The organism is Nocardioides marmoribigeumensis (genome assembly GCF_031458325.1).
GTDB lineage: Bacteria > Actinomycetota > Actinomycetes > Propionibacteriales > Nocardioidaceae > Marmoricola_A > Marmoricola_A marmoribigeumensis.
Map to the genome: position 1 here is coordinate 1,350,686 of NZ_JAVDYG010000001.1, position 57,671 is coordinate 1,408,356.

Here is a 57,671-nt window from a genome sequence, read left to right on the forward strand (position 1 = left end):
CTCGAGCGCGGCGTCCTTCTCGAGGTACTTGCGGTACTCGTCGAGGGTGGTCGCGCCGATCGTCTGCAGCTCGCCGCGGGCCAGCATCGGCTTGAGGATGCTGGCGGCGTCGATCGCGCCCTCGGCGGCACCGGCCCCGACCAGCGTGTGCAGCTCGTCGATGAACAAGATGATGTCGCCGCGGGTCTTGATCTCCTTGAGCACCTTCTTGAGGCGCTCCTCGAAGTCACCGCGGTAGCGCGACCCGGCGACCAGCGCGCCGAGGTCGAGGCTGTAGATCTGCTTGTCCTTGAGCGTCTCGGGCACGTCGCCGCGCACGATCGCCTGGGCAAGACCCTCGACGCAGGCGGTCTTGCCCACGCCCGGCTCCCCGATGAGCACCGGATTGTTCTTGGTGCGTCTGGAGAGGACCTGCATGACCCGCTCGATCTCCTTCTCGCGCCCGATGACCGGGTCGAGCTTGGCCTCGCGAGCGGCCTGCGTGTAGTTGCGGCCGAACTGGTCGAGCACCAGCGAGCTCGACGGCGTGCCCTCCGGCGCGGTGCCCGCGGTCTGGGTCTCCTTGCCCTGGAAGCCCGACAGCAGCTGGATCACCTGCTGGCGCACGCGGTTGAGGTCCGCGCCGAGCTTGACCAGGACCTGGGCGGCGACGCCCTCGCCCTCGCGGATGAGCCCGAGCAGGATGTGCTCGGTGCCGATGTAGTTGTGGCCCAGCTGGAGCGCCTCCCGCAGCGACAGCTCGAGCACCTTCTTGGCGCGCGGCGTGAACGGGATGTGGCCGCTGGGTGCCTGCTGCCCCTGGCCGATGATCTCCTCGACCTGCGCACGCACGGCCTCGAGCGAGATGCCGAGGCTCTCCAGGGCCTTGGCGGCCACGCCCTCACCCTCGTGGATCAGGCCCAGAAGGATGTGCTCGGTGCCGATGTAGTTGTGGCTGAGCATCCGCGCTTCTTCCTGCGCGAGCACGACCACGCGGCGGGCCCTGTCGGTGAACCGCTCGAACATGTCTCACTCCCCTGCCTCGGAGGCTCGCGCCGTACAGGCGCGATGCCGTCCTTGCACTCTAGTAGCCCCCCGGTGGCACCGAGGGCCTTCGATGGTCCCAACGTGCAGGGTGACCAGCGGTGTTCCAGAACATGTGTTCGCGGCGAGCGAACGGGCCGCCCCGTGCAGGGACGGCCCGTCGGCGTACGGCGGCCGGAGGCGTCGGTGGGGACGCCCCGGGAGGCCTCAGTGGGCGGCGGCGTAGGCCGACCGCACCTCGGCGGAGACCCGGCCCCGCTCGGAGACCTCGAAGCCGTTCTCGCGCGCCCAGGCCCGGATGTCGGCGGCGTTCCCCGAGGCCGCGGACGATCGGGACGAGGAGGCGGACGAGCCACGGGAGGAGCCACCCCGGCGGCCACCGGTGCGGCGGGCGTGCCCGAGGTAGGGCGCGAGGGCGTTGCGCAGGCCCTCGGCGTTGGCCTCGGAGAGGTCGATCTCGTAGCTGACGCCGTCGAGGGCGAAGGACACCGTCTCGGCGGCGGGACTCTCGTCCAGGTCGTCGATCAGCTCGACATTGACGCGTTGCGCCATGGGGATTTCACCTGACCATTTCTTGAAGGGGGAACACCCGTTGGGTGGACGGGCATCGGCGATCCTAACCGCCCCCCGGATGATATTCCCACGCCGGTCGAAATCATTTCCCGCGGCCATTCCGGACGTTCGCCGGAAACAGCGTCGGAAATGATCGGGAAATAGGTCTCCCGACCCGAGAACCCCGCGTCGTCAGGCGATCAGGGCTGCTCGGGACGCAGCAGCGGGAAAAGAATCGTCTCCCGGATCCCGGCCCCGGTGAGCAGCATCACCAGCCGGTCGACACCGAGACCGAGACCGCCGGCGGGCGGCATTCCGTATTCCATCGCTTTGAGGAAGACCTCGTCGAGGTCCATCGCCTCGGGATCGCCCTTGGCGGCGAGAAGGGACTGCTCGGTGAGCCGCTCGCGCTGGATCACCGGGTCGTTGAGCTCGGTGTAGGCCGGCGCCAGCTCAACCCCGTTGATGATCAGGTCGAAGGCCTCGACCAGGCCGGGCTTGGACCGGTGCCTCTTGGCCAGGGGACGCACCGACTCGGGGTAGTCCTCGACGAAGGTCGGCTGCACCAGGGTGTGCTCGACGAGCTGCTCGTAGAGCTCGAGGAGGATCTCGCCGGCGTTCCAGTGGGGCTGCAGGTCGATCTCGCGCTCGTCGGCGATCTCGCGCAGCCGCTCCGCCGGCGTCTCGACGTCGACCTCGAGGCCGAGGGCGTCGGAGACCAGGTCGATCAGCCCGGCCGAGCGCCACGGCTTCTCCAGGTCGATGTCCTCGCCGTTGCGCCCGCTCACGACCGTGCGGCCGACGGCGCGGGCGGCGTCCAGCACGATCGCGCGGGTGAGGTCCTTCATCGACTCGATGTCGCCGTAGGCCTGGTAGGCCTCCAGCATCGCGAACTCGGCGGCGTGGGTGGAGTCCAGACCCTCGTTGCGGAACGTGCGGCCGATCTCGTAGACGCGGTCGACCCCGCCGATCATCGCCTTCTTGAGGTCGAGCTCGATCGCGATGCGCAGCAGCATCGGCTGGTCGAAGGCGTTGAGGTGGGTGCGGAAGGGACGCGCGGCGGCCCCGCCGTTGGTGAGCTGGAGGATCGGGGTCTCCACCTCGATGAACCCGCGGTCGTCGAGGGTGCGGCGGATGGAGCGCAGGACGGTGGCCTTGGTGCGCACCATCTGGCGGCTCTCGGGGTTGACGATCATGTCGACGTAGCGCAGCCGGACCCGTGCCTCGTCGGAGAGCGGGCGGTGCTCGTTGGGCAGCGGCCGCAGGGCCTTGCTCACCATCGACCAGCCGGTCGCCTGCACCGAGAGCTCGCCGCGGCGGCTGGTCACGACCTCGCCGGTCACCCCGACGAAGTCGCCGATGTCGACCAGGTGCTTCCACTCCTCGAGCGCCTGCTCCCCGACCTCGGCGAGCGACAGCATCGCCTGGATCTCGGCGCCCGCGCCCTCGCGCAGCCGCGCGAAGCAGAGCTTGCCGGTGTTGCGGACGTGGATCACGCGGGCCACGACCGAGACCACGTCACCGGTGCGGGTGTCGGGCTCGAGGTCCTGGCCGTCGTAGGTCTCGCGCAGCTCGGCGATCGTGTGCGTGCGCTCCACGGTGTTGGGGTAGGCCGACCCACCGGCCTCCAGGATCCGCGCGCGCTTGGCCTTGCGCACCGCGACCTGCTCGGGGTCGTCGTGGTGCGCGGGCGCGCCGGAGCCGTTGGAGCCAGGGGAGGTCATGGGCGCAATCCTAGGAGTTGCGGGCGAAGGCGATCTCCAGGCCCAGCAGCGTGAGCCACGGCTCGTGGACGGTCACGCTCGCGCACTCGTCGACCACCCCCGGAGCCAGGCCGCCGGTGGCGATCACCGTGACGTCGTCGGCCTGCAGGCCGAGCTCGGCGGTCATGCGGGCGACCATCCCGTCGACCTGGGAGGCGAAGCCGTAGAGCGCCCCGCTCTGCAGGGCCTCGACGGTGTTCTTGGCGATCACCGACCGCGGCCGCTGCAGCTCGACCTTGCGCAGCTGGGCCCCGCGCCGGCCGAGGGCCTCGAGGCTGATCGCGATGCCGGGCGAGATCGCGCCGCCGACGTACTCCCCCTTGGCCGAGACCACGTCGAAGGTCGTGGCGGTGCCGAAGTCGACCACGATCGCCGGCCCGGGGTGGAGCTCGGCGGCCGCGATCGCGTTGACGATCCGGTCCGAGCCGACCTCGCGGGGGTTGTCCATGCGGACCGGCAGGCCCGTGCGGACGCCGGTCTCGACGACCACGTGCGGGACGGCGGGGAAGTGCCCGACCAGCATCTGGCGCCACTCCTGCAGCACGGCCGGCACCGAGGAGCACACCGCGACCCCCCGCAGCACGACGTCGCTGGGCAGGAGCGCGTGCAGCAGCACACCCCACTCGTCGGAGGTGCGGCGCTCCTCGGTCGCCACGCGCCAGTGCGCCGTCACCTCCCCGTCGGCCACGAGACCCACGGTCGTGTGGCTGTTGCCGATGTCGGCGCAGAGCAGCGGCTCGGCCGCAGCCGCTCCAGGACCCGGGGCGCTCACGGCCGGAGGTCCATCGCGACGTCGAGGACCGGCGCGGAGTGGGTGAGCGCGCCGATCGCGAGGTAGTCGACGCCGGTCGCCGCCACCTCGCGCGCGCGGTCGAGGGTGAGCCCGCCGGACGCCTCCAGCCGCGCCCGACCGGCCGTGACGCGGACCGCCTCGGCCATCGTCGCGGTGTCCATGTTGTCGAGCAGGATCTCGTCGGCACCGACGGCGAGCAGCTCGCGCAGCTGGTCGAGGGTGGTCACCTCGACCTGCACGGGCAGGCCCGGGTAGGTCGCGGAGACCGCGTGGAAGGCGGCCACCACCCCGCCGGCGGCGAGGACGTGGTTGTCCTTGACCAGCGCCTGGTCCGACAGCGAGGTGCGGTGGTTGGTGCCGCCGCCGCAGCGGACGGCGTACTTCTCCAGCAGGCGGAAGCCGGGCGTGGTCTTGCGGGTGTCGCGGATCCTGGCACGCGTGCCGCCGACCGCGCCGACCCACCGGGCCGTCGCCGTGGCCACCCCGGACAGGTGGCACAGGTAGTTGAGCGCGGTGCGCTCGGCGGTGAGGAGCAGTCGGGTCGGGCCCGTCGCCGTGAGCAGCACGTCGCCCCTGGCGACCCGGTCGCCGTCGGCGCGGTGGCGCTCGACGCGGACCGCGTCGCCCACGACGAGCCGGAACACGACCTCGGCGACCGCGAGGCCGGCGACGACCCCGTCGGCGCGGGCGACCAGGTCGGCCGTGGCGACCGCGTCGGCGGGGATCGTCGCCACGCTGGTGACGTCCTCCGACGGGCAGTCCTCGGCCAGCGCGCGGGACACGTGCGCCAGCACCTCGCGCGCGTCGAGGCCCTCCTCGGTCAGCTCGGCGACCAGGGCGCGGGGCAGCTGGGTCATGCAGGCACCTCCTGCGGCGTCGGGTGCGGCGTGGGGTGGAAGACGAGGGCCGGCCGCCCGGCCTCCAGGCGTACGTCGACGTGCCCCGACCAGCGCGCGTCGTCGCGCTCGGGATGGTCCTCGCGCCAGTGGGAGCCCCGGGTCTCGCACCGCAGCTGGGCGGCTCCGGCGAGCGCGAGGCCGAGGCTCGCGAGGTTGGTCGTCTCCCACGCCCCGACACCGGCACCTCCGGCGGGGGCGGCGAGCACCGCGCCGAGGGCGTCCTCGGCGAGGTCGAGACCCTCGTCGTTGCGCAGGACGCCGGCGCGCTCGGTCATCACGTGCTGGACGGTCGGCCTGGCCGCGGCGTCGACCAGGCCCTGCGCCCGTGGGTCGACCGCGGGGTCGCGGCGCGGCGGCAGCCCCTCGGCGGCGAGGTGGGCGGCGATGCGGCGGGAGAGCACCAGCCCCTCGAGCAGCGAGTTGGAGGCGAGGCGGTTGGCGCCGTGGACGCCGGAGCAGGCGACCTCGCCGGTGGCGAAGAGCCCGGGGACGTCGGTCCGGCCGAGCAGGTCGGTGGCCACGCCGCCGCTGGCGTAGTGGCAGGCGGGGGCGACCGGCACCAGCTCGGTCATCGGGTCGATCCCGTGGGAGCGGCAGGACGCCAGGACCGTCGGGAAGTGGTGGGCCCAGGCCTCCGGGGAGAAGTGCCGGGCGTCGAGCCACACGTGCTCCGCGCCGGTCTCGCGCACGCGCCGCATGATCGCCTTGGCCACGACGTCGCGAGGGGCGAGGTCGGCCAGGTCGTGGACACCCTGCATGAACCGCGCACCGGTGTCGTCGACGAGGAAGGCGCCCTCCCCGCGCAGGGCCTCCGAGACCAGCGGCTGCTGCCCTCGTGCCTGGTCCCCGAGCCACAGCACGGTCGGGTGGAACTGCACGAACTCCAGGTCGCGCAGGGTCGCTCCGGCGCGCAGCGCCAGCGCCATCCCGTCACCGGTGGAGACGGCCGGGTTGGTGGTCGCGGAGTAGAGCTGGCCGAGGCCGCCGCTGGCCAGGACGACGGCGCGGCACAGCACGGCCCCGACCCCGTCGCGCTGCCCCTCCCCCATCACGTGCAGCGTCAGGCCGGCCAGCCCGCCGCCCTCGCCGGGGACCAGGTCGAGCGCGAGCGCGTGGGGCTGCACGACGATGTCCGGCGCCGCCTCGACCGCGGCCACGAGGGCGCGCTGGATCTCCGCACCCGTGGCGTCGGCGGCGTGGGCGATGCGGTTGCGGTGGTGGCCGCCCTCGCGGGTCAGGGACAGCTCGCCGGCGGGCGTGTGGTCGAACTGGGTGCCGAGGGCGATCAGCTCGCGCACCGCGTCCGGCCCCTCGGTCACCAGGGCGCGGACCGCCTCCACGTCGCACAGCCCGGCACCCGCGACGAGGGTGTCGGCGAGGTGCTGCTCGGGGGTGTCGCCCGGTCCGAGCGCCGCGGCGATCCCGCCCTGCGCCCAGCGGGTCGAGCCGGCCGAGAGGTCGTCCTTGGTCACCACCATGACGCTGCCGAGCCCGGCCTCGCGGATGCGCAGCGCGGCGGTCAGCCCGGCGATGCCGGACCCGACGACCACGACGTCGGCGTACGTCGTCCAGCCCGGCGCGGGCGCCGCCAGTCGTGCGGGGATCACGCTGGGACGGTATCGCCGCGCAGCAGGCCCGAGCCGGCGGGGACGTCCGCGGGGTCGGTGCCCAGCGTGACGACCTTGTTGTCCTCGTCGACGAAGACGACGTGCGGCTGGAGCTCGCGCGCCTCGTCGGTGGTCACCTGCGCGTAGGCGATGAGGATGACGACGTCGCCGGGGTGCACCAGGTGGGCGGCGGCGCCGTTGATGCCGATGACGCCCGAGCCGCGCGGCCCGGCGATCGTGTAGGTCTCCAGCCGGGCCCCGTTGGTCACGTCGACGATGTGCACGAGCTCGCCGGGCAGGAGGTCGGCGGCGTCGAGCAGGTCCTCGTCGACGGTGACCGAGCCGACGTAGTGCAGGTCGGCCTGCGTGACCGTGGCGCGGTGGATCTTGCTCTTCATCATCGTGCGCAGCATCAGCGTGCTCCTAGGACGATCGGGGTGTTGTCGATCAGGCGGGTCGTGCCCACGCGCGCGGCGACGAGCAGGCGGGCGGGTCCCGAGGGAGGTGGTGCGTGGAGGTCGGGCGCGGTGAGGGCGAGGTAGTCGACGGCCACCTCCGGTCGGGCCTCGAGCACCGCCCGCGCGGCGGCGAGCACGGCCTCGGCGCCGTGCGCCTCCTGCTGCGCGCCGGCGCGCAGCGCGGCGGAGAGGGCGAGCGCGGTCTGCCGGTCGTCGCCGGAGAGGTAGCGGTTGCGGCTCGACAGCGCGAGGCCGTCGGCCTCACGGACGGTCGTGGCGCCGTGCACCTGCACGCCGAGGCACAGGTCGGCAGCCATGCGGCGGATCAGGACGAGCTGCTGGTAGTCCTTCTCGCCGAAGACCCCGACGTCGGGCCGGACCAGGCCGAACAGCTTGGCGACCACGGTCAGCACGCCCCGGAAGTGGGTCGGCCGGACCGCACCCTCGAGCACCGAGCCGAGCGGTCCCGGGTCGAGCGTCACCTCGGGCTCGCCGCCGGGGTAGACCTCCTCGGCCGTCGGGGCGAACACCACGTCGGCCCCCTCGGCCCGGCACACCTCGAGGTCGGCCTCGAAGGTGCGGGGGTAGCGGTCGAGGTCCTCCCCCGCCCCGAACTGCAGCGGGTTGACGAAGATCGAGACCACCACGGCCCCGCCCGGCCGGAGGGCGGCCCGGGCGTCGCGCACCAGGCTCGCGTGGCCGTCGTGCAGGGCGCCCATCGTCGGCACGAGCACGACGTGTCCGCCGGCGGCGCGCACGGGTGCGAGCGCGTCGTCGAGCTCCTCGCGGGTCCGGACGACCCGGGGGGTGGTCTCGACAGGCTCGACCACCGGAGGGGTCACGCAGTCACCTTCTCGAGGGCGTCGTTGAGGACGCCCACGAGCTTGGCCGCGCGGATCGGCAGCAGGCGGCCGTCCAGGACGGCGGAGTTGGCGGTCGCGCGCGCCAACGCGACGTAGGACGGGATGGTGTCGGGCGCGGTGCGGGCCATCACCTCGAGGTGGGCGCGCACGGTCTCGACGTCGCCGCGGACGATCGGGCCGGTCAGGGCCGCGTCGCCCATCGTCAGCGCGTTGTCCAGCGCCGCGGTGAGCAGCGGGCGGAGGGTGGCGGCCGGGTCCTCGGCCCCCGACTCCCGCAGCAGGCCCATCGCCTGGGTCACCAGCGTGACCAGGTGGTTGGCGCCGTGGGCCAGGCCCGCGTGGTAGAGCGACCGCTTCTCCTCGGGCACGGCGACCAGCCGTCCGGCGAGCGCGTCGACCAGGGACTGCGCCAGACGGGCCGTGTCGTCGGCGTCGGTGGTGACGCCGAACGCGCACCCGGGCAGCCGGTCGAGGTCGAGGGGCGTGCCGGTGAAGGTCATCGCGGGGTGCAGCGCGAGCGGGCGGGCCCCGACCCGGCGTACGGCGGCGAGGACCGCGAGCCCGTGGCGGCCGGAGGTGTGGGCGACGTACTGGCCGGCCCGCAGGGCGCCGGAGGCGGCGAGCTGGACCGCGACGTTCTCGAGCATGTCGTCGGGGACGGTCAGCAGGAGCAGGTCGCAGGAGCGCGCGACCGAGGTGGGCTTGGCCGTGGCCACCCCGGGGAGCAGCACCTCGGCGCGGGCGCGCGAGGCGTCGGACTCGGCGGCCACGGCGGTGACGTGGGCACCGGCGGCCCGCAGCGCGGCGCCCAGCACCGCGCCCACTCGGCCGGCGCCGACGACGCCCACGCGCAGCGAGGGGACAGCAGGGGTGACCAGGTCGGTCATGTGTCATCACCTTTCGTTCCAGTCCCGCGAGGGGTACCGGACTACTTGCCTGACCCGAAAAGCGTAGGTGCGGACCACCGGCCGCGTCAGCGGTATACCCGCGTGGGCTGCCTCACACCCACCCTCACACCCACCCTCACACCCACCCTCACACCCACCGGGAGGCGATCGCCGGACGGGCGGCGCGTTCGCGGGACACCGGCCGCGGATTCGTCTAGACCAGAGCCGGGTGACCGCCCCCCGAAGGAAAAAGTCCGGCTCCCCCGCCGGAGATGGTCATCTGGGACTACTCCCTCACCCAGGATGAGTAGTACGTTCGGGTCACTCGGGACGTTGGTCCCGCGTCGCTGTGACTCAAGACCCAGGAACTTGGGCCCTTTCGCTGACGAACGTCCCGAACCCCGCCTATCGTGACGGAACCGCCTCCTCCGGCTCGCCGGGGAACGGAGCCGTGGGAGTGGGTCCCGGAGGCACAGCGCACGTGTCCCCTCGACGTGCGTCACCCGATGCTTGGGAGGGCATCAGCCATGAAGAAGCTTCTGTGCACCGTCGCCGCGAGCCTCGTCGCCGGCCTCGTCGTCGTCGCCCCCTCGACCCCCGCCGAGGCCCGGGGCTCGATGAACATCCGGGTCGGGACCTTCAACGTGCTGACCGTCAGCATGGACACCACCGACGGCAACCGTCGTCCGTGGCGTGACCGCCGCGGCACCATCATCCGGCAGGTCCTCGACGAGCGCCTCGACGTCCTCGGCGCGCAGGAGATCAACCAGGGCAAGTACTTCCGCGCCCGCCTGGTCGACGGGATCACGCAGATGACCGACCTGCGCAACGGCCTCAACAAGGCCGGCGGCACCTACGCCCTGACCAACACCGCCGGATTCAACTGCGTGGACCCCAGCACGAACTACAAGTGCACCTACCGGTACCGCGCCGCCTCCGGCGACAACCGGATCCTCTACAACACCAGCAAGCTCAGGCTGGTCAGGCAGGGCACGTACAAGTACCGCAACCAGGGCTCCACGTTCACGTCCTACCTGCCCTGGGCGACCTTCCGCACCCGCGCCACGGGCTACGAGTTCACCTTCGCCAGCACCCACCTGACCACCACCAGCGACAGCCTCCGCCGCGCCCAGTGGAGCGAGCTGATCAAGAAGATGACCTACCTGCGCGACCACTACGCCCGGCCGGTCATGGTGGTGGGGGACTTCAACGCCCAGAAGTTCAGCAAGATCGCCGAGATCTACCTGCCGGCGATGCGTCGGGCGGGCTTCGGCGACGTCACCGGGCAGCAGGCCTACGAGAGCCGGATCACCCGTCCCCGGGCCCAGCGCCGGATCAACGGGTTCATCAACTCGTGGAACCGCATGGACCGCAACGTGAAGAACTACAGCTACTACGACGACCGCACCCGCATGGGGAACACGATCGACTACATCTTCGCCTCCAACGCGCTGGCGGTCCCGGAGTACAAGCTCTGCCTCAACTACGGCAGCGACCTGCAGGTCAACGGCGTCATGCCCTCCGACCACAACATGCTCAGGGCCACCATCACCCTGGGCTGACGCGCCGCCCTCACCCGTCCGTCCCACCGGTCGCCTCGCGGGTAGGATGATCGCCGCCCCGCCCCCGAGCCCGGAGTGTCGATGTCCGATCAAGCAGTGCCCGACCGCGAGCCCGGCCGGCAGGCTCTCGTGCTCGTCTCGGGCTCGGGACGCAGCGGCACCAGCACGGTGGCCGGGACGCTGAAGAAGCTCGGCCTGGCCGTCCCGCAGCCGGAGATCGCCCCCGACGAGACCAACCCGCGCGGCTACTTCGAGCCGGCCTGGGTGGTCGACTTCCAGAAGCGCACTCTCGCCGACGCCGAGGTCAAGACCAACGACGCGCGACCCGACGCCGCGTCGCTGGTGCACCCGGCGCTGGTCGAGCGCCGCGACGAGCTCGAGCGCTGGCTCCGGGGCCAGCTGGACTCCGACCTGGCGGGTCGCGACGTCGTGGTCAAGGACCCCCGGTCGTTCTGGCTCATGCCGCTGTGGCGCGAGGTCGTCGACTCGGTGGGGCTCCGGCTGAGCTCGCTGACCATGCTCCGCCACCCTGCGGAGGTGGCCGGCTCCCGCGAGCTGCACTACCTCAAGGGCGCCGACGAGGAGCTCCGCCGGGCGCGCGAGGTCGGCAACGTCGCCGGGTGGCTCAACGCGGTGCTGATCCAGGAGGACCTGACCCGCGACATGTCCCGCACCTTCGTGCCCTACGCCGACCTGATCAGCGACTGGCGCGCGGCGGCCTCGCGCATCGCGACCCAGCTCCAGCTGCCCTACGACGTGCCGGCCCCCTCCCAGCACCACGAGGTCGACGACTTCATCGACGCCAACCTGCGCCGCTCGCAGCGCCAGTGGTCCGACCTCGACGTGCCCGTCGCGCTCGTCGACCTGGCCGAGACGACGTGGCAGGCCATGAACGCCCTCGTCTCCGACCCCGCCGACGCAGCAGCGCTGCGCGACATCGACGCCGCGCGCGAGGGCTACGCCGAGCTGCACCGCCAGGCCGCCGCGATCGTGCAGGACGACACCGCCGCCCGGGTGCGGCAGGCGCGCCGCGAGACCAGGCGCAAGCTCAACCAGAAGCACCGCGCCCAGCTCGCCGAGCTCGGGCGGGGGCCCGGCGACACCGCCCACACCGCGCGCCGGGCGGTCCGCAAGGCGCTGGGCCGGTTGCGCGGGCCGGGCGGCTGACCGTGCCCCGTGACCTCATCGGTGCGGTGCGCCGCCGCGCCGCGCTGCGCACCCGCCTCCGCGAGCAGCAGGAGCGGTGGCACACCACCCGCAAGTCCTCCCGCTACGCCAGGCGCCGCCAGCGGCCGGTCGAGACCGGCACGGTCTTCTACGAGTCGTTCTTCGGCAACGGCATGCTGGACAACCCGGAGGCGATCTTCCGCCACCTCCTGACCCGCACCGACCTGCCTCGCCTCCGGCACGTGTGGGCCCTGGACGACCTCTCCCGCCACCAGGAGGTCCAGGCCGAGTTCGCCGGGCGCGACGACGTCAGCTTCGTGCGCGTCGACTCGCTGGCCTACTGGGAGACGCTCGCCAAGGCGCAGTACGTCATCACCAACCAGACGCTGCCGCAGCTCTACGCCAAGCGCGACGGGCAGGTCTACCTCAACACCTGGCACGGCGTCCCGATCAAGCACATGGGTCGCGACATGGCCGGGGTCGGCCGCTCGCACTCCCGCAACGTGGTGCGCAACTTCCTCAACGCCGACTACCTCGTGTCCACCTCGCCCTACATGACCGACACGATGTACCGCCACGCCTATCGCCTGCAGGGCATCTACCGCGGCACGGTGCTCGAGATGGGCCAGCCGCGGATGGACCTGCTCACCGCAGCCGTCTCCGACCCGGCGGGGACGCGAGCGACCCTGGAGGCCGCGGGCCTGCGGATCGGTGACCGCAAGGTCGTGCTCTTCGCGCCCACGTGGCGCGGCAAGGACTTCGGGCACCCCGAGGACGACTCCGCGGACCTCCTGGCCACGGTGGCCAGGCTGCAGGAGGCGGCCGACGACCTCGGCCACGTCGTGCTGCTCAAGGTCCACCAGGCGGCCTACGAGCTCGTGCGCGGGTCGCTGCCGCCGGGGTCGGAGCACGTCCTGGTGCCCAACGACCTGGCCACCAACACCGTGCTGGGCGCGACCGACCTCCTGGTCAGCGACTACTCCAGCATCGTCATCGACTTCCTGGTGACCGGTCGTCCGGTCGTGCACTACGTCCCCGACCTCGAGGACTACTCCGACCAGCGGGGCCTCTACCTCACCCAGGACGAGCTCCCGGGCCCGGTGGTCGCCGACCACGACGGGCTCGTCGCCGCGGTGACCGAGGCCATCGCGGCCGGCCCGACCTCACCGCGGTCCCAGCAGGCCGCGGCCCGCTTCAGCGGTCCGGCGGACGGCAGGGTGAGCGCACGCATCGTGGACGTGGTCTTCGGCGGGGCGTCCGCCGACGCCGGCGCCGACTACGTCCTCAAGCGGGACTTCGTCGACCCTGCCAAGGAGAGGCTGCTGATCCACTGCGGCAGCATGAAGTCGATGGGCATCACGACCTCGGCCCTCAACCTGCTGCGCAACCTCGACTACGACAAGTACGACGTCACCGTCTTCTGGCCGCACATCCCCGGACGCGACCGCGCCAAGAACATCGCCGTGGTCGACGACCGGGCCCGCCCGCTGCCGAGGGCCCTGACCTACATCGGCACCCGGCGACAGGTGCGGCAGGAGACCGACGTCGCCATGCAGCGCGGCGCCGCCAACCGGCTCAACCCCGGGCACGACCAGTTCTGGCGGACCGAGTGGCAGCGGGTCTTCGGCGACGCCCGCTTCGACCACCTCATCGACTTCAGCGGCTACGGCTGCTACTCCCCCTTCGTCTTCTCGGCGACCGAGGCCACGCACCGCTCGATCTGGCTGCACAGCGAGATGGTGGCCGACCTCGACCGCGTGATCGAGAAGCACGAGGTCGACCGGCTGAGCCCGGTCTTCACGACCTACCGCTTCTTCGACCACCTGGTCTCGGTCTCGCCCCAGCTGCGCGACATCAACCGGCTCGCGCTGGCGGCGTACGCCCCTCCGGAGAAGTTCCACTACGCGCTCAACACCATCGACGGCGACCACATCCTGGAGCTCTCCACCCATGCGTTCTGGGGCGACGCGGTCTTCGGCCCGCCCGGGAGCTCCACCAGCGGCTCGGCGGTCGACGACGACGAGGCAGCAGCCGCTGCCGAGGAGGCGGAGCAGCGCGAGGAGGAGCAGGACGACCCCGAGATGGGCGAGACGCCCACCACGGTGCAGGAGCTGGAGTCCGCGGAGAACCGCGAGGGCGGCGTGCCCTCACCCGAGGACCAGCCCGGCCTGCCGGGGGCGGGCGACCGGCCGCACCGCCTGCGTCCGGTCCGTGAGCCCGGCACCACCCTGTTCATCACCGTGGGCCGGCTGTCGCTGGAGAAGAACCACGTCCGGCTCGTCGACGCCTTCGCGCGTGTGCACGCCGACCACCCCGACACCCGGCTGTGGATCGTCGGAGGCGGCAAGCTGGAGGGCACGGTGCGCGAGCGCATCACCCACCACGGCCTCGACCGCGTCGTCCACATGACCGGCCAGGTGGCCAACCCCTACAAGTTCATGGCCAAGGCCGACTGCTTCGTGCTGTCCAGCGACTACGAGGGCCAGCCCGTCGTGATCCTCGAGGCGCGGGTGCTGGGGCTGCCGGTCATCAGCACGGCGTTCGCCTCCGTCGGCGACTCCATCCCCGACGGAGCCGGGCTGGTGGTCCCGCAGTCCGTCGACGGCGTCGCCGACGGCATGGAGCGCTTCCTCGCCGGCGAGGTGCACGCCAAGGTGCTCGACCACCACGACTACAACCGCCGCGCGATCGAGCAGTTCGAGCGTGCCATCCACGGCCGGCACGGCCACGACGACGACGAGGACTGACGAGGACTGACGCGAGCCGTCCGACGGCCGCTCAGGCCAGCTGCGCGAGCACCCAGTCCGCCGCGCGACCGGCGGCACGGCCGTCGTCCCACGGGCAGAACTCCTCACGGAACGCCGCCCGGGCCGCCGCCCCGGTGTCCTCGGCCCGGAGCAGGTCGACCACGTCGGAGGTCGTGCGCACCAGCTCGCCGGGGGCGTGCGACTCCAGGTCGACGTAGAACCCGCGCTCGACGTCGCGGTAGTGCTCCAGGTCGGGGGTCAGCAGGACGATCGGGCGGTCGAGCAGCGCGAAGTCGAACATCACCGAGGAGTAGTCGGTGACCAGGACGTCGGCCGCGCAGAACAGCGGCGCGACGTCGGGGAAGCGGGTCACGTCGACCACGCGCTGCGCGCCGGCGAACGCGTCCGCCGACCCGCCGGCGTTGTAGTGCCCGCGCACCAGCACGACCGCGTCGGGCAGCGCGGCGGTCACGCCCGGCGCGTCGAGGAAGAGCGGCTTGGCGTCCCGCACCCCGGCGTGCTCCCGCCACGTGGGGGCGTAGAGCACGACGCGCTGGTCCACGGAGAGGCCGAGCGCCCGGCGCACGCGCGCGCCGGTGGCGGCCCGTCGCTCCGGGTCCACCAGCAGGTCGTTGCGGGGGTAGCCCGACTCGAGCATCGGGCCGTCGTAACGGAACGCCGTGCGGAAGGCGCGGGAGGACAGCGGGTTGGCCGAGACCAGCGCGTCCCAGCCCGCTGCCTGCGCGGCGACGTCGCGGCGGTGCCGCCACACGGCCAGGTCCCCCGGGCCCCGGTCCTCGCCGATCCGCTTCAACGGCGTGCCGTGCCAGGTCTGCAGGTGGACCATCCCCGGCGGCTTGGTCCACCACGACGGCGCCGCCGCGTTGCCGACGTACGCCGCGGCGCCGCGGAGCAGCTCGTGCCACTCCGCCGACCGGCGTACGACGGCCCGCACGCCGGGCGGGGGCGTCACCCGCGGGTCGTCGACCACCAGGGCGAGGTCGAGGTCGGGGGCGCGGTCGTGCAGCGCCCGCGCCACCGGACCGACGTTGTCGTCGGCGGAGCGGCCGTGGAAGGCCTCGAGCAGGACCGTGCGCGGACGGCGGACGGGCGGTCGCTCGCGCAGGACCCGCTGCCCCCGGGCGCTGCGCTCGGTCGTGGTGAGGGCGGTGCCGACGTGGACCTGGAGCCGGCCGGCCGGGCCGACGCCGAGCGCGACGCCCGTGGCGCCCTCGTGCAGGTCGGACGGCTCCGCGAGCAGTCGCGGGTGGGCCCCGACGTCCGGGCCGTCGAGGCGGTAGCGACCTGAGGGGAGCGGGCCGTCGGCACCGAGGCTGGTGGCGGTCAGCGGCAGCGTGAGGACGCGGCCCTCGAGCGAGCCGGCGTGGGCGCGGCCGCGTGGACCGACCAGGGTGCCCGGCCGGTCGACGGGCGCGTCGAGGGTCACCCGCAGCGTCGCGTCACCGACCTCCGCCGCCACGACGCGCGGCGCGCCTCGGGGTGGGTCGGGGATCCAGTCGGGCTCGATCACGTGGTGGCGCCCCGAGGTGCCGACCCGGACGTAGGACAGCTCGGTGCCGGTCGCCGCGACCACCCGGAACCCGGCCGCGACGTGGTGCTCGTGCGCCCGGCCGACCGCGACGGCGACCTGGCCGTCCTCCCAGGGGCGGACGTAGGTGTCCAGCCACACCCCGCCCATGCCGAGCTGGACGTCGGGCTCGAGGCCGGGGCGGTAGTCGGTCCACGCGACGCCGAGCAGGTGGGTCTCGTCGCCCTCCCGCCAGGCGTGGAGCAGCGCGGCGTGGCTGACCCGGTCGACGTCCTCGATGCGGCGCCACTCCTCGGGCATGGTGGAGACCGCCGCGCTCAGCCCGTCGGGGAGATCGACCAGCCCGGAGGGGGCGTCGTAGGGCAGGCCGGTCGGGTGGTCGCCGTCGTGGTCGAGCAGCAGCGCGAGGTCCTCCCAGGTGCCGTGCGCCGCGGCGTACGCCGCCCGGCGGGCCGAGACCGGGACGTGCGCGACCCGGTGGCCCTCCACGAGGTCGCGAACGAGGGGCCGCAGCGCCTCGAGGTGGGCCGGGCCGCCGCCGATCGCGTCGACGTAGGCCCGCGGCAGGTGGCGGGCGAGCAGGTCCTCCTCCAGGTCGAGCGCCGCGAGCGACGGGGGCAGGTCGCGCAGGAGCTCGAGGAGGCCGCGGGTCCGCTCCTCGGCGAGGTCCACCCGGAAGCGCCGCTGCTCCGCGAGGGGCAGGTGCGAGTCCCCGGCGCCCGGGGTCCACCAGGCACCGGCCACCCCCGGCGTGGCGTCGCCCAGGGTCGCCGCCACGTCCACCGCTCGGGCGGTCAGCGGCGAGGCGTCCGTGGAGGTCCAGCGCGCCGCGGGCGCGACCACGTTGCGCGGGTCTGCCGGCCCGCCCCGGCCGGCCGGGCACACCACGGGCAGCCCCCGCTCGCGCGCGAGGTCGACCGCTCCGCGGAGCACCGCCGGGTCGAGGACCGCGTCGGGCTCGAGCCGCAGCAGCAGGTCGGTCCCGTCGCAGCCGGCCACCGGGTCGTCGTCGCCTCGGGCCACGAGGAGCACGGCCGTCGGCGAGACCTCGCGCAGGGCCTCGGCCAGCGCGTCGAGGTGGGCCTGCGTGGTCCAGGGCTCGGGCCGCACCAGGCCGACGAGCCGGGTCCGGCAGCCCAGGCGCTCACGCGCTCCCCTGAGCCGGTGGCGAGCGGCGCGCGCGAGTCGTCCCCAGCTGCTCATCCCACGAGCCTAGGGGAGGGCCCGCGCCGGCCTCACGCCCGGCGGCGCTGCTCCACGACCCGCCCCGCGGTGGCGCGCTCCTCCCACGTCAGGAGCTCGACGACGGTGTCCTGGTCGAGGCCGGGGACGACCTCCCAGGCGGCCAGCTCGTCGATCAGGTCGGGGCGGCGGTCGGCCAGCTCGGCCTCGAGCTCGGCCTCGAGCTCGACGACGCGGACCTGCGCCGTCCGTGCGCGGACCGCGGCCTGACGCGCACGGGCCTCGGCCTCGTCGGCGCGGACCTCGGCCAGCCGCAGGATCCCGCGCAGCTCGGCTGCCAGGCGCTCGGCGTGCAGCACGCGGTCACGCATGCGGGAGGCGAACAGCGTGTGCTCGGCCTTGCGCTCGAGGACCAGCGAGCGGTAGGCGCGGGCCTGGTCGACCCGGTCCTCGGCGTGGCCGCGCCGCTCGTCGAGCACCTGGTCGTGGGCCAGCCGGGCAGCCACCCAGGACAGCACGACCGCGGCGACGACGGCGGCCACGAGGGCCCCCACCGTGCCGACCAGCAGGGCGACCACGGCGGCCGCGGTGGACAGGGAGAGGAGGGCGAGCGCGGCCACCAGGCGGCGCGGACGCTCACGACGGCGAGGGGAGGTGACACGCGTCATGCGCCGAGGCTAGACCAACAGGACCGCGGAATCGTGGAGGCGAGCGTCGACCGGGGCGGCTCCCGGCTAGGACGCGTCGTCGTCCTTGCGGACCCGGCAGGCGCGCTCGAGCAGCAGGGACGCGACCACGATGAGGGCTCCGGCCACGCCCGCGACGGCGCTGTGGACGATGCGTTCGCCGCCGAGCTCGGCAGACGTGCCCACCCAGGTCAGGGCGTAGCCGACGTAGCCGCCACCCACCAGCGCCCCGACCAGGGCGCACGACTTGGCCAGCACCAGGCGGTTGACCGCCTGGTGGGGCAGCAGCCGTGGGACCGGACGGCCCATCTGGGAGGGTCGCTGGAAGACCCGGTGGGTCACCCACGCGGCATAGCCCAGGATCCCCGCGACCAGCAGGAGCGCCAGGGGCGGGAGCCAGCTGACCCGGGGGGCCGGGTCGCCGAGCGCGACGGAGACCGGCCGCACGGCCCAGCCCCCGACCAGCCCGACGAGCCCGAGGACCACCAGGGGGCCGGCGGAGGTCGGACCCAGGCGACCGGGGTCGGGAGAGGCGGGGTCGGGGGGCTCTGGCGCCTCGGGGCGGGGCGCCGGCTCGCGGCTCACGGGTCGGTCAGCGCCCGCGGTCAGACGTGCAGCTCGAGGTCCTCGCGGCGCTCGACGCCGCCGTGTCCGGTCTTCTCCAGGAGATCGGCGATCGGGCCCTGGCCCGGGATCTCGGCGTCGGGCTCGACCTCGTGCCACGGCACCAGGACGAAGGCGCGCTCGTGGGCGCGCGGGTGCGGGAGCGTCAGGTCCTCCTCGTGGGCCTTGCGCTTGCCGACCACGATGAGGTCGACGTCCAGCGGACGGGGGGCGTTGCGCTCGCCGTTGCGCTCGCGGCCGAAGGCGGACTCGATCGCCAGCGCCCGGTCGAGCAGGAGGTGGGCCGGGAGGGTCGAGTCCAGGAGGACCACGGCATTGAAGAACGACTCGGACCCCGCCGGGGCGTCGACCGGCTCGGTCTCGTAGACCGAGGACACCGCGGTCACGAAGACCCCGGGGGTGTCGGCCAGCGCGGCGACGGCACCCTGGAGCTTCTGCAGGCGCTCGCCCATGTTGCTGCCCAGGGCGACCACGCACCGGCGGATCGGCCGCATCTCGCCGGTGATCGTGTCGGCATCGACGATGTGCGGGTTGGGAGTCTCAGTCATCCACGTCTCCGAGTGATGGTCAGGGCGACGTCGGAGAACGTCGCCTCGATGGGGGCGTCGGGCTTGTGCACGGTCACGTGCGCCCACGCGACCCGCTCGTCCTCCAGGCAGAGGTCGGCGATGCGCTGGGCCAGGGTCTCGATGAGGTCGACGGGATCGTGCTCGATCGCCTCCTTCACTCGCGTGCTGAGCGTCCCGTAGTCGACGGTGTCGCGCAACAGGTCGCTGCGGGCGGCAGGCCGGGTGTCGACCCCGAGGGTCAGGTCCACCTTGAACACCTGACCGTCGCGACGCTCGTGCTCGAGGACCCCGTGATGACCCCACGCCTCGAGCCCGAGCACGCTCAGCCGGTCGCTGATCGGGTCGGGCGCGGTGGGGGTCGCGGTGGGGTGGTCCATGAGGTCACGACACTACCTGCGGCCCCGGGCCGTCACCCATCCGGACCAGGACCCGGCGGACGTGACCCACCCCACGGGGTGATCCCTGTCTCGGCGGGGCAGGATCAGCCCTCGGCCCAGCGGGCCGCGACCCGGACCGCGTCGGCGGTGGCCCGCACGGCGTGGACGCGGACGCACCAGGCGCCAGCAACCGCGGCGAGCGTGGCCGTCGCGGTGGTCGCGTCGTCGCGGTCCACGGGCGCGCGCAGCGTCTCCCCGTCGCGCAGCAGCTCGCCCAGGAACCGCTTGCGGCTCGTGGCCACCAGGACCGGGAGCCCGAGCTGGTGGATCGCGGCGAGGCCGTGCAGCACGGCCCAGTTGTGCGCCGCGGTCTTGGCGAACCCGATGCCGGGGTCCAGGCACACCCGGTCGGGGTCGACCCCGGCCTCGGCCGCCGCGTCGACGCGCGACTCCAGCTCCCGGCGTACGTCGGCGACCACGTCGTCGTAGTCGGCGTGCTCCTGCATCGTCGTGGAGTGGCCGCGCCAGTGCATGAGGACGTAGGGGACCTCGAGCCGGGCGACGGTGGCGAACATCTCGGGGTCGGCCAGGCCCCCGGACACGTCGTTGACCAGCACCGCCCCCGCGTCGACCGCCTCCGCGGCGAGGCCCGCGCGCATGGTGTCGACCGAGACGCGCACGCCGGCCGCGCTCAGCGCCGCGACGACGGGCAGCACCCGGGCCCGCTCCTCGTCGGGGTCGACCCGGGCCGCACCCGGCCGGGTCGACTCGCCGCCGACGTCGACGAGGTCGGCGCCCTCGGCGGCCAGGCGCAGGCCGTGGGCGACGGCGGCCTCGGGGTCGAGGTAGCGCCCGCCGTCGGAGAACGAGTCGGGGGTGGTGTTGAGCACCCCCATGACCAGGCAGCGGTCGAGACCGGCGAGGTCGGGGGGCAGGCCGGACGGCGTGCGCCGTGCGACGCCCTCGGGCATGGTCAACGGGTCCCGTGCATGATCAGGCTCATCGCCTCGGCGCGGGTGGCCGGGTTGTGCATCGTGCCGCGGATGGCGGAGGTGATCGTCTTGGCGCCGGGCTTGCGCACCCCGCGCATGGTCATGCACAGGTGCTCGGCCTCGATCACCACGATGACGCCCTGCGCGCCGAGGATCCGCAGCAGCGCGTCGGCGATCTGGGTGGTCAGGCGCTCCTGCACCTGCGGGCGCCGTGAGAACACGTCGACCAGGCGGGCCAGCTTGGACAGCCCGGTGATCCGGCCGTCGTCGCCGGGGATGTAGCCGATGTGGGCCACGCCGGTGAACGGCACGAGGTGGTGCTCGCACATCGACCACAGCTCGATGTCGCGCACGAGGACGAGCTCCTCGTGGCCGGCGTCGAAGGTGGTGGTGAGCACCTCCTCCGGCGAGGCACGCATTCCGGCCAGCAGCTCGGCGTAGGCGCGCGCCACGCGGGCCGGGGTGTCCTGCAGGCCCTCGCGGTCGGGGTCCTCCCCCACCGCGAGCAGCAGCTCGCGCACGGCGGCCTCGGCCCGGTCGTGGTCGTAGGCCGGCAGGTCGTCGTAGGACGGCGGGGTGATCGGCGAGACGCGCGACTCGGCGGTCGCGCCACGGTCATCGGTCATGCTCTGTCCTGCACTGTCCGGCACTGTCCTGCTCAGGCCTCGGTGGACGGGTTGGTGCCCGGGACCGGGGGCGTGCCGTGCAGGTCGCCACCGGCGCCGGGGGGCGTGATGACCGCGGCTCCCTCGGGCTCCTCCGGGGCGACGTCCTCCAGCGCGCTGCGCGGGACCTCGACCGGCGGCTTGTCCGACGGCTCGCGGGTCGGGGACCCGGTCCACGCGGGGCGCACCGGACGCCGCCGCAGCGGCACGAAGACCTCGGCGACCTGCTCCTTGTCGAGGGTCTCCTTCTCCAGGAGCGCCAGGACGAGCGAGTCGAGCACGTCGCGGTTCTCCTCGAGGATGTCGAAGGCCTCCTGGTGCGCGGTGGCGAGGAGCTTCTTGGTCTCCTCGTCGACGATCGCGGCGACGTCCTCGGAGTAGTTGCGCGTGTGCCCGAAGTCGCGGCCCAGGAACGGCTCGCCGTTGGACTCGCCCAGCTTGATCGCGCCCAGCCGCTCGGTCATGCCGAACTGGGTGACCATCGCGCGGGCCAGGGACGTGGCCTTCTCGATGTCGTTGCCGGCGCCCGTGGTCGGGTCGTGGAAGACCATCTCCTCGGCCGCCCGACCACCGAGCATGTAGGCGAGCTTGTCGAGCATCTCGGAGCGGGTCTGGGAGTACTTGTCCTCGTCGGGCAGCACCATCGTGTAGCCCAGCGCCCGGCCCCTCGGCAGGATCGTGACCTTGTGCACCGGGTCGGTGCCCGGCAGCGCCGCGGCCACCAGGGCGTGGCCGCCCTCGTGGTAGGCCGTGATGAGCTTCTCCTTCTCGCTCATCAGGCGGGTGCGCTTCTGCGGGCCGGCGATGACACGGTCGATCGCCTCGTCGAGCGCCTCGGCGTCGATCAGCTTGGCGTTCTGGCGCGCGGTGAGCAGCGCGGCCTCGTTGAGCACGTTGGCCAGGTCGGCACCGGTGAAGCCCGGCGTGCGCCGCGCCACCGACAGCAGGTCGATGCCCGGGGCCATCGGCTTGCCGCGGGCGTGGACCTGCAGGATCTGGTGGCGCCCGGCCAGGTCGGGGGCCTCGACGGCGATCTGACGGTCGAAGCGGCCGGGCCGCAGCAGCGCCGGGTCGAGGATGTCGGGGCGGTTGGTGGCCGCGATGAGGATGACCCCGCCACGCACGTCGAAGCCGTCCATCTCGACCAGCAGCTGGTTGAGGGTCTGCTCGCGCTCGTCGTGGCCGCCGCCCATGCCGGCGCCGCGGTGGCGGCCGACGGCGTCGATCTCGTCGATGAAGACGATCGCGGGGGCGTTCTCCTTGGCCTGCTCGAACAGGTCGCGCACACGGGAGGCGCCGACACCGACGAACATCTCGACGAAGTCGGAGCCGGAGATGGAGTAGAACGGCACGCCCGCCTCACCCGCGACGGCGCGGGCCAGCAGCGTCTTGCCGGTGCCGGGCGGCCCGTAGAGCAGCACGCCCTTGGGGATCTTGGCGCCGACGGCCTGGAACTTGGCCGGCTCCTGGAGGAACTCCTTGATCTCGCCGAGCTCCTCGATCGCCTCGACGCAGCCCGCGACGTCGGAGAACGTCGTCTTGGGCATGTCCTTGCTGATCAGCTTGGCCTTGGACTTGGCGAACTGCATGACGCGGCCGCCGCCACCCTGGACCTGGTTCATCATGAAGACGAACAGCAGGATGATCAGCACGAACGGCAGGAACGTCGCGAGGATCTGGCCGATCAGGCTCGGCTGGGGGTTCTCGGAGTTGTACTTCTCGATGTTGCCCTCGTCGACCTGGCGTGCGGCCGCCTGGATGAGGTCGTTCTGCTGACCGTCGACCCAGTGCGTGAGCACCTTCTTGTCGTTGTCCAGGGTCGCGCGGATCTCCTGGTCCTGGTCGATGAAGGTGATGTCCTTGATCTTGCCGTCGGCGATGTACTTCGCCATCGTGGAGGTCTGGACCTCGTCGTAGCCGCCGTTGGGCACGAGGTACTGCAGTGCCACCAGGACGCCGACCACCGCCAGGACGATCCAGAGCCATGGGCCTCGGAAGATGCGCTTCACGTCCATGCACCGGGGCGGACCCCGACCTCCTGATGTGTCGACGACAGGACCCGCTCCAGCCCGAAGGGGTCGACTGAACCGTACACGGCAGTCCCACGGGCGTGCCCGGGGTCACGTGTGCTCAGGAGTACACCGCGGGCGCGAGGGTGCCGATGCAGCGCAGGTTGCGGTAGCGCTCGGCGTAGTCGAGGCCGTAGCCGACGACGAAGGCGTTGGGGATGTCGTAGCCGACGTACTTGACGTCGACGCTCATCTGCAGGGCGTCGGGCTTGCGCAGCAGGGTGCAGATCTCCACCGACGCCGGGCCGCGCGAGGACAGGTTGCGCACCAGCCAGGACAGCGTGAGGCCGGTGTCGATGATGTCCTCGACGATCAGCACGTGCCGGCCGGTGATGTCGGTGTCGAGGTCCTTGAGGATGCGCACCACGCCGCTGGACTTGGTGCCGGAGCCGTAGGACGAGACCGCCATCCAGTCCATCTCGACGTGGCGGCTGAAGGAGCGGGCGAGGTCGGCCATCACCATGACCGCGCCGCGCAGGACGCCGACGATCAGCAGGTCCTTGCCCTCGTAGTCGCGCTCGACGTCCGCGGCCAGCTCGGAGAGCCGGCGGTGGATGTCCTCCTCGGTGAAGAGCACGTCGATCAGGTCGTCGGCGATGTGAGCGGCATCCACGGGCGTCAGCCTGCCACAGGACCGGGCAGGTCCGGCCGGGAGTCGACCAGGCGGAGGACGTCGCCCCGTCGCTCGGCCCTCACGTGGCCCGGGAGGTCGAGGTCGCGGGGCTCCCCCCGCGGGTCCTCGACCATCGCGTCGAGCGCCTGGACGTGACCGTAGGTGAGGTCCCTCGCGGGTGCCCCGGCCGCGAGCGCGGCCAGGCGCAGCACCCGGGTGCGCACGGCCCGGGTGAGCCCACGCAGGTCCTCGACCGCCACCCCCACCCCGAGGTCGTGCCGCTGCTGCTGTGCCTGCGCCTCGTCGTCGAGCGCCTCCACGTCCTCGCGCAGCAGGTGACCGGTGCGGGCGAGGGCGCGGGCGACCCCGGGTCCGAGCTCGGCCTCGAGCAGCGGCATCACGACGTGGCGCACGCGCGCGCGCAGGAACCGCTGGTCGAGGTTGTGCGGGTCCTCCCAGGGCTCGATCGCCTCGGCCCGGCAGGCGGCCTCGGTCTGGGGCCGGGTGACCTCGCGCAGGAACGGCCGCACGAACAGCGGGCCGTCGGCGCCGTCGCGGAACCCGTCCCGCATGCCCGCCAGGCTGCGGGGGCCACTGCCCTGGGTCAGCCCCAGGAGCACGCTCTCGGCCTGGTCGTCGACCGTGTGACCGAGGAGGACGGTGCCCGCTGCGAAGTGGCGGGCGAGCCGGTCGAGCGCGGCGTACCTCGCCTCGCGGGCCCCCGCCTCGATGCCGCCCGGCCCCGGGTCGACGGTGACCCTGATCGACGCGGTCTCGTCGGCGCCCAGGTCGGCCATCTGCCGGACGACGCGGGCGGTGTGCTCGGCGGAGCCGTCCTGCAGGCCGTGGTCCACGACCGCGCCGACGACACGGGTCGCGGTGCGTCGGGTCTCGAACACCGTGGCGGCCAGGAGGGCGAGCGAGTCGGCCCCGCCCGAGCACGCGACGAGGACCGTGCCCGCGTCGCCCACCACCCGGCGTACGGCGAGGCGGACCGCGGCGACCGCCGGGTCGGGTCCGGTCACCCGTGCACGCGGCGGACCCAGGCGGCGGGGTCGCCGATCTCGGCCTTGGAGGGCAGGTTGTCGGGCTCCACCCACACCTTGTTGAAGCCGTCCATGCCGACCTCGTCGACGACGGCGCGGACGAATTTGGCACCGTCGCGGTACTGCGCCATCTTGGCGTCGAGGCCGAGCAGCCGGCGGACCAGGCGGTCCAGCGAGCTCGCGCCCTTGCGGCGGCGGTTGAACCTCTCGCGGATGCGGTCGACGCTGGGGATGACCTCGGGCCCCACCCCGTCCATCACCACGTCGGCGTGGCCCTCGAGCAGCGACATCATGCCGGTGACCCGGTCGATGATCTCGCGCTGCGCGGGAGTGGCGAACAGGTCGAGCAGGCTGCCGTCGCCCTTGCCGGACAGCACGTCGCCGGCCCGCCTCGCCGCGTCACCGAGGGCCGACACCATCGCGCCGGGTTCGAGGTCGAGACCCCCGACCAGGCCCTCGACCTGCTGCTCGAGGTGGTCGCGCATCCAGGGGACCGCGGTGAACTGCACCCGGTGGGTCTCCTCGTGCAGGCACACCCACAGGCGGAAGTCGTGGGGATCGACCTCCAGCTCGCGCTCCACCGAGACGATGTTGGGGGCCACCAGGAGCAGCCGGCCGACCTCGGCCGAGCCCGGCTCGCCGTGGAAGGGGTCGAACTGCCCGAGCACCTTGCCGGCCAGGAAGCCGAGCAGCCCGCCGACCTCGAGACCGGTGACCTTGCTGCCGATCGCGTCGGCGATGCCCTCCCCGGGGACCTTGCCGCGCTTCTCCAGCAGCTTGTCGACCACGGGGCTGAGCAGCCGGTCGAAGCCGTCGGCGTTGGCCTGCACCCAGCCGCGGCGGTCGACCACCAGCACGGGCGCGGACGCCTCCTGCGCGACCAGCCCGGTGAAGTCACGCACCAGCGGCGTCGAGCGATGGGCGTCGTCCCGCAGCTCGGCGACCACCTCGTCGGCCTCGGCCCGGCTCACCTGCGGTCCGGGGCCGGCCAGCTTGGTCGCGGCGTTGACCGCGAGGTTCCAGTCGACCATCTTCCCGCCCTGCCCGCTCATGCCCGCGAGCCTACGTGCCGGGGCTCAGGCCAGGCAGGCGCACGCCGCGAGCGCGGAGGCGATGCGGTCGAGCTGGGCGCGGGTGAACAGGACGTTGGGCTCCTTGACCCGGTCGGTCAGCGCGGCGAACAGCATGACCGCGCCGTCGCGGCCGACCGCGACCCCCGCGAGGCCGTGCACCCCACGAAGGGTGCCGGTCTTGGCCCGCACCCGGCCCAGCCCCGCGTCGGCCCGGTCGTCGAAGCGCATGAGCAGCGAGCCGCTGAACCCCGCCACGGGCAGCCCGGAGGCCACCCCCTCGAGCTCGGGGTGGTCGGGGTCGACCGCGTGCGCGAGCACGTCGACCAGCGTCACCGGGTTGATCCGGTCGTCGCGCGAGAGCCCGCTGCCGTCGTACGTCGTGAGGCGGTTGAGCCGGACCCCGAGGCCACCGAGCACCGCGCGGACCGCGGCGGCTCCCCCGGCGAACGAGGCGTCGCCGCCCTGGGCGAGCGCGACGTGCCGGGCCAGCACCTCCGCGCCCTCGTTGTCGCTGGCCTCGAGGACGTGCTGGACGATCTCGACCAGCGGCGCGCTCTCCACCCTCGCGACCTCCCCGGCACCCTGCGGCGCCGTGCCCGACCGGGCGGGACCGACCCGCAGGCCCGCCCGCCGGAGCTCGTCGCGGAAGACGCGGCCCGCCTCGGCCGGCGGGTCCGCCACGCGGGCGCCGTACCCCCCGGTGTCACGGCCCTCGTCGACCCACAGGGCGCTGATCGGGCTCACCACGTTGGTGGGGACGTAGTCCGGCTCCCAGTGCGGGTTGACCGCGGGTCCGGTGAACAGCGAGGCGTCGTAGGTCAGCCGCAGCCGTCCGGCCGGCGCCGTGCTGCGCAGCGCCCGGGCGGTGCGACGGGCCAGCGTGCGCAGGTCGGCACGGTCGGGGTAGAGGCCCGGCTCGGGCGCCCGCTCCAGCAGCGGGTCTCCCCCACCGACGAGGGTCAGCGTGCGCCCGCTGCGCACGACCGTGGTGGCGAAGCGGTGCTGGGGCCCGACCACCTCGAGCGCGGCCAGCGAGGTGAGCAGCTTGAGGGTCGAGGCGGGCATCATCACCGCCGGCCCCGAGCGGTAGACCGGCACGCCATCGGTGCCCGCGACCACGACCGCGACGTCGCGGCCGAGCTTCTTGTTGGCCGCCAGCCGCGACACGGCCCGGCCGATGGCGTCCCGGTCCAGCTCTGCCCCGCGCAGCGCCGCGGCGACCGGCCTCGCTGCCGGGGCCTCGGGGAGCTCGAGGCCCGGGGGCGGCGCCACGGCCTGCGGCTCGAGCGCGGGGTCGGGGGCGGCCAGGCCCGTGCGGTCGCCGAGGTCGAGCACGTGGACCAGCGCCGTCGCGACGAGCACGAGCACGACGCCCGCCTCCGTCGTACGCCGGAGCAGGCGGCCGCGGTCCCGCGGCGGCTCGGCGGGCGTGGCCGGCGTTGTGGCCGGCTCGACCGGCTCCTCGTGGGGCTCGTCCCCTCCCGGTGCCTCTGCGGGCGCCTCTGCCGGTGCCTCTGCCGGTGCCTCTGCCGGTGCCTGTGCGGGCGCCTCGCCCGGTGCCGTCTCGGGGGCTTCCTCCACCACGCTCTCGGCGTGGGGTCGGTCACCTTCGGGCATGGACTGTCCCCTCGAGATGCATGGGCAGCGGGTTCTGCGGGAGACTAGCCGACGACCCCGCCCGTTCTGGTGGCAGCAACCGGCGACAGGCCGACGACTGGAGGAAGTCAGTGGAGTTCGACGTCTTGGTGGAGATCCCCAAGGGACAGCGCAACAAGTACGAGGTCGACCACGAGAGCGGGCGCATGCGGCTCGACCGCACGCTGTTCACCTCCACGCAGTACCCCGCCGACTACGGCTTCATCGAGAACACCCTGGGTCTCGACGGCGACCCGCTCGACGCGATGGTGCTCCTCATGGAGCCGACCTTCCCCGGCTGCCTGATCAAGTGCCGCGCGATCGGCATGTTCCGCATGACCGACGAGGCCGGCGGCGACGACAAGGTCCTCTGCGTCCCGACGACCGACCCGCGCATGGAGCACCTGCGCGACATCGACCACGTCTCCAAGTTCGACCGGCTGGAGATCCAGCACTTCTTCGAGGTCTACAAGGACCTCGAGCCCGGCAAGTCCGTCGAGGGCGCCAACTGGGTCGGCCGCATCGAGGCCGAGGCCGAGGTCTCCGCGTCGTTCAAGCGCGCCACGGACGCCGGCTACACCACCCACTGAGGGCCGGTTCGGTTTCACTAGGTACCTAGTGACGTTCGCACTCCCCGAGCGAAGTTTCGCTCGGGGAGTGTCAGTTTCACTAGGTACCTAGTGAAACTGAGAGGGGCTCAGAAGAGCTCGGTGCGGAGCAGCTCGGGGGGTACGCCGAAGGCGTCGACCAGGTCCTCGGCGTGGGGGCGCAGCTGGCGGCACAGCTCCTCGACGGCGGCCTGGACCGCCTTGGAGCGGTCGCCCGAGAGACGGCCGTGCTCCATGAACCACGCGCGGTCGCCCTCGATCAGCGAGAGGGCGTAGAGGTCGCACAGCGCCCCGAGCGCCCTCTTGTTGGTGCCCTCGGGGGTGTTCTGCACCTTGGTCAGGAACGCCTCGTAGAACAGCCGCTCGCCGTGGGAACGGGCGGCGGCGATGATGTGCGGCTGGACCCGTGAGAAGACCTCCTCCGGGGCGGTGCCACCGTCCATGCCGGACTTGAGCCGCCGCGCGGCGCCCGAGGTCAGATGGTCCTCGCGCCAGCGCAGCATCGACAGGTGCCAGTCGGGATCGAGCAGGCCGGCGTCCTCGTCGGAGAGGCCGCCACGGCCGGGTACGGCGTCGCGCAGCCGCTCGAGCAGCGAGCGCATCTGGGTGCGCTCGACCACGGTCTCGACGGCCAGCCCGGCGACGTAGCCCACCATGTCGACCTGGTTGAGCGAGTTGAACTCGGCGGCGAGGTCGGTGAGCCGGCCCTTGGCGACCAGCTGCAGCAGGACGGTGTTGTCGCCCTCGAAGGTGGTGAAGACGTCCACGTCGTCGTACAGCGCGGAGAACCGGTTGACCGAGAGGTAGCCCGCACCGCCGCAGGCCTCCCGGGACCGCTGGATGGTGTCGAGCGCGGCCCACGTGCCGAGCGACTTGGTGGCGGCGGCCCGCGACTCCAGCGCCTTGCGCCGGCGCTCGGAGGCGCCGTCGACGTCGCTGAAGATGCGGTGCAGGTCGGCGGAGACGCGCTCCTGGGCGAAGTGCAGCGCGTAGGTGCGGGCGATCAGCGGGATCAGCCGCCGCTGGTGCATGCCGTAGTCGAGCAGCACGATCTCGGTCTCGGAGTCCTTGGGCCCGAACTGGCGGCGCCGGTTGCCGTAGGTGACCGCGATCTTGAGGGCGACCTTGCTGGCGTTGATCGCGCCGCCGCCGACGCACACCCGGCCCTGCACGAGGGTGCCGAGCATGGTGAAGAAGCGCCGGTCGGGGTTGTCGATCGGCGAGTGGTAGGTGCCGTCCTCGTCGACGTCGGCGTACTTGTTGAGCAGGTTCTCCCGCGGCACCCGCAGGCCCTCGAACCAGATCCGGCCGTTGTCGACGCCGTTGAGGCCGTGCTTGTGCCCGCAGTCCTCGATGCGGACCCCGTCGACGACCTTGCCCTTGTCGTCGCGCAGCGGCGCGAGGAGCGCGTGGACGCCATGGTTCTCGCCGTCGACGACGAGCTGGGCGAAGACGGCGGCCATCGTGCCGTGACGGGCGGCGTTGCCGATGTAGTCCTTGCGGGCGGAATCGTCCTGGGTCTGGAGGACGAACTCCTGCGTCTCCTTGTCGTACGTCGCGTAGGTCCCGAGCGCCTGGACGTTGGAGCCGTGGCCGGTCTCGGTCATCGCGAAGCAGCCGAGCAGGGCGCCGCTGGTGATGTCGGCCATGTACTTCTTGTGGTGGCGCTCGGTGCCGAGCTGGAGCACGGCCCCGCCGAAGAGGCCGAACTGCACCCCGAGCTTGACCAGGACCGACAGGTCGCCGAAGGCCGAGGTCTCGAAGGCCGCCACGGACGCCCCGATGTCACCCCCGCCGCCGTACTCCTTGGGCAGGCCGTAGCCGGTCTGCCCGGTGCCGGCGAGCTCGACGACGACGTCGCGGACCCGGTCGCGGTAGTCGTCGGTCGACAGCGTCTCGGCCTCGTCGAGGATCGAGGCGTGCTCGACCAGGTTGTCCCTGACCCGGTTGCGGACGTCGCGGTAGCGGCCGTCGAGCAGGTCGCGCAGCGCGGGGACGTCGATGTGCTGGTCCTGGAGGGGGTCGGAGGCCATGGGCACATCGTGGCAGCAACGTCACGGACCGTCAGGGGGTGGCACAAAAACCGGTGGGCCCCGCCCGATTGGGAGGTTCGGGCGGGGCCAGAGACTGTCCCATTGGGAGGCTAGGACAGCCGGTGTGAGCCGGCGGCTCCAGGGAGAGGGACTGGGATACGAAACTCCCCCCCACTGGCGTCCTCCACTGCGCGAGTGGGGTGTCGTGCCGCTCTGCTCTTGCGGGTCCCCCCCGGGACTCCGCATGCTGCGAGCATACATGACATCCCCACAACGTAAAGAGATTCGTCCGCGTGGAATCGGGACAAGGTGGACGCCGTCCCCCGTCCGGAGGAGGCGTTCCTGGCCCTTCCGTGCGTCAGGACGGGGTCGCGGGTTGGTCCGAGAGGACCAGGGTGGACCTCAGGTGGTCTGGCCCACCTGGGCCGGGGACCCCGGCCCCCGACCCTCCTCCTCCTCCTCCTCCTCCTCGTCGACCGGCACGTCGGCGGTGGAGGTCGTGGGATGGGACGCGCGGCCGTAGCGGTCGAACTTCTGCCCGCTGGCGATGCCGCCGAGGTAGACCGACAGCAGGGCGATCACGGCGCCGCCGATGTCGTCGGCGATGTAGTGCCAGCCGAAGTACATCGTGGAGATCAGCGTGAGGAAGCAGTAGACCCAGCCCAGGGTCCGCAGGGCGCGGTGCCGCACGGTGTAGTGGGCGACCAGCGCGATGGTGAGGGTCAGGCCCACGTGCAGCGAGGCGAAGCCCGCCACGGACTGGATCGAGTCGGAGAACGGGTTGAGCGGGAACCGCACGTCCTGCCGGGAGTTCCACAGCCCGTCCTGGAGCTTGGTCACCCCGGTGACGTCGAGGCCGCGGTAGAGCCAGGGGTACCAGAACGCCGGGCCCATCGTGGGGATCGCGTAGTAGGAGATCGTCCCGAAGGTCCAGGTGAGGCAGTTGGCGGTGGCGTACCAGTAGCCGTAGGACACGTTGCGCGACCACACCAGCCACACCACGAGGCTGATCGGCGCCAGGGGGAGGTAGAGCAGGTAGATGAACGCGAAGACGTGGGCCGCCCAGGTCTCGCCGAAGACCGCGTGCAGCAGGGTCGCCGGCTCGTGGCCGAACATCAGCCAGCGGTCGAGGCTGTGCAGCATCGGGTCCTGCATGTCGGGGAACAGCCGCGGCAGGTAGTTCTTGAGGTTGCGGTAGCTGACGTAGGTGACGTAGAAGCTGGTCAGCCCGATGACCACCAGCATGATCCGCTCGCGGGTCCAGTGCTCGCGCACCAGCCCGTTGGCCTCACGCAGGACGTTGCGCCAGCTGCGCCGCGAGCGCCACAGGGAGCGCGGGACCACGTCGAGGAGGAAGGCGCCCAGCACCATCGCGGGCAGCCGGACCCACGCGGGGCCCAGGAAGCCGTCGGGGTCGCGCAGGCGCACCCCCACCGCATGGGAGACGACGAGCGCCACGACGCCCATCAGCACCGCGACGCCCACCACGAGTCCGTAGGCGGGGCGCTTCATCCCCGTGATTCTAGGGAGTCGGTCCACATGGTTCGGACCCCCTACGCGCCCGTCGCGGAGTTCGCGACGTGAGAGTCCTCACCCTGCGGGCACGGCCGCCGTGCGGGACGGGTCGAGCCCGAGCGTGACCTCGTCGCCGACCCGCACGGCCTGCGCCCAGGAGGCCACCGCGTCGAGCTCTCCGACCGCGGCGACCTCCACCCGCAGGCGCACCTGCTCCGACGCCGAGCGCAGCGCGGTGACGGTGGCCCGGACCGGTCCCCCGTCGCTTACCCGCAGCGCCGAGCGGCGCAGGGCGAGCGCCTCCCCTCCCGGCGCCAGGGGTACGCCGGCCAGCCCGGCCAGCGCGCGGGCGCGGTCGGGCGCCAGGACGGTGGCGTAGCCGAGGAACCCCGCCGTCGTCGCGTCGACCGGGGCACGCCACACCTCGTCGAGCCCGCCGGCCTGCACCAGGCGGCCGCCGCGCAGGACGGCCATCCGGTCGGCCACCGCGAACGCCTCCTCCGCGTCGTGGGTGACCATCAGGGCCGTCGTCCCGGCCTCGCGCAGGATCGTGGCGAGGTCGTCGGCCAGCCGCTCGGTGAGGTGCCGGTCGAGCGAGGCCAGGGGCTCGTCGAGGAGCAGGAGGCGGGGGCTCGCCGCGAGGGACCGGGCCAGCGCGACCCGCTGCAGCTCGCCCCCGGACAGCTCGGCCGGCAGGCGGGCGTCGTACCCCGTGAGGCCGACGAGGTCGAGCAGCTCCGCGACCCGGGCGACGCGCTCGGCTCGCGGGCGCCGGCGTACGCGGAGGGCGTAGGCGACGTTCTCGGCCACCGTCAGGTGGGGGAACAGCTGGCCGTCCTGGAACATCAGCGCGAACCCGCGCCGGTGGGGCGGCACGCCGCGCAGGTCGTGGCCGTCGTACGCCACGCGACCGCAGGTCAACGGCTCGAGCCCGGCCACCGCGCGCAGGAGGGTGGACTTGCCGGAGCCGGAGGGGCCGAGGACCGCGCACACCTGTCCGCTCGTGACGTCGAGGGAGACGTCGTCGACCGCGGTGACGTCGCCGAAGCGGACGGTCACGTGGTCGACCTGCAGCGCGCTCACCTCAGAACGCTCCCACGCCCGGGGGCCGGAGCCGCTCGACGGCCACGACGACCACGCTCGTCACGAGGCCGAGCACGACGGCGGCGGCGAGGCCGGCGCCGAAGCTCTCCGCGCCCGGCCGGGAGACCAGCTGGTAGACGAGCACCGGCAGGGTCGGGTCGTCCGGCCGGGCGAGGAAGCTGGTCGCCCCGAACTCCCCCAGCGACACCGCGAAGGCGAAGCCGGTGGCCGACAGGACGGGCCGCCACACCAGCGGGAGGTCGACCGTGCCGAGCACGCGGGACGGCCGCGCGCCGAGGGACGCCGCGGCCTCGCGGAGGCGCGGATCGACGGAGCGGAGCGCCGGCGCCACCAGGCGTACGACGAGCGGGAGCGCGACGAGCGCCTGGGCCACGGGCACGAGCCACGGGCTGCCGCGCAGGTCGAGCGGGGGCGTGTCGAGGGCGACGAGCAGGCCGAAGCCGACCGTGACCGCGGAGACGCCGAGCGGCAGCATGAAGACCCCGTCGAGGGCGGACCGGAGCCGCCGCCAGCGCCGGGAGCCCCCTCGAGCGGTGAGCCCGGCGACGACCAGCCCCAGCACCATGGCGAGCAGGGTGGCGTCGACGGCGACCCGCAGCGACGTCTCGAGCGCCTGGCTCAGCGGGACGCGCAGGGTGCCGTCCTCGGGCGGGCGCTCGAGGGCGGCGAACCGGGCGGTGGACCAGGCGCCGTCGACGCGCAGGCTGCGCACCAGCACGGCGGCGAGCGGGGCGACCACGAAGGCCAGCACCACGGCGGTGACGGCGAGGACCGGGGCGTCGCTGCGCCGCGGGCGTCGCAGCACCGGGGCCGTCCGGTCGCTCTGCTCCCCCGGGCGCGCCCGACCGGTCAGGGCCAGCAGTCCGACGACCACGGCGAGCTGGAGGACCGACAGCGCGGCCGCCGCCGGCAGGTCGAGCAGCTGGGTGGTGAGGTAGTAGATCTCGGTCTCGACGGTGGAGTAGCGCCCGCCGCCCATCGTGAGCACGACGCCGAACGCCGTGGCGCAGAACAGGAAGACGACCATCGCGGAGGACACCGCGGCCGGGCGCAGCGCCGGCAGCGTGACCGTGCGCAGCACCTGCCACGGGGTCGCGCCGAGCGCAGCGGCCGCCTCACCCCGCCGCGGGTCGAGACCGGCCCACGACGGGCCCACCGTGCGGACCACGACCGAGAGGTTGAAGAACACCAGCGCCGCGATGATCGCCACCGGGGTCCCGTCGAGCCCCAGCCCGCCCAGCGGCCCGCTGGGGGCCAGCAGCCCGCGGAACGCGACCCCCACCACGACGGTGGGCAGCACGAACGGGGCCGTCACGACCCCGCGCAGCAGGGCGGACCCCGGGAGCCGCAGGCGGTGCAGGGCGTACGCCGTCGGCACGCCGAGCGCGACCGTCACCACGGTCGCGGCCGCGGCCGCCCAGACCGTGAACCACAGCACCCGGACCACCCGCGGGCGGGTCAGCGTGCCCACCACGCCACCGAGGTCGAGCCGCCCGTGGGGGGCGAGGCCGAGCCGCAGCATCTCCCCCACGGGCAGGACGAAGAAGACGCCCAGGACCGCGAGGGGGAGCGCTGCCAGGAGGACCGGGGTCAGCCGGACGTGATGTCGGTCCACTCACGGATCCAGGTGTCGCGGTCGGCGGCCACCGTGCCGGGGTCGACCGAGTAGGGCTTCGGCGCGGGCTCGGCGTACTTCGCCCAGGCGGCCGGGAGCGTGGCGTCCGCGTCGACCGGGAAGACGTACATGTTGTCCGGCAGCGCCTCCTGCACCGCGCGGCTCTGCAGCCAGGCCACGACCTCGTGGGCGCCGTCGGGGTTCTTCGCGCCGTCGAGCACGCCGGCGTACTCCACCTGGCGGAAGCACGTGTCGAGCAGCGCGCTCGTGGTCGGCTTGGTCCCGCCCTTGGGGATCGTGAACGGCGGCGAGGAGTTGTAGGACAGCACGATCGGCCGGTCGCCCTCGCCGGAGGCGGTGAAGTCGCCCTCGTAGGCGTCGGTCCACGAGCCGGCGACGCGAGCGCCGTTGGCCATGAGCTTCTTCCAGTAGCCCTGCCAGCCCCCCTCGCCGGTGTCACCGTCGCCGTACGCCGCGACCGTCGTGAGCAGGAACGCGAAGCCGGGCGAGGACGTCGCCGCGCTCGGGGTCGAGAAGAGCCCCTTGTAGGCCGGCTCGGTCAGGTCGTCGAGCGTGCGCGGCTCGGGCCGGCCGTCCTTGCGGAACCACGCGTCGTCGACGTTGACGCACACGTCGCCCCAGTCGACCGGGGCGAGGGCGTGGCGGGAGTCGCCGGGCAGGTCGTAGGCGTCGGCCGAGGACGGCTGGTCGGTCGCGGCGTCGGGCGCCAGGATGCCGGCGTCGAGCGCGCGGGAGGCGAAGGTGTTGTCCATGCCGTAGACCGCGTCGGCGATCGGCGCGTCCTTGGTGAGCACCAGCTTGTTGGTGAGCTGGCCCGCGTCGCCGTTGGGGACGACCACGAGGTCGAGGCCGGTGTCCTTCTCGAACTGGCGGACCAGCGGCTTGGGCATGGCCCAGGAGTCGTGGGTGGCCAGGACGACCTTCGTGGGCGCCTTGCCGCTGTCCTTCCGCGGCGCCTCGTCGTCGGCCGTCGAGACCGAGCATGCCGCGAGCGCCGCGGTGGAGGTGAGGACCGCCGCGACGACGCGGACGGATCGGGTGGTGCGCACTGCATGCTCCTCCGGTGAGGAGGGTCCCGCGTGAGCGGGAAGAGCTCGACTCCCTTCGCCGGTGCTAGCCGGAGCAGGTTCGAGGGTCTGCGGCCGATTCCGCACTCTCAGCGCCCGAGCGGCGCTCCCCTGTCGTGTGGCCCCAGGCTAGCGCGGGCGGTAGACGGCGGTGCCGTCGACCTCGTCACGGACCAGCCGGCCGCGGGAGGCGAGCAGGTCGAGGTGGACCATCGTCTCCATCGTGGCCATGGCGCCGTTGAACGCGTCGAGCTCGCTGAACAGGCGCTCGTGGCGGGTCCAGGTCAGCTCGGTGGCGACGTCGTGGGCGGTGCTGCCGTCGGGGCCCACCTTGGCCAGGCACTGCTCGAGCCGGTCGTCGTGGTGGGCCAGCAGCTCGTCGACCCGGGCGTGCGAGCTCGGGGCGACCGGTCCGTGGGCCGGCAGCAGCACCAGGTCGGGCATCTCGCGCACCTTGCGCAGCGAGCCGAGGAACGCTGCGAGCGGGTTGTCGGCGAAGACCAGCTCGAACCCGACCGACGGGGTGATGGTCGGGAGGACGTGGTCACCGGCGAAGAGCACACCGCGCTCGTGGTCGGCGAAGACGAAGTGACCGGCGGTGTGGCCCGGCGTCGGGACCGCGTGGAGCACGCGGTCGCCCAGCTCGATCTGCTGCTCCTCCTCGAGCCAGCGGTCCGGCAGCTCCCACATCGAGATGTCGGGGTCGGCCCCGCGGAACATGTCCTCCCAGCCCGCCGCGACGTCGAACGCCCCGCCCATCCTCAGCCGGGCCACGGTCGGGTCGGCCTCGAGGTCACCGCTGTTGAACAGGTCCAGGGTCGGCTTGTCGCCGACGCCCAGGTCGATGGTCGCGTTGCCGAACTCGCGCCGCACCGTCACGGCCTGCGTGTAGTGGTCGCGGTGCGCGTGGGTGACGAGGAAGCGCGTCACGTCGCGGACGTCGTGGCCGATGCGGCGCAGCCCCTCGCCGAGCAGCTCGCGTCCCACCTCGATCGCCCAGCCGGCGTCGATGCAGGTGAGCCCGCCGGGGGTCTCGAGGACGTAGACGTTGATCGCCCGCAGACCGTCCATCGGCAGCGGCAGCGGGACCCGGTGGACGCCCGGCGCGACCTGCTCGGTGGTCGGCTCGGTCCACTGCCCGCGACCCGCGAAGGGCCTGCCCTCGAGGTCGGTCATCGCGTCGGCGTCGGTGGGGTCGGTCATCCCGCCATCCTGCCCGGTCCGGTCCATCCGGCGCGGGGGTGGTGGCGGATACTCCCCGCATGGCCATGGACCAGCCTCTCCCCGTCGACGACGTGACCCGCGTGCGCCGGGAGCCGCACCGCCAGGTCACCGACCGCGCTGCGCTCCACGCGATCCTGGACGAGGCGCTGATGGCGCACGTGGCCGTCGTACGGGACGGGCTGCCGCTGGTGCTGCCGTTCGCGGTGGCCCGCGACGGCGACACGCTCCTGCTGCACGGGTCGTCGGGGGCCGGTGGTCTGCGTCTGGGGGCGGGCGGCCCGGTGTGCGTGAGCGTCACGCACGTCGACGGCCTGGTGTTCGCGCGGACGACCTTCGAGTCCTCGATGCGCTACCGCTCGGCCGTGGTCCACGGCATCGCCGAGGTCGTGCCCGACGACGACAAGGAGCACGCGCTCGAGGTGCTGTCGGACCACCTCTTCGCCGGGCGTACGGCGGAGGTGCGGCGCCCCTCGCGCAAGGAGCTCGCCGCCACGCTCGTGCTGCGGCTGCCCCTGGACTCGGCCTCGGTGAAGGTGGCCGCCGGGCCGCTCGAGGTCGACCCCGAGGACGTGGAGCCGCGCGAGGTGTGGGCGGGGATCGTGCCCATGGCGCTCACCGCGGGCGAGCCGGTCGCCGGGCCCGACGTGCCGGACGACGTCGCGGTGCCGGGGTCGGTGGTGCGGACCCGGCAGCGGTTCAGCGGCTGACGAGGCCGCGCCCCGTCACCAGGGGCAGGTCGAGGGCGGTCACGAGACCGGGCGGCGCGTCGACCACGGCACCGACGGCGTTGACCAGCCGCATCGCGGTGACGATCATCCCCGAGACGTTGTGGTCGCCGTCCTCCCCGTGGTGGGAGAAGTCGAGGGTCATCATCGGCTCGCCGGTGATCTCGACGCGGTAGCAGCCGTCGCCCGTGGCCGGCTGCGGCCAGTCGGGCCGCTGCTCGGGGTGGGTCCGGGTGACGTGCTCGAGCGCCACCCGCGGGACGCCGTCGACCTTGCCGACCACCTGGAACCGCACCGCGCACCGGGTGCCGGCGGGGACCTCACCGCTGACGGTGGAGTAGTCGCGCTCGGCCTCGGCGAACTCCACCTGCTCCTCGAGCGGCTCGTCGAGGGTCAGGTCGAGCCCCGCCGCGATGATCCGCACGACCGAGCCCCACGCCATCGTGAGGATGCCGCCGGAGAACAGCGGGGGCACCTCGTCCATCGGCTTGCCGAAGCCGTAGAGGGTCTGGTTGACGAACGGCTGGTAGTAGGTCGAGTAGTCGGCGATCTCGTAGCACCGCACCTGGTCGATGCGCTGCGACAGCGAGGTCATCACCAGGGGCAGCACGTCGTTGGCGAAGCCCGGGTCGATGCCGTTGACGTGCAGCGAGGCGCCGCCGCGCTCCCCGGCGTCCTGGAGGCCCTGGACCATCTCGTCGGGGATGACGCCGTGCGGCCACTGCAGGAAGACCGGTCCGCTGGAGACCACGTCGATGCCGGCCGCGAGCAGCTCCTCGAACAGCGTGAGCGCGGCGAACGGGTCGGCGTCGGTCATCGCGGTGTGCACCACGACGTCGGGCCGCAGCGCGACCAGCTCGTCCTTGTGCATGGTGGCGGTCAGCCCGATCGGCTCGCCGCCGCACAGCTCGCCCACGTCCTTGCCGTGCTTCTCCTCGCTGGAGACCCAGACGCCCACCAGCTCGAGGTCGGGGTGGGCGAGGATGCCCGCGATCGCGTGCTTGCCGACGGTGCCGGTCGACCACTCGACCACGCGCAGGGTCATGACTGCTCCTTGACGGTGAGGTCGGGCAGGCCCAGGTCGAGGTTGGGCCGGTCGAGGCCGCCGTCGACCTCGATCACCTTGCCGGTGACGTAGCCGCCGGCGCGGCTGGCCAGCCAGAGGGCGGTGGCCGCGATGTCCTCCACCTCGCCGATGCGGCGCAGCGGGGTGACCTCCTCCATCGCGTGGCGGGTCTCCTCGTGGCCGGCGACGAACTCCAGCGCGGACGTCATCACCGAGCCGACCGCGATCGCGTTGACCGTGATGTGCGGGTCGAGGTCGCGCGCCGCCAGGCGGGTCCAGTGGCTCAGCGCCGCCTTGGCGGTGCCGTAGGCGAGGTAGCCGCGACCGGCCACGCGGCCCATCACCGAGGAGATGTTGACGATGCTGCCCGCGCGGGCCGGGCCGTCGCCCTGGTCGTCGGCGGACGCGAGCATCAGCGGCACCGCCGCGCGGCTCAGCGCGTGGGCGGTCGACACGTTGAACCGGAACGCCTCCTCGAGGTAGTCCGGCGTCGTGTCGAGGAAGGCGTTGGGGATCGTGCCGCCCACGTTGTTGACCACGACGTCGAGGCGACCGAGGTCGTCGTACGCCCGCTGGGCGAGGGCGGCGACCTGGTCGAGGTCGCTCAGGTCGGCGGGTACGAGGACCGCGCGCCGGCCGAGCGCCTCGACCTGCGCGGCGACGTCGGCGAGCTGGGCCTCGGTGCGCGAGGACAGGACGACGTCGGCCCCCGCCTCGGCCAGGGCGAGGGCGCAGCCGGCGCCGATGCCGCGCCCGGCGCCGGTGACCACCGCGACCTTGCCGTCGAGGCGGAAGCGGTCGAGGACGGTCATGAGGCTGCTCCTTGGCGGGTGATCTGGAGGGGTTCGGGGTCGTCGAGCAGGCAGCGCGTGCCGGAGTAGATGCTCGGCATGCAGCGGTTGCAGTGGATGCAGGTCGAGCGGCGGGCCTCGCCGGACTCGAAGCGCCGGGGCAGGTCGGGGTCGCGCACGAGCGAGCGGCCGAGCGCCACGAACTCGAAGCCCGCCTCGCGGGCCCGGGTCATCGCGTCGGCCGTGTCGAGCCCACCGAGGGCGACCAGCGGCAGCTCGAGGCGCTCGCGGAAGCGGATCGCGGTGTCGAGCAGGAAGGCGGGCTTGTAGGGGTACTCCTTGAGGAACCGGCCGCCCCACCGCGCCATCCCCCAGCTCAGCGGCTTGGGCATCGCGGCCGCGAACTCCTGGAGCGGCACCGGGCCGTGGAAGAGGTACATCGGGTTGAGCAGGCTCGACCCGGCCGAGAGCTCCATCGCGTCGAGGCAGCCGTCGGCCTCCAGCCAGCTCGCGACGTCGAGCGCCTCCTCGACCTGGAGCCCACCGCGCACGCCGTCGGTCATGCCGAGCTTGGCGTAGACGGCGACCTCGTCGCCCACCTCCTCCTTGACCGCGCGCACCACCCGCCGGGGGTAGGCCGCGCGGTTGCCCAGGCTGCCGCCGTACGCGTCACGACGGCGGTTGCTGAGGGGGCTGAGGAAGGAGGAGAGGAGGTAGCCGTGGCCGAGGTGGAGCTCGAGGGCGTCGAAGCCTGCCCGCACGGCCAGGCGGGCGCCCTGGACGTAGTCACGCAGGACGCGGTCGAGGTCGGCGGAGCTCGCCCGGCGCACCATCTGCATGCTCATCGGGTTGGGCATGGCGGTCGGGGCGATCGCGTGCCTGCCGTTGGAGCGGCCGTTGGCGACCGGCCCGGCGTGCCCGACCTGCGCGGCGACGTGGGCGCCCTCGGCGTGGACGGCGTCGGTGAGCCGGACCAGGCCGGGCAGGGCCTCCTCGCGGAGGTGCACCTGCTCGCGGTGCGTGCGGCCCTCGGGGGCCACCGCGACGTAGGCCATGGTCGTCATCGCGATGCCGCCGGCGGCGATGCGCCGGTGGAACTCGACGAGCTCGTCGGTGACCAGGGCGTCGGGGGTCCGGCCCTCGAAGGTGGCCGCCTTGAGCAGGCGGTTGCGCAGCGTGAGCGGCCCGAACGGTGCGGGCTCGAAGACGGTCGGCGGCGTCGCTGGCACCGCGAAACTGTAACAGGTTCTAGTTCTGGGCGGCAGGGTGGTGCAGCCCACCCCTAAGGGCGGTTCGGGGGCGTCCTCCACGGGGGATACCTCTCCGGACGACACGGGCACCGCCGCACCCGCGCGGCACGAGATCGAGGGAGACCCCCATGACCGACCACCAGGGCCTGAGCGCCGAGGAGCTCGCCGCCGAGAGCGTGTCCGCGCTGCCGGACAAGGAGGTCGTCTCGATCCTCGACCTCGACCTCGACGTGGACCTCGCCATCGACGCGGCCGCCCCGATCGACCTCGCCGTGGCGGCCAACGCCAACATCGCCGCCCCGATCGACGCGGCCGTCAGCGGCAACATCCTGTCCGAGGGCTCGACCGCCCAGGCGCTGTCCGACCAGGGCGTGATCATCGACCAGGGCCTCGACGCCGACGCGACGGCCACCTCCGACCAGACGTCCGGCATCGACCAGGGCAACGACGTCGTCGACGCCGGCACGACCGACCCCGCCACCGCGACGGACCCGGCCGCAGCGACGGACCCGGATGCGGCGACGCTGGCCGCGGACGGCACCGGTGGGCTCGTGGACGGCGCCGTGGACGGTGCGACCGGCGCTGTGGGCAGCGCCGTGGACGGCACGGACGGCACGCTCGACGGGACCGTGGGCGGCGTGACCGACGGCGTGACCGGCACCACCGACGGCGTCGGCGGCGTCGTGGACGGCGTCGGTGGCGCGGTGGACGGTGCGGCCGGCTCGATCAACACGACCGACGCCCTCAACGGCAACCTGCTCGACCTCAACGTCAACGTCGACGCGGACGCCGACCTGTCGGCCCCGATCGCCGGCGGCGTGGCGGCCAACGCCAACGTCGCGGCGCCGATCGACGCCGCCGTCGCGGCCAACGTCGGCTCGGTCGACTCCGACGCGGTCGCGGTCTCCCAGCAGGACGCGATCATCAACCAGGACCTGACCGGCACGGCAGACGCCAACGCCGCGCAGGACTCCGACATCACCCAGTAAGTGACGGTCGACGCCCAGGCGCTGCAGCGCGCCGAGGGCCTGACGCTCATCGGCGAGATGGAGGGGTCCGGCTACCGGACCCCTCCCGCTCTCGTCCGGCGCGCCGACGGCCAGACGCTGCAGGTGACGCCGCTGCTCTACGTCCTGCTCGAGGCGGTCGACGGCCGGCGTACGCCCGAGGAGGTCGCCCGGGTCGTCGCCGAGCGCACCGGCAAGCCGGTGTCGGCGGCCAACGTGGAGACGCTGGTCGAGGACCAGCTGCGCCCCCTCGGCCTCCTCACCCGCGCCGACGGCAGCGAGCCCGAGCTCAAGCGGTCCAACCCGCTGCTCGGGCTCCGCGGCAAGGTGGCCGTCACCGACCCCGACCGGACCCGCGCGCTCACCGACCCGTTCCGGGTGCTGTTCTCCCCGCTGGTGTGGGTGCCGCTGGTGGCCGGCTTCCTCCTGCTGACCTGGTGGCTGTTCTTCGACAAGGGCCTGGCGAAGTCGGCCAAGGACGCCTTCGACCGGCCCCTGCTGCTGCTCCTGGTGTTCGTGGTGACGGTCCTCTCGGCCGGGTTCCACGAGTTCGGCCACGCGGCCGCGGCCCGCAAGGGCGGGGCCCAGCCCGGGGTCATGGGCGCCGGCATCTACCTGATGTGGCCGGCGTTCTACACCGACGTCACCGACAGCTACCGGCTCGGCCGGCTCGGCCGGCTGCGCACCGACCTCGGCGGTCTCTACTTCAACGCCATCGTGGCCGTCGCCATCACCGGCGCCTGGTGGGCGACGGGTTGGGACGCCCTGCTGCTGGTCGTGGTCACCCAGATTCTCCAGATGATGCGCCAGGTGATGCCGCTGGTGCGGTTCGACGGCTACCACGTGCTGGCCGACCTCACCGGCGTGCCCGACCTCTACTCGAGGATCGGCCCGATCCTCACCTCGCTGTGGCCCCCGCGCTGGAGCAAGGACGCGCGGGTCACGCAGCTCAAGACCTGGACCCGCGTCGTGGTCACCGCGTGGGTCCTGGTCACGGTCCCGGTGCTGCTCATCGGTCTCACGGCGATGGCTCTGAGCCTGCCCCGCGTGGCCGCGACCGCCTGGGCCTCGCTCGGGCGGGAGGCCGACGCCGTCCAGCAGGCCGCCTCGCAGATGGAGGTCGTCGACCTCCTCGCCGGCCTGCTCTCGCTGGTGGCCATCGCGTTCCCGGTCCTGGCCAGCGCCATGATCCTGGTCCGCCTCGTGCGCCGGCTGCTCACCACCGGCTGGCGGCGTACGGCGGGCAGCAGGGTCAAGCGCGCGCTGTTCCTCCTGCTGGTGGGCGCCGTCGTGGCCGGCCTGGCGTTCGCCTGGTGGCCGCGCACGGGCAGCTACCGGCCGATCCGGGAGGGCGAGCGGGGCACCCTGACCGACCTGGTCTCCGCCACCGGCGCCGCCCGCGTGGCACCGGTGTCCGCCTCCGGGCGCGCGCAGACCCACCCCCGTGGTCGCGCCGTCACGGTGCTGCCCCAGGGCAAGGCGCTCCCGACGGAGGCCGAGCCCATGCAGGCGCTCGTGCTGGTGCCGACCGGGACCACCGGCGACGGGACCACGGGCACCACCAGCGCGAGCGAGGCGCCGACGTGGGTCTTCCCCTTCGACCAGCCGCTGCCGCCCGGCGAGGGCGACACCCAGGCGATGGCGGTCAACACCACCGACGGGTCGGTCCAGTACGACGTCGCGATGGCGATGGTGTGGGTCGAGGACGGCGCCGAGCAGGAGGTCGACAACACCAACGAGGCCTACGCCTTCGCCTCCTGCAAGGACTGCGTCACCGTCGCGGTCTCCTTCCAGGTCGTGGTGGTCGTCGGTCAGGCCGACGTCGTGGTGCCCAAGAACGTCTCGGCCGCGGTCAACTACGACTGCTTCGAGTGCCTCACGGCGGCGGTCGCCAAGCAGCTCGTCGTGACCGTCGACGCGCTGCCCGGCAAGGAGCAGCTCGTCGCGCTGAGCGACATCTGGGCCGACCTGGCCGAGTTCGCGCAGACGATCCCGACGCTGTCGCTGCAGGAGCTGATGGACCAGCTCGAGGACTTCGAGGAGCAGATCAAGCAGGTGCTCACCGGCGCCGTGGAGCAGGCCCCGCCCGTCGCCTTCCCCACTGCCGGGCCCACCGCCGGCCCCACGGCCGGCGACGACCCCTCGGCGAGCCCGACGGCGACGCCGACGGATGCGGAGTCCAGCGCGCCGTCACCCTCGGGCTCGGCGACCTCCTCGCCGACTCCGACCGGGAGCGCGAGCCCGACCGGGACGCCCTCGGCGGCGGAGACGACGCCGGTCGCCGAGGAGAGCCCGACCTCCTAGCCCGTGGCCCCGGTCGTCCGCAGCACGACGTCGGCGACCATCGCCGGGTCGTCGAGCATCGGCACGTGCCCGAGCCCGGGGAGGATCACGAAGCGAGCGCCCGGGACGGTCCGGCGGGCGGCCGGCAGGCCGTCGCGCATCGGGAGGATGCGGTCCCGCTCCGACCACGCGATGGTGACCGGGCACGGCAGCGGGTCGAACGGGTCGACCGCCTCGTCGGTGTCGAGGATGTCGTCGAGGACCAGGCAGCCCGCGAGGTCACGGGCCGCCTGGACCGAGGTCGTCGCGCTCACCAGGTGACCGCGAGCCGACACCCCACCCAGCGCGGTCCGTCGTACGACGCCCAGCCGGTGCGGCAGCGGGCCGAGGGGACGGCTCAGCCTCTCCAGGAGCGCGATCCTGCGCAACGCCCTGACCGGTGCCCCGCGACCACGCCCGTCCTCGCCCCAGAACCCGCCGGGCGACAGGGCGGTCGCGGAGAGGGCCCGTCCCCGACGGGCGAGCTCGATGGCCATCCAGCCGCCGAGCGAGTTGCCCGCCACGTGGACCCGGTCGAGACCGTCGGCGTCGAGGCGTCGCTCGAGGTCGTCGACGAGGTGGGTGACGCGCACCGGGCGCTCGGCGACGGGCTCGCCGCCGCGGTGGCCGAGGGCCGTCGGGGTCCGGACGTCGTGATGACCCGCGACCAGGGGGATCACCGGGCGCCAGACGCGCCCGGACATGGTCACGCCGTGCAGCAGGACGAGAGGAGCGCGATCGGTCACCGGTGCATCATGACGGACCGAGACCGAACGTCCTGCCGTGGTGGCTAAACGTCCCGAACCGAATAGCCCGTTGTGGTCTGGACCGAACACCCAAAGGTCCCAGGATCTAGGTCCCGAGTCGGTCATCTGGTGCTTCACTCTCTTTCATCGTTCGCCACCTGATATTGGGAGAGATCCGGTGCTACGTCCCCCCACCTCTGCTGTCCTCGCCGCTGCCGTCGCCGGCTCGGTCCTCGTCTCGGGACTGCTCAGCCCCGCCGAGGCCGCCGGCAAGAAGGGCCCGACCGACAGGTCGGCCCCCACCGTCTCGATCACCGCGCCGAGCTCGTCGAGCTCGGTCGGGGGCACCGTGTCCGTCAAGGGCTCCGGCAGCGACAACGTCGCGCTGTCCTCGGTCTCGGTCTCCGTGGACGGCGGCGCCTGGAGCACCGCCTCCGGCACGTCGTCCTGGAGCTGGTCCTGGAACACCGCGTCGCTGTCCGACGGCAGCCACACCGTCGCCGCCCGCGCGGTCGACACCAGCGGCAACGCCTCGACCTCGAGCGTGACGGTGAACGTGAGCAACACCAGCGTCGCCTCCGCCGACACCACCGCCCCGACCGTGGCCTTCTCGGCCCCCGCCGCCGGCTCCACCGTCTCCGGCTCGGTCGCCGTGAAGGGCGGCGCCGCGGACGACTCGATGCTCGCCAAGGTCGAGGTCAGGGTCGACAGCGGCACCTGGCAGGTCGCCTCCGGCACGTCCAGCTGGTCCTGGACCTGGCCGACCGGGTCGTACGCCGACGGCGGGCACACGCTCTTCGTCCGCGCCACCGACGGCGCCGGCAACGTGAGCTCCACCGGCACCCGCTCGGTGACGGTGTCCAACACCTCTGCCGACACCACCGGGCCGGCGCTGGCGATCACGACCCCGTCCAACGGCTCGACCATCACCGGGACGGTCAGCGTCCAGGGGACGGTGTCCGACCCGAGCGGCGTCTCCAAGCTCGAGGTGTCGGTCGACGGACGGGCCTGGCAGAACGTGATCGTGCGCTCGTCCTGGTCCTGGGCGTGGGTGACCGGCCGGCTGTCCAACGGCGCGCACACGCTGAGGGCCAGGGCCATCGACGCCACGGGCAACGCGAGCATCACCTCGCTCCAGGTGAACGTCGACAACCCCTGCCTCAGCGGCGGCCCCGTGCTGTCGCAGTCGGTGACCGCCGAGGGTGTCGTGATCCGCATCTGCACCACGACCGGAGGCTGGACGACGTCGGCGATCGAGAGCCTGCTGCGGGACAACGCGCGCGACCTCGTCGCCGTCGGACCGGACCTCGTGCTCGAGATCCAGACCGCCATCCCGACCAGCGAGGCCACCGGCGTGGGGTCCGAGGGTCCCAACTCGGTGGTCTACCTCAACTCGGGCTCGTCCTCGAGCTTCCAGAGCCTCCCGCAGGCCCTGATGGCCCACGAGTACGGGCACGCCTGGACGAACCACTGGTTCTACGCCAACCCCGCCGACGGTCGTTCCTGGGACGGCTATCTCGCGGCTCGGGGTCTGACCGGGGACCCCCGGATCGACAGCTCCTACAACTGGACCACCGGCGAGATGGCGGCCGACGACTACCGCCGGCTCTTCGGGAGCCCGCTGGCTCAGTCGCAGATGAAGTACCTCAACTCCGACGTCCCTGACTCGCAGGCCGTCGCAGGGCTGGCCGACTTCTTCACCAACCAGTTCGCGATGCCCTGATCGACGACCACGAGGAACGACGGCGGGGCCGGTGCAGGTGCACCGGCCCCGTCGCCACGTCCTGGGTCTGGCCCCAGCTACAGGACGTTGTTGTTGTACTTGTCCAACGTGGTGGCCAAGGCGTTCATCGCCGTCTTGTCCGCCGCGCTGATCGTGGCGTGGGTGTTCCCGTTGAAGTTGTACTTCCCGAGGAGCTTCACGGCCTGGTTGATCTGCGTCGTGACCGTCGTCGCGGCACCCGCCTTGTAGTTCAGCTGGGCCGCCACGAGCTGGGCTGCCATGTTGAACGCCGGGTCACTGGCCATCTTCTTGCCGGTGAAGGTCGACTTGTTGAGCAGCGCCACAGCCTTGGCACAGTCGACGGCCTTGTTGGGGTCCGACCCTGCGTAGAGCTTCAGGTCGTCCGGCGTGCTCGGGTCGAACAGCGGCCAGCCACCGTTGTCGGCGGCGACCACCATGCCGGCGGTCCCGTAGAGGAAGAGCGCCTGGTCGAGGCTGTTCTTCTTCTTCAGGGCCGACTTGGTGCACGAGGACCAGTTCTTCCAGTAGCCGATGGTCAGCGCCGAGCCGCCCGGCGGACGCCGGTTGTTGACGTTGAACACCGTCGGGTCGGGGCCTGGCTGCGCGACGAAGTCGACGCAGTAGGTGTCGTTGACGACGCCGGGGTTGAGGGTCGTGCCGTCCGCGAGGAACTGCTCGGGCACGAACTGGGTGGCGCCCAGCTCGACCTCCCAGCCGACCGCCGGCAGCGTCTCGCACAGCTGGTAGTGGCTGCCCGGGGTCAGCGAGGCCGCGAAGCTGATCACTCCGCCGTTGGCCGCGTTGGCCGTGCCGGACTCCACCAGGCTGCAGGGGTGGCCGATGATCTTCGTGGCCCCGGTGCACAGCTTGAAGGCGAAGGAGTCCGAGCCACTGGGAGCAGCCTTGCCGCTGCCGTCGCTGGCCGAGACCGTCTTGACCACCTTGGCCTTGCCCTTGCGGGTGTTGGTCACCGTCGACGCGGCGGTGCTGCCGGTGGCGCCGGGAGCCACGTTGACGCTGGAGGGGCTGATGGTCTTGATCCACTCGATGCCCGGGTCCTGCTCGGTCACCGTGTAGGTGCCCGGCTTGATGTCCGTCCAGAGGACGTCACCGCCGCCGATGCCGACCGACTTGCAGTTCGGGGTCGCGTAGCTCGGACCCGCGATGCAGATGTTGAACGACGTGCCGACCAGCGTGCCGCCCGCGTCGTTGACGTTGACGGTCTTGTGGACCTTCAGGGCGCCACGCTGCGTGTTGGTGATCTGGCAGGAGTCGAACACCTGGTCTGCGTCCTCCGGGTAGTTCACCGTGAACGAGCAGCCCGTGCTGCCCGTCTGGTCCCAGCCGGACTTCGCCGTCTCCGTGATGGTGTAGGTGCCCTCCTGGAGCGGCGTGGTGAACGTGGCCACGCCATTGGCGTCCGTCGTCGCGGCCTCGCCCGTGGCGCCCGTGCCCGGCCCGGACAGGGTGAAGACCCATCCCGCCGCCAGGCCGTCCGTGTCGGGCACGGTCAGCTTGGTCGCCTTGGCGGTGGCGGGTCCGTAGCGGTTGTTGAAGGTCAGCTCACCGGAGCAGCCGTTGGGCAGGAACCCGTCGAGCGTCGCCGACTGGTCGGTCTGCGCGACGTACGGCGGGTTGGTGACCTCCGAGACGGTGTACTGGTCGGGCGCCAGGCCGGTGATCGCCGGGAGCAGCTTGTTGAACTCGCCGGCGGTGAAGGTCACCGACGGCGTGGCCACGGTCTCCAGCGCCGAGTTCTTGACCACGAAGTCGAACGTCTGCGTCTCGCTGCCGGTCAGGTCGTTGGGGATCGTCTTGCGGATCCCCAGCGCCACCGTGGTGTCGACGTCGACGTCGATGTTCTGCTGGTCGCTGTTGACCGGCGTCCCACCTGTCGGCGACGCCGTGGCGACGTCGGAGAGCACAGCGCTGGCGATGTTGCCCTGGGTGGAGGTGATCGTCTTGGTGAACGTCACCGAGCCGCCGCCGTCCACCGAGCCCGAGGACCAGCCGACGTGGGTGGCGCCCGAGACCGGTGTGCCGGCCACGTAGCCGCCGGTGAACGAACCCGTCGACGGCGCGGCCACGGAGAAGCTGACGCCGGTGGCCGAGGTGCTCCACCACTCGTCGTCGGTGATGACGGCGGTGTCCCCTGAGCCGCTGGACCCCTGGACGACGGTCGCGGTCTTGAACGCGGTCGTGTTGCCGGGCACCGCGACGCCGGTGGCCTCGTCGGTGTAGGTCGCGGTCGCGCGGTCACTGACCACACCGCCCGTCACGTCATCCGGGTCGAGGGTGAACGATGCTGTGACGATGGGCAGGGACGTGTTGGCGGGGACCGTGGCGGAGCCGCTGAGCGTCTGGAGGACCGTCCCCGTGCCGGTGTCGTTGCCGTAGACGAGGTCGGTCACGCTGACGTCGATCGGGCGGGACGCCGGGTTGACCGCCGTGACCGTGGTGGTCACGTTGATCATGCCGCCGACTCCCTCGTTCTTGGTCCAGGTGACCGTGATCTCGGCCGTGCCCGTGCCGCTGTCGGGCGCACAGGTGTCACCGAGGTCGACGCGGGCCGGGCCCCTCTTGCTGACGCCCCAGGTGTAGTCCGTGCCCTGGGAGGCGTTCATCGACTTGGTCAGGTCCTGGGGAAGGATCTCGTTGACCGGGATCGACACCTCCTTGGAACCGATGCCGGCCGTGGTGAGCCCGTCGTTGGTGAGGTTGAAGTGGAGCGAGCTGCCGGAGTACAGGTGCGAACCCAGCGCGAGCCGCGCGTAGGCGTCGTACACGCACCTGGAGTTCTTGGCCTGGCCCGTGACCGACACGGTGCGGTAGAGGCTGTCGTCCGTGCCGCCGAGGCCCGGGAGCTTGTGCAGCTGGCCGGAGACGCTTGCCGTGCCGCACGTGCCGGAGCTGAGAGCGGCGTTGAGGACCGGCTCGGAGAGGACGTCGTAGCCCGGCTTGCCCGCGTCCTTGTAGTCGACCACCAGGGCGAACGTCAGGTTCTGCGTGCTCGGCGCCGAGTTGCCGGCCGCAACCGTGACGCGGGCAGGCACGAGGTCGAGCTCGTTCCAGCCCTTGCCCAGGTTGCCGGTGGTGTAGGCCGACGTGGGGCAGATGAACTTCCCCGCGATCGGCAGCGTGATGTCGCCGTTGTTGCGACAACCCTCGAGCGTGTAGCTGACGCCGTCGCCCGTGGTGGCGGCGGTGGCAGCAGGTGCGGTGACGACCATCGCAAGGCCGCTCACCGTGACGGCCGTCACCGCGGTCGCGGCGATCGGTCGACGAAGTGACCGCAGGGCGGTCCGGAGCTTGTTCATGTGTCTGTGCCCCCAAGCAGCAGATGGATGGCCGATCCCAGACTCGGCCGTTTGGCCTCATCGTCTGCCCTGTCGGCCGATGCGCCCTACAGCGAATGGGCACGCCAAACCCACCGAAGGTCACGAGATTTCGAGGACTTGAGGTCCCTGTCCGGACAAAGGGCCCGATGCGTAGCCCATCCCGTGCCGACTCGTTGGACAGCAGAGGGCCGGACGAGGAGGGACCATGCGAGCGACCACACGGCGTACGACCGCACTGCTGGGTGCGGCCCTGGTGGCCGGCGTGGTCTCGAGCTCACCGGTCGCGACCGCGAGCGAGGCGAACCCGCGCGACGGGCTGCGCGACGTGATGTTCGTGGGCAACAACTGGTCGGGCAACGCCTCGATCGTCGACGCGCACTCGCTCACGATGCTCAAGACCGGCATCGACCTCGTGCCGGACAAGAGCCAGGAGCTCGCCGACATCCAGAAGACCCCCGACCGGCTGGCCTACTTCATGCTCATCCAGCAGGGTCCCGGCGAGGGGCACAACCAGTACGTCGACGACATGTTCACCACCCGCAACGGGAAGTACCTCGCGGTGTCCCGCCCGAGCTTCGGTGACGTCGTCTGGATCGACATCGCCAAGGCGACCGCCGGGCGGCGCGACAGCATCGTGCGGGAGCAGTCGATGGACGGCTACCGCACCGACCACATGGGGCTCTCCCCCGACGGCCGGCGGCTGCTGGTCTCCGACTCGACCGAGCGTCAGGTGATCGAGTTCTCGATGGTCGACGAGACCATCGGCGGCAGGCGGATCAGGATGGGCGACCGGCTGCGGACCTTCCCGACCGGGGAGACGCCCCACGAGAGCAACTACACCGACGACGGCAGCCGGATCTTCCACGCCTCGATCGGCAAGGTCTACACCCCCGGCGACGACGCCCACTCGGGGCCGGTCAAGCTCACGCCCGCGCAGGACGCGATCAAGGGCGACCGGTGGTTCCAGGTCGTGCGCAACAAGGACTTCAAGATCCTGCAGCGCTGGGACATGGGCAAGGAGCTCGCCGAGTCCGGGCACCCCGACATGAGCTCGGCCGTGCGCCCGATGGCGATCTCTCCCGACGAGCGGTTCATCTACTACCAGGTCTCCTACTTCCACGGGTTCGTCGAGTTCGACACCCAAGCGCCGGACCGGAACGGCAAGGTCGACTACGAGACCGAGGGCATCCCGGAGCCGCGGCGCGGCGCGGTCAAGCGGGTCGTCGAGCTGCCCAACCGGGTGCCCGACATGCCGCTCACGCAGTACGTCAACGACTCCGCCCACCACGGCCTGTCGATGAACTCCGCCGGCACCAAGCTGTGCGTCGCCGGGACGATGGACGACTACGCCGCGATCGTCGACCGCACGTCGCTGAAATATCGTCTCTATGACACGAAGTCGACCGGCCACTACTACGGCAAGCCCTACTGGACGACCGAGGGCCTGGACAACCGCTGCTGGATCTCGCTGAGCGACGCCGACGCGGTCGCCGTGCTCGACTTCCGCACCGGCCGCGAGCTGGCTTATCTCAAGGTGGGCGACCACCCGCAGCGGGTGCGCCACGGCTACGTGTCGAACGCGCTGGTGCGCTCGTGGCGCGGCAACAAGTCGGTCGAGGAGAAGCCCGGCACCGACGACCCCGCCGCGGCGCTGCTCGAGGCCGAGTCGTCGGTCGGCTCGGTCCCGCAGGACGCGAGCAAGGGCGAGGTCGACCCCGGCACGCTGGCCGAGGCCGGGGCTGCCCTCGAGCGCACCCGGGCGTCGCGGTCGCACCGGGCTCCCGGGCAGGACGTCTCCCTGGTGAGCGACGTGGCCCAGGACCCGCGCACCCCCTGGCTCGTCGTCGCGTTCCTCGGCGGGGTCGGGCTGCTGGCAGCCCGTCGGCGTCGCCGCGTCTCCTGAGCTACTCCGAGCGGAGGCGCTCCAGGTAGAGCCGCAGGGCGACCACGCGGGTCGCGGCCTCGGTCAGCCGCTCGCGTGGGAGGCGGCCGGACTCCAGCGCCCGGCGTACGGCGCGGAAGGCCTGGCCGGGCATCGGCGAGTTGAGCACGAGGTCCTCGCCGGCGAGCAGCGAGCGGACCGCCCCCTCGCCCGAGCCGAACGGCTCGTAGATCGGCGCCATCCCCTGGCTGTCGGTGACCGCGACGCCCTGGAACCCGAGCTCGTCGCGCAGCAGGCCCTGCACCACGTCGGGGTCGACGGACGAGGCGAGGTGGTCGTTGATCTCGTCGACGGCGATGTGGGAGGTCATCACGACCGGCGCACCCGACCGGATCGCGCGACGGAAGGAGACCAGGTCGCGGCTCTCCAGCTCGTCGAGCCCTGCGGTCTGGTGCAGCAGCGCCCCGTGGCTGTCGCCGGAGACCGTGCCGATGCCCGGGAAGTGCTTGACCACCGGGATCACGCCGGCCTCGAGGTAGCCCTTCATCGACGCCACGACCATGCGCGCGTTGAGACGCAGGTCGCGGCTGTAGGTGCGGCTGCCCATCGCGGAGTAGCCGGTCGGGTCGTAGTCGGCCACGGGCGCGAAGACCAGCGTGACGCCGAGCTCGCGGAGCGCCTGCCCGTTGTCGCGCGCGACCTGCCGGGCGTGGTCGAGGTCGCCGGTCGCGCCGACCTCCTGCGCCGAGGGGACCGGGTCGACGCCGTGCTGCAGGCGCTGGACCGCGCCGCCCTCCTGGTCGATCCCGACCAGCAGCGGCAGCCCGTCGGGCCGGTCGCCGGCCTGGTGGAGCACGACGTCGAGCGCGCGGACCTGGTCGGCGTCCTGGATCACCTCGGGCCGCAGGAAGACCCCGCCGAGCTGCCGCTTGCCGAGCGCCTCCTCGGCCGAGTCGACGCCGTGCATCTGGCGGTTGGCCTCGGCCTCGGACTCGCTGGGCGAGCGGCCGTCGTACCCCCAGAAGCCGGGCATGAGGACCGCCGCGGCCAGCGCCGCGTCGTCGTACGTCGAGACGAGCTGGGCCGCCTGGGTGAGCTCGCCGACGGTCGGGCCCCAGCCGGACGGGGTGTCGGGGTCGCTGGTCGGGCCGATGGTCGACGGCGCGAGGGACGGGGGCACCGGCTGGACGGGAGGGGCGGGCGACGGGCTCGTGCGGGTGTCGGCCCCCGACACCTCGTCGACCACGTCCCCGACCGCGGCGCAGCCCACGACCGGGAGGACGGCGAGCAGCACCGCGGGGAGCGTGGCTCGCCGGAGCGGTCGGGTGCGGGTCATCCCGTGCATCCTCTCAGGACGATGTCGGTGGATGTCGGTGGACGTCGGTGGATGTCGGTGGTCCCGACTAGGTTCGGCCTGTGCCCGCGAAGCCCCGCCCCGAACCATCCGCCCCCGTCCGGGCGGCGATCCGGCTGCCGGCCGAGCTGGTCCACGCCGACGAGCTGGCCCGGCTGGCGGCCGCCGACGACGCCGACCGGCCCGAGGGCTGGCGGCTGTCCCCGCGCGCGGTCCGCTCCTTCGTGGTGGGCGACCCGTCGCTGGAGGTCTCGCGCAAGTTCTACGGCGACGACGCGCTGGTCGAGCGCTGCATCGTCACGCTGATGAGCAACCGCGGCCTGCTGCTGGTCGGCGAGCCGGGCACCGCCAAGTCGATGCTCTCCGAGCTCCTCGCCGCCGCGGTGAGCGGCGACTCGACCTGCACCGTCCAGGGCACGTCCGGCACGACCGACGACCAGATCACCTACTCCTGGAACTACGCGCTCCTGCTCGCCGAGGGACCCACGCCCCGCGCGCTGGTGCGCGGGCCGGTGCACCGCGCGCTCGGCGAGGGCCTGGTGTGCCGGTTCGAGGAGGTCACCCGGGTCCAGCCCGAGATCCAGGACACGCTGATCGGGGTGATGAGCGACAAGATGCTCCACGTCCCCGAGCTCGACGGGGACGACGCCCTGGTGCTGGCGACGCCGGGCTTCAACGTCCTGGCGACGGCCAACCTGCGCGACCGCGGCGTGCACGAGATGTCGAGCGCGCTCAAGCGGCGGTTCAACTTCGAGACCGTGCGCCCGGTCTCCGACCGCCGGCTCGAGGCCACCTTGATCAAGGAGCAGACCGCCGAGCTGCTCGCCCGGTCCGGCGTCGACAGCGCGCTCCCCGACGACGTGGTCGAGCTGCTGGTCAGCACCTTCGCCGACCTGCGCACCGGGGTCAGCGAGGAGGGCACCGCGATCGAGCGGCCCAGCGCGGTCCTGTCCACCGCCGAGGCCGTCGCGGTGGGTCACGCCGCCGCGCTCGACGCCCACTTCTTCGAGGGCGGCCCGGCGACGGGGGCCCACGTGGCGCGGCAGCTGATCGGCACCGTCCTCAAGGACAACCCCGAGGACGGCGCCAAGCTGCGCCACTACTTCGACGTCGTGGTCAAGAAGCGCGCCAAGCGCGGCAACCAGTGGCACAAGCTGCTCGAGGCACGTCGGGAGCTGGACCGCTGAGCGCACTCGACGACCTGCTGACCGCCGAGGGGGTCCGGGACCTCGCCGCGCGGATGGTGACCGACGACCTCGTCGTCCTGCCGGTGCGTCACCACAGCCCGGCCTGCGCCTGGCACGTCGGTGAGCAGGTCCGGCTGCGGCGCCCGAGCGTGGTGCTGGTCGAGGGCCCGCGGTCCTTCGACGCGCTCGTGCCGCTCCTCGTGCACCCCGAGGCCGGGATGCCGCTGGCGGTCTACACCTGGTTCGTCCGCAAGGCTCCCGGGGCCCGGCCCGGCGACCCGGTCGAGCGTGGCGGCGCCTTCTACCCGTTCTGCGACTACTCCCCCGAGCTGGTCGCCCTGCGCACCGCCGCCGAGCTCGGGATCGAGTCCAGGTTCGTCGACCTCGAGCTGGCCGAGCTCGCCGTGGTCTCGACAGGCTCGACCACCGACGGGGTGCAGAGCCTGCTCGACGAGCACGTGTTCTGGCGCAGCCGCACGCTCCGGGCGCTGGCCGACCGGCTCGGATGCCGCGACGACGAGGACCTGTGGGAGCTGCTGTTCGAGGCCGCCCCGGTCGCGTTCGAGGAGCACCAGGCCGCGATGACGGCGTACTGCCTGCTGGCACGGCGCGACGAGAGCGAGGCCTCCCTCGAGGCCGAGGGCACGCTCGCGCGCGAGGCCGAGATGGCCTGGCACGTGCGCCGGGCGCTGCGCGCGCGGCAGCCCGGCGACGGTCCGGTGCTGGTCGTGCTCGGCGGGCTGCACGCCGTGGTGATGCCCGACCTGGTCCGCGGCCGCAAGGCGCCGGCTCGACCGCGGGTGAGGACGGCCCGCACCACGACCGAGTCGGCGCTGGTGCGCTCGACCTTCGACCAGCTCGAGCGGCTCAACGGCTACGCCGCCGGGATGACCTCCCCGGGCTGGCACCAGCGCTGGTGGACCCACCTCCGCGCCGGGGCGGAGCGGCCGCGCGTGGACGCGACGCGCGAGGCGCTGCAGGCGGTGGCGCACGAGCTGCGGCGTCGACACCGCGTGCACGTCCCGACCCCCGACGTCGTGGCCTCCGTCGGCCAGGCCATCCGGCTCGCCGAGCTGCGGCGGCGGCCCGCGCCCCTGCGCAGCGACCTGCTCGACGCCGTGACCAGCACCCTGGTCAAGGGCGAGGGCGACGCCGAGGGTGCGCGCGTGCAGCGTGCCGTCCGGCGGGTGCTGACCGGCGACACGGTCGGGGTCCTCCCGCCGGGGGCCGGGTCCCCGCCCCTGGTCGCCGACGCCCGGGCACGCCTCAAGCGGGCGCGGCTCAAGCCCGACGCGACCGACCCGCAGGTCGCCCGGCTCGACCTCTACCGCCGGCCCGCCCACCGCGAGACCAGCCGGCTGCTGCACGGCCTGCGCTACCTCGACGTCGCGTTCGCGCGGGTCGACCGTGGCCCCGACTTCGTCCGGGGGCGCCGCACCGAGCTGATGCAGGAGCAGTGGACCTACCGCTGGACCCCTGACACCGAGGCGGGGCTGGTCGAGGCCTCGCTGCTCGGCGGCACCCTCGACGAGGCCGTCCGGGAGAAGTTCGCCCGCGAGGTCGGCCGGGTCGCCTCGCCCGACGCTCCCCACGACGCCGAGGGCGCGGTCGGGCTGCTCGCGCTGGCCTGCGTGCTCGGCCTGCACGACCGTGCCGAGCAGGCGACCGCGGTCGTGCGCGCCGGGCTCGCCGCCGACGAGTCCTTCCCCCGCGTGGCCGGCGCGACCGCCCAGCTCGGCCTCATCTGGGAGGCCCGCGAGCCGCTCGAGGCCCACCGGCTCGGCGACCTGGCCTCGGTGCTGCAGGACGCGTTCGCCCGAGCGCTCTACCTCGGCCGCGACCCCGAGGGCTCGGCGAGCGACCCCCAGCAGACCGTCCAGGGGCTCGTGGCGCTGCGCGACCTCCTGGCCGCCGAGTCCGGCGCCGCCCTCGATGCCGACCTGTTCTGGAGCGTCGTGTCCGCCCACCTGACCCACCCGACCTCGGCACTGCTGCGGGGGGCGGCGACCGGCCTGCTGTGGTCGGCCGGCCGCGCCGACGACCACGCGCTGGCCGCCGCGGCGGGCGGGCACCTGGGCGGCGCCGTACCTCCCCCCGAGGCGGTCGGCTTCGTCACCGGGCTCGTGACCACCGCCCGCGAGGCGGCCTGGCAGAGCCCGGCGCTGGTGACCGCCCTCGACGACACGGTCCGGGCCTGGGACGACGACACCTTCGTCGAGCACCTGCCCCACCTGCGCCTGGCGTTCGCCTCGATGACCCCGCGCGAGACCGACCGCCTCGCCGGCCAGGTCGCGGTGCTCCACGGCCTCACGCCCGGGGCCGGCCTCGAGCTCACCGCCGAGCTGCCGACCGCCGCGGACGACGACCTGCGCCGCTTCGCCGACGCGTCCGCGCTGGTCGCGGACCTGCTGCGGCGCGACGGCCTGGCGCGGTGGGTGTGATGGACGACCTCGACCGCTGGCGCCTGGTCCTCGGCCGCTACGCCCACGAGCAGCTCGGCGAGTCCGCCGGCGAGGAGGAGCGGCGGCGCGAGGAGGCGCTCGACTTCCTCTACCAGCGGGAGTACGCCGGCCGCGACGTCCGCGGGCCCGACGACACCAGCTCCGACGACGGGCCCGGGCTGCCCGAGCTGGTGGCCTGGCTCGACGGGGTGCGCGAGCTGTTCCCCGGCTCGACCGCCGAGGTGGTCGAGCGCCACGCGCTGGAGCGCTACGGCCTGGTCGAGCTGATCGGCGACCCCGACGTGCTGGCGCGGCTCGAGCCGAGCCCGGCCCTGCTGGCCACCGTCCTCGCCCTGCGGGAGCACCTCGCCCCCGAGGTGCTCGACGTGGTGCGCGAGCTGGTGCGCAAGGTCGTCGAGGAGCTCACCGGCCGGCTCCAGCTCGACGTCCGCCGCGCGCTGACCGGCCGCCGCAGCCAGCACCGCCACTCGCCGATGAAGGTCGCGGCCAACTTCGACCCGCGCGGCACGATCCGCCGCAACCTGCGCCACGTCGACCCGCGCACGCGCCAGATGGTGCTGGCCGACGTGCGGTTCTTCGAGCGCAACGCGCGCCACCTGCCGTGGGACGTCGTGCTGTGCGTCGACCAGAGCGGGTCGATGTACTCCTCGGTCGTGCACAGCGCGGTGATGGCCTCGATCCTCTCGGCGCTGCCGGCCTTCCGGGTGCGGCTGGTCGTGTTCAGCACCGAGGTGGTCGACCTGACCCCGGTCGTCGACGACCCGGTGGAGACGCTGATGTCGGTCAGCCTCGGCGGGGGCACCGACATCGCGCGGGCGGTCGGCTACTGCGCCGGGCTGGTGGAGAACCCCGCCCGCACCGTGCTCGTGCTGGTCACCGACTTCCAGGAGGGCGGGTCACGGCGCGACCTCGTGCGGCAGGTCAAGCGCCTGGCCGAGTCCCGGGTCCGGCTGCTCGGGCTGGCCGCCCTCGACAAGGACGCCAAGCCGTCCTACGACCGGGAGATGGCGGCCCGCCTCGCGGCCTGCGGCATGGAGATCGCGGCCCTCACCCCCGACAGGCTCGCGGCCTGGCTGACCGAGGTGACGTCGTGAGGCCGGTTCGGAAACCGACCCCCGAGGTGACCTCGTGAGCGCGGTGTCGGCGGCGCGTGAGGTCGAGCGGGCCGAGGCGCGGGAGCGGGTCCGCGCGGCGACCCGCACGCTGCTG

General features: G+C 72.9%; 46 protein-coding genes and 1 riboswitch (2 of these 47 running past the window's edge). Of the genes, 13 read left to right on the forward strand and 33 right to left on the reverse strand.

Going from position 1 to position 57,671, the window contains the following annotated elements:
• From J2S63_RS06520 to J2S63_RS06560, 9 genes are all read right to left on the reverse strand, one after another.
• On the reverse strand, nt 1–1,005 hold the 5' portion of the coding sequence (locus J2S63_RS06520) for an ATP-dependent Clp protease ATP-binding subunit (protein WP_310300158.1). The gene continues 1,533 nt to the left of window position 1, outside the view; the window shows 1,005 of its 2,538 coding nt (coding positions 1–1,005); the start codon lies at nt 1,003–1,005; the stop codon falls past the left edge of the window.
• 225 nt (nt 1,006–1,230) lie between these two features.
• The gene (locus J2S63_RS06525) at nt 1,231–1,575 is read right to left on the reverse strand and encodes a histone-like nucleoid-structuring protein Lsr2 (protein ID WP_310300161.1); all 345 of its coding nucleotides are present in this window, start codon (nt 1,573–1,575) and stop codon (nt 1,231–1,233) included.
• Between the two features lie 200 nt (nt 1,576–1,775).
• Nucleotides 1,776–3,299: a lysine--tRNA ligase gene (gene lysS / locus J2S63_RS06530; protein ID WP_310300164.1), complete on the reverse strand. Its 1,524-nt coding sequence runs from the start codon at nt 3,297–3,299 to the stop codon at nt 1,776–1,778.
• A gap of 10 nt (nt 3,300–3,309) precedes the next feature.
• Nucleotides 3,310–4,110, reverse strand: coding sequence for a type III pantothenate kinase (locus J2S63_RS06535; protein WP_310300166.1), 801 nt, complete (start codon nt 4,108–4,110; stop codon nt 3,310–3,312).
• Complete coding sequence (nadC, locus tag J2S63_RS06540) at nt 4,107–4,988, reverse strand: carboxylating nicotinate-nucleotide diphosphorylase (RefSeq protein WP_310300168.1); 882 nt, start codon at nt 4,986–4,988, stop codon at nt 4,107–4,109. The genes J2S63_RS06535 and nadC overlap by 4 nt, the downstream gene beginning before the upstream one ends.
• Nucleotides 4,985–6,637, reverse strand: coding sequence for an L-aspartate oxidase (locus J2S63_RS06545; protein WP_310300171.1), 1,653 nt, complete (start codon nt 6,635–6,637; stop codon nt 4,985–4,987). The genes nadC and J2S63_RS06545 overlap by 4 nt, the downstream gene beginning before the upstream one ends.
• A complete protein-coding gene (panD, locus tag J2S63_RS06550) occupies nt 6,634–7,050 on the reverse strand; it encodes an aspartate 1-decarboxylase (RefSeq protein WP_310300173.1) in 417 nt (138 codons plus the stop codon). The genes J2S63_RS06545 and panD overlap by 4 nt, the downstream gene beginning before the upstream one ends.
• Nucleotides 7,050–7,937, reverse strand: a complete 888-nt coding sequence (gene panC, locus J2S63_RS06555; protein ID WP_310300176.1) for a pantoate--beta-alanine ligase — start codon at nt 7,935–7,937, stop codon at nt 7,050–7,052. Before panC ends, panD begins: the two co-directional genes overlap by 1 nt.
• Nucleotides 7,934–8,845 carry a Rossmann-like and DUF2520 domain-containing protein gene (locus J2S63_RS06560; protein ID WP_310300178.1) on the reverse strand — a complete coding sequence of 304 codons (912 nt, stop codon included), beginning with the start codon at nt 8,843–8,845 and terminating at the stop codon, nt 7,934–7,936. The genes panC and J2S63_RS06560 overlap by 4 nt, the downstream gene beginning before the upstream one ends.
• A 527-nt stretch (nt 8,846–9,372) precedes the next feature.
• Between J2S63_RS06560 and J2S63_RS06565 the strand changes: the two genes are divergently transcribed.
• The 3 genes from J2S63_RS06565 (at nt 9,373) to J2S63_RS06575 (ending at nt 14,321) form a co-directional block, all read left to right on the forward strand.
• Entirely contained in the window at nt 9,373–10,407 is a 1,035-nt protein-coding gene (locus J2S63_RS06565; RefSeq protein WP_310300181.1) for an endonuclease/exonuclease/phosphatase family protein, read from the forward strand.
• A gap of 81 nt (nt 10,408–10,488) precedes the next feature.
• Entirely contained in the window at nt 10,489–11,574 is a 1,086-nt protein-coding gene (locus tag J2S63_RS06570; RefSeq protein WP_310300184.1) for a sulfotransferase family protein, read from the forward strand.
• Between the two features lie 2 nt (nt 11,575–11,576).
• Complete coding sequence (locus tag J2S63_RS06575) at nt 11,577–14,321, forward strand: CDP-glycerol glycerophosphotransferase family protein (protein WP_310300187.1); 2,745 nt, start codon at nt 11,577–11,579, stop codon at nt 14,319–14,321.
• Nucleotides 14,322–14,352: 31 nt separating this feature from the next.
• On the opposite strand, the gene J2S63_RS06580 is transcribed toward J2S63_RS06575, so the two are convergent.
• The 12 genes from J2S63_RS06580 to dacB form a co-directional block, all read right to left on the reverse strand.
• Nucleotides 14,353–17,073 carry a CDP-glycerol glycerophosphotransferase family protein gene (locus tag J2S63_RS06580; RefSeq protein ID WP_310300189.1) on the reverse strand — a complete coding sequence of 907 codons (2,721 nt, stop codon included), beginning with the start codon at nt 17,071–17,073 and terminating at the stop codon, nt 14,353–14,355.
• A 32-nt stretch (nt 17,074–17,105) separates the two neighbouring features.
• Nucleotides 17,106–17,720 (reverse strand): hypothetical protein, encoded by a 615-nt coding sequence (locus tag J2S63_RS06585; protein ID WP_310300191.1) that lies wholly within the window; start codon nt 17,718–17,720, stop codon nt 17,106–17,108.
• A gap of 66 nt (nt 17,721–17,786) precedes the next feature.
• Nucleotides 17,787–18,323 carry a DUF3180 domain-containing protein gene (locus J2S63_RS06590; RefSeq protein ID WP_310300193.1) on the reverse strand — a complete coding sequence of 179 codons (537 nt, stop codon included), beginning with the start codon at nt 18,321–18,323 and terminating at the stop codon, nt 17,787–17,789.
• A 20-nt stretch (nt 18,324–18,343) separates the two neighbouring features.
• The gene (gene folK / locus J2S63_RS06595) at nt 18,344–18,910 is read right to left on the reverse strand and encodes a 2-amino-4-hydroxy-6-hydroxymethyldihydropteridine diphosphokinase (protein ID WP_310300196.1); all 567 of its coding nucleotides are present in this window, start codon (nt 18,908–18,910) and stop codon (nt 18,344–18,346) included.
• On the reverse strand, nt 18,907–19,308 hold the full coding sequence (gene folB / locus J2S63_RS06600; protein ID WP_310300200.1) for a dihydroneopterin aldolase: 402 nt from the start codon (nt 19,306–19,308) through the stop codon (nt 18,907–18,909). The genes folK and folB overlap by 4 nt, the downstream gene beginning before the upstream one ends.
• A 104-nt stretch (nt 19,309–19,412) precedes the next feature.
• Nucleotides 19,413–20,204: a dihydropteroate synthase gene (gene folP, locus J2S63_RS06605; RefSeq protein WP_310306619.1), complete on the reverse strand. Its 792-nt coding sequence runs from the start codon at nt 20,202–20,204 to the stop codon at nt 19,413–19,415.
• A 77-nt stretch (nt 20,205–20,281) separates the two neighbouring features.
• The gene (folE, locus tag J2S63_RS06610) at nt 20,282–20,926 is read right to left on the reverse strand and encodes a GTP cyclohydrolase I FolE (protein WP_310300203.1); all 645 of its coding nucleotides are present in this window, start codon (nt 20,924–20,926) and stop codon (nt 20,282–20,284) included.
• Nucleotides 20,927–20,958: 32 nt separating this feature from the next.
• On the reverse strand, nt 20,959–22,980 hold the full coding sequence (gene ftsH / locus J2S63_RS06615; protein ID WP_310300204.1) for an ATP-dependent zinc metalloprotease FtsH: 2,022 nt from the start codon (nt 22,978–22,980) through the stop codon (nt 20,959–20,961).
• Between the two features lie 115 nt (nt 22,981–23,095).
• The gene (hpt, locus tag J2S63_RS06620; protein WP_310300205.1) at nt 23,096–23,647 is read right to left on the reverse strand and encodes a hypoxanthine phosphoribosyltransferase; all 552 of its coding nucleotides are present in this window, start codon (nt 23,645–23,647) and stop codon (nt 23,096–23,098) included.
• Nucleotides 23,648–23,652: 5 nt separating this feature from the next.
• Nucleotides 23,653–24,672 (reverse strand): tRNA lysidine(34) synthetase TilS, encoded by a 1,020-nt coding sequence (tilS, locus tag J2S63_RS06625; protein ID WP_310300207.1) that lies wholly within the window; start codon nt 24,670–24,672, stop codon nt 23,653–23,655.
• Nucleotides 24,669–25,745, reverse strand: coding sequence for an Rv3626c family coenzyme F420 biosynthesis-associated protein (locus J2S63_RS06630; RefSeq protein WP_310300210.1), 1,077 nt, complete (start codon nt 25,743–25,745; stop codon nt 24,669–24,671). Before J2S63_RS06630 ends, tilS begins: the two co-directional genes overlap by 4 nt.
• Nucleotides 25,746–25,769: 24 nt before the next feature.
• Complete coding sequence (gene dacB, locus J2S63_RS06635) at nt 25,770–27,383, reverse strand: D-alanyl-D-alanine carboxypeptidase/D-alanyl-D-alanine endopeptidase (RefSeq protein ID WP_310300213.1); 1,614 nt, start codon at nt 27,381–27,383, stop codon at nt 25,770–25,772.
• A gap of 110 nt (nt 27,384–27,493) precedes the next feature.
• On the opposite strand from dacB, the gene J2S63_RS06640 reads away from it, so the two are divergent.
• Nucleotides 27,494–27,991 carry an inorganic diphosphatase gene (locus J2S63_RS06640; RefSeq protein WP_310300214.1) on the forward strand — a complete coding sequence of 166 codons (498 nt, stop codon included), beginning with the start codon at nt 27,494–27,496 and terminating at the stop codon, nt 27,989–27,991.
• 107 nt (nt 27,992–28,098) lie between these two features.
• Here the strand turns inward: J2S63_RS06640 and J2S63_RS06645 are convergent, their stop codons facing one another.
• The 6 genes from J2S63_RS06645 to J2S63_RS06670 form a co-directional block, all read right to left on the reverse strand.
• On the reverse strand, nt 28,099–30,042 hold the full coding sequence (locus tag J2S63_RS06645) for an acyl-CoA dehydrogenase family protein (protein ID WP_310300216.1): 1,944 nt from the start codon (nt 30,040–30,042) through the stop codon (nt 28,099–28,101).
• Nucleotides 30,043–30,444: 402 nt separating this feature from the next.
• Nucleotides 30,445–31,554, reverse strand: a complete 1,110-nt coding sequence (locus J2S63_RS06650) for a phosphatase PAP2 family protein (protein WP_310300219.1) — start codon at nt 31,552–31,554, stop codon at nt 30,445–30,447.
• A 78-nt stretch (nt 31,555–31,632) separates the two neighbouring features.
• Nucleotides 31,633–32,640: an ABC transporter ATP-binding protein gene (locus tag J2S63_RS06655; RefSeq protein WP_310300222.1), complete on the reverse strand. Its 1,008-nt coding sequence runs from the start codon at nt 32,638–32,640 to the stop codon at nt 31,633–31,635.
• Between the two features lies 1 nt (nt 32,641).
• Nucleotides 32,642–34,276 carry an ABC transporter permease gene (locus J2S63_RS06660; RefSeq protein ID WP_310300225.1) on the reverse strand — a complete coding sequence of 545 codons (1,635 nt, stop codon included), beginning with the start codon at nt 34,274–34,276 and terminating at the stop codon, nt 32,642–32,644.
• Nucleotides 34,252–35,346, reverse strand: coding sequence for a thiamine ABC transporter substrate-binding protein (locus J2S63_RS06665; protein WP_310300227.1), 1,095 nt, complete (start codon nt 35,344–35,346; stop codon nt 34,252–34,254). The genes J2S63_RS06660 and J2S63_RS06665 overlap by 25 nt, the downstream gene beginning before the upstream one ends.
• A 33-nt stretch (nt 35,347–35,379) precedes the next feature.
• Nucleotides 35,380–35,487: riboswitch (TPP riboswitch) on the reverse strand.
• Between the two features lie 6 nt (nt 35,488–35,493).
• Nucleotides 35,494–36,567, reverse strand: coding sequence for an MBL fold metallo-hydrolase (locus J2S63_RS06670; protein WP_310300230.1), 1,074 nt, complete (start codon nt 36,565–36,567; stop codon nt 35,494–35,496).
• Between the two features lie 59 nt (nt 36,568–36,626).
• On the opposite strand from J2S63_RS06670, the gene J2S63_RS06675 reads away from it, so the two are divergent.
• On the forward strand, nt 36,627–37,295 hold the full coding sequence (locus tag J2S63_RS06675) for a pyridoxamine 5'-phosphate oxidase family protein (RefSeq protein WP_310300232.1): 669 nt from the start codon (nt 36,627–36,629) through the stop codon (nt 37,293–37,295).
• Here J2S63_RS06675 and J2S63_RS06680 read toward each other — a convergent pair.
• The 3 genes from J2S63_RS06680 to J2S63_RS06690 are packed head-to-tail and all read right to left on the reverse strand — an operon-like array spanning nt 37,285 to nt 40,399.
• Nucleotides 37,285–38,358, reverse strand: coding sequence for an NAD(P)H-dependent amine dehydrogenase family protein (locus J2S63_RS06680; RefSeq protein ID WP_310300235.1), 1,074 nt, complete (start codon nt 38,356–38,358; stop codon nt 37,285–37,287). The genes J2S63_RS06675 and J2S63_RS06680 overlap by 11 nt on opposite strands.
• Entirely contained in the window at nt 38,355–39,191 is an 837-nt protein-coding gene (locus J2S63_RS06685) for an SDR family oxidoreductase (protein ID WP_310300238.1), read from the reverse strand. Before J2S63_RS06685 ends, J2S63_RS06680 begins: the two co-directional genes overlap by 4 nt.
• The gene (locus J2S63_RS06690) at nt 39,188–40,399 is read right to left on the reverse strand and encodes an NADH:flavin oxidoreductase (protein ID WP_310300240.1); all 1,212 of its coding nucleotides are present in this window, start codon (nt 40,397–40,399) and stop codon (nt 39,188–39,190) included. The genes J2S63_RS06685 and J2S63_RS06690 overlap by 4 nt, the downstream gene beginning before the upstream one ends.
• A 149-nt stretch (nt 40,400–40,548) precedes the next feature.
• On the opposite strand from J2S63_RS06690, the gene J2S63_RS06695 reads away from it, so the two are divergent.
• Nucleotides 40,549–41,409: a hypothetical protein gene (locus J2S63_RS06695; protein WP_310300243.1), complete on the forward strand. Its 861-nt coding sequence runs from the start codon at nt 40,549–40,551 to the stop codon at nt 41,407–41,409.
• On the forward strand, nt 41,410–43,731 hold the full coding sequence (locus tag J2S63_RS06700; RefSeq protein WP_310300247.1) for a hypothetical protein: 2,322 nt from the start codon (nt 41,410–41,412) through the stop codon (nt 43,729–43,731). It abuts the gene before it with no gap.
• Here the strand turns inward: J2S63_RS06700 and J2S63_RS06705 are convergent.
• Entirely contained in the window at nt 43,728–44,495 is a 768-nt protein-coding gene (locus tag J2S63_RS06705) for an alpha/beta fold hydrolase (RefSeq protein WP_310300249.1), read from the reverse strand. The two genes, J2S63_RS06700 and J2S63_RS06705, sit on opposite strands and share 4 nt — an antisense overlap.
• Before the next feature lie 178 nt (nt 44,496–44,673).
• Here J2S63_RS06705 and J2S63_RS06710 point away from each other — a divergent pair, with 178 nt between their 5' ends.
• Nucleotides 44,674–46,218: an Ig-like domain-containing protein gene (locus tag J2S63_RS06710; protein WP_310300252.1), complete on the forward strand. Its 1,545-nt coding sequence runs from the start codon at nt 44,674–44,676 to the stop codon at nt 46,216–46,218.
• A 77-nt stretch (nt 46,219–46,295) separates the two neighbouring features.
• On the opposite strand, the gene J2S63_RS06715 is transcribed toward J2S63_RS06710, so the two are convergent.
• A complete protein-coding gene (locus J2S63_RS06715) occupies nt 46,296–49,556 on the reverse strand; it encodes an MSCRAMM family protein (RefSeq protein ID WP_310300255.1) in 3,261 nt (1,086 codons plus the stop codon).
• A gap of 226 nt (nt 49,557–49,782) precedes the next feature.
• Between J2S63_RS06715 and J2S63_RS06720 the strand changes: the two genes are divergently transcribed.
• Nucleotides 49,783–51,480 carry a YncE family protein gene (locus J2S63_RS06720; protein ID WP_310300259.1) on the forward strand — a complete coding sequence of 566 codons (1,698 nt, stop codon included), beginning with the start codon at nt 49,783–49,785 and terminating at the stop codon, nt 51,478–51,480.
• A 1-nt stretch (nt 51,481) separates the two neighbouring features.
• Here the strand turns inward: J2S63_RS06720 and J2S63_RS06725 are convergent, their stop codons facing one another.
• On the reverse strand, nt 51,482–52,795 hold the full coding sequence (locus J2S63_RS06725; protein WP_310300262.1) for a glycoside hydrolase family 3 N-terminal domain-containing protein: 1,314 nt from the start codon (nt 52,793–52,795) through the stop codon (nt 51,482–51,484).
• A gap of 80 nt (nt 52,796–52,875) precedes the next feature.
• Here J2S63_RS06725 and J2S63_RS06730 point away from each other — a divergent pair, with 80 nt between their 5' ends.
• The 4 genes in view from J2S63_RS06730 to J2S63_RS06745 are tightly spaced (at most 34 nt apart) and all read left to right on the forward strand, a layout consistent with a single transcriptional unit that may run on beyond the window.
• Nucleotides 52,876–54,000 (forward strand): ATP-binding protein, encoded by a 1,125-nt coding sequence (locus J2S63_RS06730; RefSeq protein WP_310300264.1) that lies wholly within the window; start codon nt 52,876–52,878, stop codon nt 53,998–54,000.
• Nucleotides 53,958–56,441 carry a DUF5682 family protein gene (locus J2S63_RS06735; protein ID WP_310300267.1) on the forward strand — a complete coding sequence of 828 codons (2,484 nt, stop codon included), beginning with the start codon at nt 53,958–53,960 and terminating at the stop codon, nt 56,439–56,441. Before J2S63_RS06730 ends, J2S63_RS06735 begins: the two co-directional genes overlap by 43 nt.
• Nucleotides 56,441–57,556 (forward strand): VWA domain-containing protein, encoded by a 1,116-nt coding sequence (locus J2S63_RS06740; protein ID WP_310300269.1) that lies wholly within the window; start codon nt 56,441–56,443, stop codon nt 57,554–57,556. Before J2S63_RS06735 ends, J2S63_RS06740 begins: the two co-directional genes overlap by 1 nt.
• A gap of 34 nt (nt 57,557–57,590) precedes the next feature.
• A protein-coding gene (locus J2S63_RS06745) for a YehQ C-terminal OB-fold domain-containing protein (RefSeq protein ID WP_310300273.1) crosses the window boundary here: on the forward strand, nt 57,591–57,671 show its 5' portion. 1,293 nt of this gene lie beyond the right edge of the window; 81 of the gene's 1,374 nt are visible here — the first part of the coding sequence; its start codon is at nt 57,591–57,593; its stop codon lies beyond the right edge, outside the window.

What these genes read in the sequence shown, in the direction of transcription:
- J2S63_RS06525 (WP_310300161.1), bottom strand. Translation starts at nt 1,575, where the DNA reads ATGGCGCAACGCGTCAATGTCGAGCTGATCGACGACCTGGACGAGAGT.
- lysS (WP_310300164.1), bottom strand. Translation starts at nt 3,299, where the DNA reads ATGACCTCCCCTGGCTCCAACGGCTCCGGCGCGCCCGCGCACCACGAC.
- nadC (WP_310300168.1), bottom strand. Translation starts at nt 4,988, where the DNA reads ATGACCCAGCTGCCCCGCGCCCTGGTCGCCGAGCTGACCGAGGAGGGC.
- panD (WP_310300173.1), bottom strand. Translation starts at nt 7,050, where the DNA reads ATGCTGCGCACGATGATGAAGAGCAAGATCCACCGCGCCACGGTCACG.
- J2S63_RS06560 (WP_310300178.1), bottom strand. Translation starts at nt 8,845, where the DNA reads ATGACCGACCTGGTCACCCCTGCTGTCCCCTCGCTGCGCGTGGGCGTC.
- J2S63_RS06565 (WP_310300181.1), top strand. Translation starts at nt 9,373, where the DNA reads ATGAAGAAGCTTCTGTGCACCGTCGCCGCGAGCCTCGTCGCCGGCCTC.
- J2S63_RS06570 (WP_310300184.1), top strand. Translation starts at nt 10,489, where the DNA reads ATGTCCGATCAAGCAGTGCCCGACCGCGAGCCCGGCCGGCAGGCTCTC.
- J2S63_RS06580 (WP_310300189.1), bottom strand. Translation starts at nt 17,073, where the DNA reads ATGAGCAGCTGGGGACGACTCGCGCGCGCCGCTCGCCACCGGCTCAGG.
- J2S63_RS06585 (WP_310300191.1), bottom strand. Translation starts at nt 17,720, where the DNA reads ATGACGCGTGTCACCTCCCCTCGCCGTCGTGAGCGTCCGCGCCGCCTG.
- folK (WP_310300196.1), bottom strand. Translation starts at nt 18,910, where the DNA reads ATGACTGAGACTCCCAACCCGCACATCGTCGATGCCGACACGATCACC.
- folB (WP_310300200.1), bottom strand. Translation starts at nt 19,308, where the DNA reads ATGGACCACCCCACCGCGACCCCCACCGCGCCCGACCCGATCAGCGAC.
- folP (WP_310306619.1), bottom strand. Translation starts at nt 20,204, where the DNA reads ATGGGGGTGCTCAACACCACCCCCGACTCGTTCTCCGACGGCGGGCGC.
- folE (WP_310300203.1), bottom strand. Translation starts at nt 20,926, where the DNA reads ATGACCGATGACCGTGGCGCGACCGCCGAGTCGCGCGTCTCGCCGATC.
- ftsH (WP_310300204.1), bottom strand. Translation starts at nt 22,980, where the DNA reads ATGGACGTGAAGCGCATCTTCCGAGGCCCATGGCTCTGGATCGTCCTG.
- J2S63_RS06630 (WP_310300210.1), bottom strand. Translation starts at nt 25,745, where the DNA reads ATGAGCGGGCAGGGCGGGAAGATGGTCGACTGGAACCTCGCGGTCAAC.
- dacB (WP_310300213.1), bottom strand. Translation starts at nt 27,383, where the DNA reads ATGCCCGAAGGTGACCGACCCCACGCCGAGAGCGTGGTGGAGGAAGCC.
- J2S63_RS06645 (WP_310300216.1), bottom strand. Translation starts at nt 30,042, where the DNA reads ATGGCCTCCGACCCCCTCCAGGACCAGCACATCGACGTCCCCGCGCTG.
- J2S63_RS06650 (WP_310300219.1), bottom strand. Translation starts at nt 31,554, where the DNA reads ATGAAGCGCCCCGCCTACGGACTCGTGGTGGGCGTCGCGGTGCTGATG.
- J2S63_RS06670 (WP_310300230.1), bottom strand. Translation starts at nt 36,567, where the DNA reads ATGACCGACCCCACCGACGCCGACGCGATGACCGACCTCGAGGGCAGG.
- J2S63_RS06675 (WP_310300232.1), top strand. Translation starts at nt 36,627, where the DNA reads ATGGCCATGGACCAGCCTCTCCCCGTCGACGACGTGACCCGCGTGCGC.
- J2S63_RS06680 (WP_310300235.1), bottom strand. Translation starts at nt 38,358, where the DNA reads ATGACCCTGCGCGTGGTCGAGTGGTCGACCGGCACCGTCGGCAAGCAC.
- J2S63_RS06685 (WP_310300238.1), bottom strand. Translation starts at nt 39,191, where the DNA reads ATGACCGTCCTCGACCGCTTCCGCCTCGACGGCAAGGTCGCGGTGGTC.
- J2S63_RS06695 (WP_310300243.1), top strand. Translation starts at nt 40,549, where the DNA reads ATGACCGACCACCAGGGCCTGAGCGCCGAGGAGCTCGCCGCCGAGAGC.
- J2S63_RS06715 (WP_310300255.1), bottom strand. Translation starts at nt 49,556, where the DNA reads ATGAACAAGCTCCGGACCGCCCTGCGGTCACTTCGTCGACCGATCGCC.
- J2S63_RS06720 (WP_310300259.1), top strand. Translation starts at nt 49,783, where the DNA reads ATGCGAGCGACCACACGGCGTACGACCGCACTGCTGGGTGCGGCCCTG.
- J2S63_RS06725 (WP_310300262.1), bottom strand. Translation starts at nt 52,795, where the DNA reads ATGACCCGCACCCGACCGCTCCGGCGAGCCACGCTCCCCGCGGTGCTG.
- J2S63_RS06740 (WP_310300269.1), top strand. Translation starts at nt 56,441, where the DNA reads ATGGACGACCTCGACCGCTGGCGCCTGGTCCTCGGCCGCTACGCCCAC.